The sequence below is a fragment of the Pseudoflavonifractor sp. An44 genome, assembly GCF_002161675.1.
GTDB classification, from domain to species: domain Bacteria; phylum Bacillota; class Clostridia; order Oscillospirales; family Oscillospiraceae; genus Enterenecus; species Enterenecus faecium.
The window spans coordinates 57672-115342 of record NZ_NFIH01000001.1 but is presented as its reverse complement, the minus strand read 5'-3'; the positions used below and the strand labels follow the sequence as shown (position 1 = coordinate 115342).

Sequence of the window (57671 nt, the reverse complement as noted above, 5' to 3'; positions counted from 1 at the left end):
AGCAGGCCATATTGACGAGGTCTGCAAGTATGTGGCGAGGCTTAACAAAAATTACTGCTGTTTTAGCAGTGGGCCAAATTTCCGTAATGAAGGGATTCAAGGCTTTTACACACTCTTAGTCAATTACACAAAACGATTGATTTGCGGTGTCAGCGGTCGGGAAAAGACTATCCGTGCAGAAAAGGAACTAACTGAACTTCTTTGGAAAACCAATGTGGATAGAGAACGAAGAAAATTATATCAGGTGTTGTATTTGGAGAATATCCGTTTTTCTTCTGAAGATGAAGTGGTACAGCAGAAAGTCCTTAGAGCAGTAGAAGATAATAATCAAAATATAATAACTAAGTATCGACGCATTGGCAAGGAGTTGGCGGATATATCACCCGAACTAACGTGCACCTTTTATGCGGATTTTGGAGGGGAAAATGTGGAGTTGACGCAACCGTTTCGGTTGAGTAGAGGAGACTTTGGATTTTCCCCCAAAGAGGAAGAAGAACTTGAACAAATGGGGTATTCTATTCCTGAGAATGACGGAAAATGCTTTTGGGTTATGTTTCAGGCGAAGGGTGAACATGACATTAGGAGAGAGATGCGGTGTGAACAAGGGAGGGGAGAGAGCAAAAGACGTAGCAGCTATAGACCAGACTGTGAAAAAAATATTGGGAGGGTTTATCTTCGACTGCAGTTTCAAAAGGAAAAGCTTGAGAATTATAAGGTAATACGGAAAATCTTGATTCAACGCAGAACAATCTTAAAAATTGTTCAGGCAGATATTGAAACTGGCGCACTAAAAGCGGCGATTCAAGCAAAGGCTGCAGGAACAATCCTTGAAACTGGTAAGACCTTGTCACATGGACGATCAAAAGACTTAACTCGAATGCTGTCACTGGTAAGGAGACTGTTTGCGCTGATGAGAGATACGGAAGAGACAGACCGAGAGTACGAGGCATACAATGCCTTAAATATTTTCATGAATCGGTGTATTGCGGAGGGAGCTACAAATCTTGTAGTGAGACGAATCTTTTCGCCACCGCCTGGCCTGCAGCCATTTGGAAGTGGGGTGCTTCAATTGAAGAGGCCTGGAGACTGTGCAAAGGACCTAGAAGACTATTTTAGAATATTGGAAGATGAAAAATCTGGGTATTTCGAGAATATTCTTAAAAGCATGCAGAATAAAGCACATTCAGGTCAACTACAAAGCGGGGAGTATAAAATGTCTGTATCAATTTCTCCAAACACATTTGAAAAAATAAAGGAAATATGGCATGTCCCCACTATTTTAATAGCTGATGATGTACCAGATATGGTTCAATTAATTGGTATTCTTGATGTGTTTATTCGAAATGCGGTGGAACATTCAGGACCATCTCGTGAGATAGAAATATCTTGTGAAATGGGGGAGTCTGTGGTACCACAAGATATGAAAGAGAACAATCAATATACCAGTTATGATCACTGCTATCGTATGACGGTGAAAAATAGACTGCCTATACAGCAGAGAAGCGATACCTCTCACATTGGTTTTACAAAAATGTTTTTTACCGAATATTTGAACCAACATTGTGGGTCAGACTATCGATATTTCCGTATTTCTATGGAAGAAAAAGAAGATGGATATGAGTCACAATTTTTGTGTGTGGCGCCAGTCTGGAGTGAGTGAAAGTAAGAGGAGGAAAAATGAAAGCGGTTATTTTTATTGATGATAACAATATAATTTTGGAGAGACAGAAACAGGAACTAAATGACATACTTACACAAGATGGGGTGTCAGATGTAAAGATTGTAGATTGTTTATGTGATTTATCCCATGATCCAACTTGTCTAAATGACGATGGTAGTTTGAGAGATGGAGAAATTGCTCAGGATGTACAGTCTGGCATTAGGCTTGTTTTGGATACGGTACAAAGTGAGATAGATGCGGGGGTGGAAAAACTAGAGCTAGTGATTGATCTCTGTTTGGATGACAAGGACGAGACATTAGGGTTTAAACTGGCAAGCCATATTATCAGAAATAAGTTTGCACGTAAGTGGTTTGAAGAGTGGAAGCTGGTTATTACGCTCACAAGTTCATATAAATGTACTGCTTTTTCAGAGCTGAAAGAAAAATATTTTTCTAAAGAGGATCGAGATAGAATCATAGAATGCTATCGTCCCTATAACCCTGAGACACATGAATTTACAAGAGATAGTCCGGCATTTCCAATGTTTTACCATATATTTCATACCAAAGGAGATAATGACCCACCATCCATTAATAGGCTGCTCCTCGATAAGGGGGGAAATGAAAACAATAAAGGCACCTACTATGGTAACTATTTTGGATTGATATATGCACGACTGTACTATAATAAAGAGCCCAGAGGAGTGTAAAAATGGAGTTTACAACTTTGGATGCCATGCGACATGGCCTTCAAACAGTATATACTATATATAGAAAAACAGTAGCACCAGAAGATGAGATGTATTGTCACTATACTTCGCCCGGAGCATTTGTCAGTATTTTTGATGAACATATAAAACTGGTCGGGCAACGTCAATACCATGATGATGAGCAATATCCAATTCTGACATGTACCATGCGTGCAAGTCATCTGCGGTTTCTGAATGATACGAATGAATATGTAGATGGTTTCAGATGGTTAGAGAAACATAGAAAAAATGGAATTGAAGATGCCTATAAAGATTTCAAATGGATAGAGAAAAACAGAAAGATTAGGCTTGAAGATACGTATAGAAATAATGTGTATAGTATATCATTTTGTGGTAACAACGATCTGCTCAGTCAATGGAAGTGGTATGGGAAAAATAGCGGAATTGCAATCTCTTTTGCAATGGATAATATTCAATATAAACATTATGAACTGTTAGATAAGGAAAACTCTGTTCTGCCAATGTTTGATGATAAAATCGGACCAATTCCAGTAAAATACTCTGAAGAAGAGAAAGAGCAATACCACAGGCAACTATATATGTGGAATGAAACAAACAGTGAACATATCCAGGAAGTGTCACTACTGGCGGGGCTATTTATGCCATTTTGTAAAGACGAGGGGTTTAAAGAAGAAAAAGAAACTAGGTTGATCTTTCATACGGCAGATGCAGATTCGTCCAAACGGGCTGGTGTTTACTTCCCTGTGCATTATTATGTGTCGGAAAACGTTGTGAAACCCACACTGCAGGTTGTGTTTCAAGCGAAAGACAGAAGTAAGAGTATTGTGAAGAGTCTGATTGTTGGGCCGGGTCAAAATCAAGAACTCATTTATAGAGCTGTTGTACATATGCTCTCTGGAGAATTACCCTCAACAGATTCAGACAGCGTCGAAATTGGAGGTACTGTGGTTCGTAAATCTAAAATTCCATTCCGTGGATAATCTCAAAGAAGGCTTTCGATAAGGTATTTGTGAGATTCAACTCTGTATTATGGTAGGAGCCTAGATACTCGAGGCTTACTTTAGAAATACGTAGAACAGTCTAAAGAAAGCTAATGGGCTTTAGTAGGTTCCCAAAGAATCTTGTGGAGCCAATCGGATTTGATCGGAGGATTATGGATATGGGAATGTATGGCTGCAAGAAGCGGAGTATCCGGGGGAAGGATAGAATCATCGAGTAGTTGAATGATGCTCGAGTGCGCTCAGTGTATGCCGATAGTGGTGGGCAAGAAGTCAATCCAATAATTACTGATTGTAGCAAAAACGATTTTTAAATGGCACAGGAACAGCTATATGTGGACTTCGTTTTAATATAAAATCATCTATTGTGATCAGTCGACTTATCGACACTAAAGATCTCTAACGAGCGGGCGAAAGAGTTTGTGAATGTTGTGACACCTGATGAGAATATTACTATCGCCAGAAGTAAAATGTTGAGTAATCCAAAAGCAAGAATATTATGACCGTTTCTATCCAGGGCCTTCTCCAGTGCGGCTTTTTTTCATTGACTTTGAGATGGATTGACAATATCGTGAGGAAAGCAAGCTTCCACCTCAGTTTCACAGAAGCGGTTGGAACGATTTGACTGTTAAGCGTATCTATGATTGAGACAAAAGAGGGAAATGGACTTATTGTCATAGAGCAATGTGCCTGCCTGTTCAGGCATGATATTATGGGTTCGCGTCGCCATTGAGCAGAGGGCCTAATAACTGTGCGGTTGTTGGAGGACGACGGCAGCACAAACTCTATTTTGTGGGTGGAGACCAAGAAAAATGTGGAGAAAGAAAGTCTGCGTTCCTCAGAATTGGCCAAGATTTGCTGCGCCAAAAAACACTTTGAGGCGTTGGGGGAATGAAGCATAGTTTCTACGAGCCAATGGATTTGATGGTTTTGCCCAGAGGGAGCTGTAACAGATGAAGGGAAATTTACCTCCTATTCCGTATGGAAAGACGCCAGTAGTCTTTCTGATTGGAAGCGGTGTGCTCCAGGCATTCGGAGGAGACTCGTGGGATTCTCTTCTGGATAAAATAAAATGTGTCAAATTGTCAGACGACGAAGTCCAACAGATAAAAAAACTGCCATATCCTATGCGTCCAGTGGTGTTGACTGGAGATCGTGTGGACGTACAATTAAAGGAATACGTAGCTGAGAATGCCAAAGAAGTAGATAACGGAAAAGCAAACGAAAAAACATTGGATTTAATTCGTGGCTTTTGCAGCCTGAATCCTGATGCGATTCTGACTACAAATTATACATACGAAATTGAGAGTTCTTTGATGACGGACTTTTCAGTTGCTACAGGGAAAAGCCACAAGTATCGGAAGAAGGCTGTCGACTTAAAGGTTGATAAGAAGACCGGAAAGTTACACCAGTACTTTGAGATTCCAACAGAGACGGCTACCCAGCGTATCTGGCATATTCATGGCGAATTAGCTAAGCCGAACACAATGATTATCGGACACTACTATTATTGTGAGCTGACCAGCATGATTCAGCAATATATTCATCAGTTCATTCGTCGATACCAGTACAGCCAAAAGCAAAAAACGGATTTTGTTCCGCAAAGCTGGGTTGATTACTTTATGATTGGGGACGTATATACGATTGGATTTGGGCTGGGTGTTTCTGAATTGGATATTTGGTGGCTGATAAATTGTAAAAAGCGACATGGATCCCAAAATTCTGGTGTATACTTTTGGGATGCTAATATAGCCGATGAAAAAAAGCTTTTGGCAGAGGCCTATGGTGTGAACGTTCATTCCGATTTGGTACAGGACGGTGAATTTCCACAGTTTTACGAAGGACTAAGGCAAAGAATTCAAAGTAGGCTGGCCGAGTAGCTCTGGGCTTTAGGGAATAGTTTTAGACTGTGTCGGAGTGTATGTGAATTGAAGAAATACTTGAAATATGGTACAATTTACTAGCGGCAGGCCATAAACCTGCAGGCCAGCCGTATGGCATTGCCATGCGGCTGGCTTTTTTCTATATACCAGAGACCTTGTGCTAGGAGGGATGACCGTGAGCCTGGAGCCTGGTGGCCGTGCTGACAAGTATGGGAATAAATATGAAAATCAATTTTTTGCAAAACTTCTTTTGAGATTGGCAAGAGAGAACGTGGTGTCAATTATTGTCGAGCCTTTGGGGCCCAATAGTGACAGCGTAGAATATATAGCTGAAGAGAAAGAAAAAACAAACTATTACCAGTGTAAGGGGAGCAATTCGACAAAAAAGTTCTGGTCAGTAGCAGATTTAAAGGGGCACGATGTTTGGAATCGTGCCAGAAAAATTGTTTCAGACGTTGGTAATGACTACTATTTTATTTCACCGCTGCCATATAACGAAATCGATGAGTTGTGTAAACGGGCCAGAACAAATCTATCGCCACAGCAATTCGTTGAGTGTCAGTTGAACAATGACACTATTTGCAAACAGTTCAAGGAATGTGCAAATGCGTTACACCTAGACCCAGACTGCCCAGGAGATTTGGAACAGCTGGTGTACATCCTTTCCCATTGCTATTTTGAACATAGTCCTACGGGTTTGGAAGCTCAACGAGACCTAGAGGAACGGATAAGTCAAGAATTTACAGGGAACGAATCGAATGCTCGTATTTTGCTGGAGCAGTATGCCAATGACACTGGGAGATATGGGGTCAAGATAACGGCGAAGGACGTTATTGATTATATGGAAAAGAATGGGTTCCACCCCAGACATTATGGGTATGATACGCGTGTATTAGAGAGAATAAATGTACTTAATCATATGCACTGGGATGAATTCTCTGCTATCTATGATAAACTTATACATCGGACTGCGACAGAGCGGGTCATAAACGATTTGCATGCTGGAAAATCAGTGATTCTGCATGGAAGGGCTGGTTTTGGGAAAAGCGGATGTCTTCAAGAGGTCATCAATTTTCTGAGTGAGGAAGGGACTCTGTATCTTGCGGTAAAATTGGATAAGCATACCCCAGCGGTTTCTGCGGATGGTTATGGAAGAGAGTTGGGACTGCCTGAGTCTCCTGTGTATAGTTTGTCCGCTATGGCGGCGGGAGAGAAGTGTGTGCTGATTTTGGATCAACTGGATTCCTTGCGGTGGACCAACAGTCATTCCAGTACTGCCTTGGACGTGTGCAAAGAGCTGATTAAACAGGCAGAATCCATTAACGGTTATCAGAATGGAAATGTTTCGATTATTTTTGCTGCGCGGACATTTGATTTAGAGAATGACAAAGGATTAAAAAGCTTATTTGAGAATTCAGATCAAGAGAGGCAGCGTGGACTGGTGTGGTCCAGAGTAAAGGTTGACTCTTTTACGGAAGAGGAAGTTACAGAAATCATAGGCACACGATATAAGCAATTACCGTCCAGGTTGCAAAAGCTGTTGTTGACGCCTTCGTCGTTGTATGTTTGGACACAGTTAGAAGAAAACAGTTCCAAAAACCATGTTTCATCAGTGTATGGATTGATGGGGGAATGGTGGACTCAAATTCAAAAGCAGTGTGAAAGGGCGGGTATTAGACTTGAAACGGTGAAAAAATGCAGAGATGATATTGTAGAATATATGGAAAACCGAGGGCGCTTTGTCATCCCTAGAGTCCTTTTGAATGATTATTATGAGGTTGTTGATAGATTTATCTCAAGTGGGTTATTGAAGCACAATCAACCCTCAAGTGGAATTTCTTTTGTGCACCAAAGTTTTTTAGATTACTTTATCGTGTCTGACCTCAACCGTAGAATCTATTTTGGTGAAGATCTTTGCACCTTGGTTGGTGGGCTCGACGAACAAACACCCATGATTCGCTACCGAGTATTATCTGTTTTGCAGACCCTGATTGACACAGACCAGTCCATGTTCACAGAGCAAGGAAAAAAGATGTTGGAAAGTGATGGTGTAAGATATTATTTCAAATGTACGGTGTTTGAAATTATGGGGCAGTGTGAGCAACCGGAGGCAGAGGTTCTAGCTTTACTAGATGACTATATACAGCAGTCGGAGTGGAGAACCTATGTGATTCAGGCTGTATTGAGTAGGCACCCGCAGTATATCAGACATGTTTTGAAGGAGTGGAAAGGAGAGCTTGATGACCAATCTGCTCGCCTTTTGAGATCCATCAGTGACATAGAACCAGATTATGTTGCAGATTATGTTGCGCCGTTTGCGCTACAAGACGAAGAGAAAGATCGTTTGATTTTCGACACACTATGTACTGATCCTAGTGAGGATTCTGAACGTATGTTTCAGCTGAGATGTGATATTTTGAGGAAACATCCCATCATCTTAAATGAATTCTGGGGCATATCAAGACTTTTAGAATGCCGCTCTATCCGTATCATAGATGTGTTTGAAATCATCTTGGATAACTGGGAGCAATGCAAAGACGCCCACATACATATATACGTGAAAGATTTAGAACTGTGGGGGTTGAATTCGAAAGTCGAGTATCAGGCGTTTATCGAACGACTGTTTGGGAAAATTTGCGATGTTACAAAAAAATACACACTACAGTGGCCTTATACATTATGTGGAGTGCATTGGGAGTTCCGTGAGTGGATACAGAGTGGATACAACGATTCAACTGTACGAGAAATCGTGAATATTAGTAAACGAGCGATAGAGGAGTACGCTAAAATCGATCCTGCGTGGGTTATGGAATTTGTCCGTGCGGTGGAATATCCCACTTCTGCAGTTGGGCATGAACTAATTATGCATGCAATTTGCTCTCTGCCAGATGTTTACTCAAATGAAGCGATAGGTTGGCTGTGTAAAGACTTTGACAGAAAAATACTGGTGTACTCAGCGAAAGAGGAAGATTATCTGCACTATACAAAACAAATCCTTCAAAAATTCTCAATACATTGTGATGAAACCGTCTACAGGCAACTGGAACAAATTATTTACACGTGGAAAGAAAGTTCCAAGGAAATGGTTGGTAGACTGAAACGCCGTATCGAGTGGAATAGAGTCCGCCAGAACCAAAGGGCATATTGGACGTATTGGGGGCATTTGCAAAAGGAATTGCTGCCTTGTATGGATTTTAATCGCTTATCTGAAAAATCAAAAGCATTGATTCAAGAATTGAACCGAAATACATGGGTTTGTATTCCACATTTCCATTATTGTGGAGTCTTATCAGGACCTGGGGGGAGCGTGGTTTCGCCTGTGTATGATCATGCAGATCGCTTGAGTGATCGACGATGGCTTCAAATTATTTCTACGCCAGTTGATAAAATGAAGGAACATTTGTTTAGGCAGGTGGAGGGGGATCATTGCATAGAGGCGAGTCACGGGATGTTTGCGTCCTCTATGAGGAAACAGGCAGAACAGGAACCAGAACGATTTGCCAAGCTTGCGTTGTCATTCCCTCAAAATTGTGATGCTGCGTATATATGTAGCATCCTAAACATGCTGTCAGATGAACAGAAGGGAGAAAATATCCCCACAGAGCTGATTGAAGCTATCATCCAGCGATTTTCACATCGCAGTGATCGAAATATAGCAATGTCGGTTTCGCAGCTTATAAGCAGAAATGCCAGTAGAGTATGGGGAAAAGAAGTGCTCGAGTTGATATGTAATATGGCATTGGCACATCCAGAACCCAAGGAGAATGATTACATTGTTACAAGTCAGTCAGATCCAGATCATCTGACTGCAAACGCATTGCTTCAAAATTCCATAAATTGCGTAAGAGGAGAAGCGGTTGGCGCAGTAGCAGCCCTGCTGTGGAACCATAGTGATTTGGATGAGTATTTTAAAAGTACGATAATCCAAGTAAGTAAAGATAAGAATGCAGCTGTCCGTTTTGCTTTGATGGATTGTGTGGAGGCGTACTACCAGATAGACCGTAAATTTGCGTACGATGTATTTCGAAAAATTCTTGGTCAAGATCTGCGGGTGTTGTATGCATCAGGAGCGTGGACAGTAATACGAGAAGAATATATGGAGCACAGTATGTTTTTGCGCAATAAATTGATAGATGCCTGTGCTACAAAATTAGAGGATTTGGAAGAATGTGCAGCTGGCATGTTGTGTGCAGTTGGAATCTTCTTTTCTGATTCAAAGGCATTAGAGTGGATTACTTCTGCAGAACTCTCCACGAAAGCTAAATCAAAGATATGCCGACAAGCTATTTCTAGCTTTGATTTGGATGAATTTCACGAAGTAAGTGAAGAAATTCTGTTGTACTATCTTGAAAACACATCTGAGAGCATAGATGGACTTGGACAGCTTTTCATACACAAGAAAATTTCTATCCATCGGGATAAAGATTTTTTAAGCAAATTGTTTTCATCGGTACAAAGTTCTCATTTGGTACATTTGTTTTTGAAGTATCTCTATGAAAGTGGTGAGGATATCTGTGAATATGCACCGGTGCTTATGACGATTGTGGAGGGATTTGCGCAAGGAAAGGGGGTGCGCAGACACTCTTATTTGGAAGTGACCGACCTAATCAAGTGTGTAGTCAAGCTTTTTGATAGAGGAGAGAAGCAACCTTCGATTTGTGCTACATGCCTAGATATGTGGGATAAGCTATTTCGAAGCAATATTCAGGCGATCAAACCATTATCAGACTTGATAGACGATCTTGGTTAAATACTTGCTGGATTCTGTCCTTAAGGGTATACTGGAAACAACAATTTTCCAACAAGAGAGAGTGAGAAATATGCTCCACCCCGGCCTATACGAACAAGTCATCAACGAAGCATTAAACCGCGAGTTGTCGGAGATTCCCGAGGCCCGCAAATCTGTTGCACCTATCGATCAGGCGGAAGCCTCCAAGGTGTTGGCACAATATCTGGCGGATGTGGTGCAAAAGGGCCTGCAAAATATCCTGGACAATGGCGGAGGTATCTCCGCCCAGATCGGCCTTGCAAACCAAATCGTAGAACTCATTGGAAATACCACACAAGAAGCTGACTTTGCTGCACTGGGCATTGCCCAGCGGGCAGAGCAGCTTCTTGCGCTTTTGCGGGAGCAAGATCCACGGCTGGCCGTGGGAAAGACGGCCACTGATTTGGTTCGGCCGGAAACGTCCATGGCCCAGAGTAGCTTATTTACCGGAGCCATCCACGAGCCACAGATGTACATGGAGTTGAAAAGGGAAATCGTCTCTGCCGATCGCATTGATATGCTGGTGTCTTTCATCAAGTGGAGCGGGTTGCGGCTTTTGATGGATGAACTGCGGGAGTTTACCCAGAACGGGGGAGAGTTGCGCATCATCACAACCTCCTATATGGGAGCCACCGATATAAAAGCCATTGAGGAGCTCCGTCAGCTGCCCAACACCCAGATCAAGGTGAGTTATAATACCAAGCAGACCAGACTCCATGCAAAGGCCTATATCTTTGTCCGCAACACTGGCTTTACCACCGCTTATGTGGGTTCTTCTAACCTGTCCAACGCTGCCCTCACCAGTGGCCTGGAGTGGAACACCAAAGTGACTCGCCGGGACTTGCCTGAGACCATTGGTAAGATCGCTGCAACCTTTGAGTACTACTGGAATGACCGAGAGTTTGAATATTATGGGGAAGACCAGAAGGAGCGATTGGCTCGGGCTTTAAAGGCTGAAAAGTACTTTGACAGCAATGATGTAGCGGCCTATGTCATGGATATTACGCCCTATTCCTATCAACAGGAGATTCTAGACAAGCTGGAAGCGGAGCGTACCATTCGAGGCTATACCCGCAACCTGGTAGTGGCAGCCACTGGGACCGGGAAAACGGTGATCTCTGCCTTGGATTACAAGCGATTCTGTAAGCAAAATTCAGACAAACCATGCCGGTTGCTCTTTGTGGCCCATTGAGAAGAGATTTTACGGCAGAGTCTATACACCTTCCGGGCGGTTTTGAAGAATACCAACTTCGGAGAACTGTTTGTGGGAAGCTACAGACCGGAGAGCATTGATCATCTATTTATGTCCATTCAAACCTTCAATGCACAGAACTTTATTGCCAAGACTTCTTCGGATTTTTACGATTACATCGTCGTGGATGAATTCCACCATGCGGCGGCTCCCACCTATCAAACGCTACTAGATTACTATCAGCCGTGTATTCTGCTGGGATTAACTGCAACGCCGGAACGTATGGATGGGAAAAGCATTCTGCCCTACTTCAACTACCGCATTGCCGCTGAGATCCGTCTGCCAGAAGCCATCGACCAGAAGCTACTGTGCCCGTTCCAGTATTTTGGTGTCACCGATGCCGTGGACTTGAGCACTCTGAAGTGGAATGCAGGCGGATATGACAAGGGGGAGTTGTCCAATCTCTACACCCTCAGTGGCGCTGTGGCAAACCGCAGAGCCGAGCTGGTAGTCTCCTCGCTGCTAAAGTATGTGACAGACATGGATACGGTGAAAGGACTGGGGTTCTGTGTGTCTATCGAACATGCGGAGTTTATGAGCCGCTATTTCAATGAGCGTGGAATTCCGTCCATGTACCTGACGGGGAAGTCCTCGGATGAGGAGAGAAAAGCCGCCAAGGGGCGGCTGGTGGGTGGTGAGATCTGTTTTATTTTCGTAGTGGATATCTACAACGAAGGTGTGGATATCCCAGAAGTGAATACCGTGCTGTTTCTCCGTCCTACGGAGTCCCTGACTATCTTCCTTCAACAGCTTGGCCGTGGCTTACGCATGGCGGAGGGCAAAGAGTGCCTGACGGTGTTAGATTTCATTGGACAGGCCAACAAGCGGTACAACTTTGAGGATAAGTTCGCGGCTTTGCTGAATAACACAACCCGTAGCGTGACCAGGGAGATCAAAGAGGGCTTTGTCTCTACGCCCAAGGGCTGCTATATCCAATTGGAGAAAAAGACGGCCAAGTACATTCTAGAGAATATTCGGGCCTCCTACGGCAACACAGCGGGCCTGGTGTCCCGAGTAGCCAGCTTTGAGGAGGACAGTGGTTTGGAATTGACTCTGACCAACTTTCTAGACTATTACCATTTGGATCCTCGGGCCATATACAAGTTTTCGACCTTCTCTCGCATCTGTGCACGTGGAAATGTGGTGGGGGACTTTCAGGAGCCGCTGGAAGATACCCTGACAAAAGCCTTTGGACGACTGGCCATCATAGACTCCAGGCGGTGGATCCGCTTTTTGCTGGATCTGCTCCCCAGGCTGGACGATGTGGATTTTGCGGCACTGAGCCAAGTGGAGCTGCGGATGCTGCAAATGTTCTATGTTACTGTCTGGGGACAAGTAGCTGAGAGCTGGTCCAGTGATAAGGTGCTGGACAACCTGTATGCCCTCTCGGATAGTCCGGTTCTGTTGGGAGAGCTGGTGGACTTACTAAGATATCGGTACGATCAGATCGATTTCATCGACGAGCCAGTGGACCTTGGCTTTGAGTGTCCGTTGGATCTTCACTGCACCTATACCAGAGACCAGCTGCTGGTGGCATTGGACTTTATGAAGCCGGGGACAGTGCGTGAGGGGGTAAAATGGCTTCCAGAGAAACAGCTGGATGTGCTCTTTGTGACCCTGAATAAGGCGGATAAAGATTATTCACCTACGACCATGTACAACGACTACTCCATCAATGAAAGCTTGTTCCACTGGCAGAGTCAGAGTACCACTGCGGTGGATTCTCCCACCGGACAGCGGTATATCCACCATCGGGAGCGGGGGAGTCGTGTGCTGCTGTTTGTGCGGGAGTTCAAGGCGGACCGAATCACCGGTGGAGCTGCGGTTTATACATTTCTGGGAATAGCAAATTATGTGAAACATGAGGGGAGCAGGCCCATGAATATCACCTGGAAGCTGGACCGGCCTATCCCGGCGAAATTCTTGAAGAAGACAAATAAAGTGGTGGTGGGGTAAGAAATCTACAGCATTGCGTGGGCCCCATATGGAACAGGTGCTTTGCTAATCCTGTTGTCATTTATCAATACCCAATCCTCAAAAATTCAAGACGTACAGGCACCCAGCCTATATTTGAGTCGAAGATGGAGAAACATTCTCCGCAGTGTAACCCTCCATAAAAGGTTCCATTTTAATTAAAATTCCAATCATAAATATCTCCTATGAGAGGGGGATTGTAATGAATTTGTTTGAGCACATTCCAACCGATCTATTTTCTGTTTTGGCATCACCAAATCGCACTTTGTATGCTGATGCCCTAGATGTACTTTGGGAAGCTTATCGGGAAAATCTAAAAATACCAGAGGACACATTGTATACGATGTTACGGAGCAAAATGGAGCAGCAGCTGGCTGATGCAACATTTGAAGGAGAGGATATTGACGAGGAAGAACTGCGGGATATTTCAGGCCGTGCCAGATTCCTGATTCGTAAATTATACAGTAAAGGTTGGTTCGAAAAAGAGCGAGGAGAGGACTTCGATGAATATATTACAGTTCCTGGCTACAGTAGCCGTCTACTAGATATTTTTCATCAACTACGAGAGGACAGCCCTGTTCGTGGATATTCATATGTATTTGGGACCTATTCCGCATTGAAGGTGGCAAGCGATGGAGACAATGTTTATGATAAAATGGCTGCGATTTATAGTGCGTATGACAATACCCAGGCATTGATCAAGTTGCTTCAAATGGTATACCACAATGTGAAACATTTTTTTCAAATGCAAGTAAAAATGCGGGAAGTGAATGATGTCCTTGCTGCTCATTTTGATGATTTTGGGCAAAAAGTGATGGAAGCATATATTCGTCCATTAAAAATTAAAGATTCTGTCCCAAAATATCGTGTTCCAATCCAGACAATTCTCACGGGATGGGCTGAGGATGAGAGCCTTTTGATGGCGATATCTAACGCTGCGGTACAAGATCGTCGGGGGGCTACACTAGATGAATGTCGGCATGATATACTACAAAAAATTTTTTGGGTAAATGATCGTTATGATAGTATAGAGCATGATTATTTGAAGGAAATCGATGGTCAAGTGCGCCGATATACAAGGGCGACTACACAGAAACTAGAAAATCTGACTAACCGAGATGGCAACGTACGTGGTAATTTGGCATACCTTCTGAGTGCGCTGGAAAGAAATCATCGTGCCACAGAGCTGGTGGATCGTATTCAGCCGGTATTTCAACTATATGAACAATCGTTCCTTTCGCAAAAGAGCCTTTGGCATCGCAAACGCCCCGGGAAACGGTCAAAGGTAGCACCAGTCCTGATAGAGGAAGGCGGGATAGATTCTTCAACTAAGGCTCAGGCGGCGGAACTACTTCGAACAGAGTATAGCCGCGCTCAAATTGCTGCATACATAGAAAAGTGGTTGGGGGATGACGGGGTTTGCTACTCCAAAGATATGGCTTTGTCAGATGATCGGGCCTACATTATGAGCATGTTGGCTGCGCTTACAGGACGTGACCCCAGCGCAAATTATGTGGTGAAAGAGTTGGAAGGGAGCTTCACAGAAAATGAATATACCATTCCACAGCTTAAAATTGTGCGCAAGGAGGGAAGAAAATGAGTTTTGATTGGCTTAGCACGGCAACACAGAAGGAACTAGATTGCTTTAAGTCCATCTGCAATCAACTGCTTAGTCGTACCTATGTGGTGAGGACTATATACAAGCCGGGCGAAGGGCGAATCAATAATCCAGACTATGTTTTTCTGTCTGCCCACTTTGAAGCGATACAGGAATATCTTGCTCTTCTGGACTGGGATCTCCGAAAAGATGATTTGAATGGATACTTTTATGTTATGAATACAGACGATGCGAATCGTTGTAATCTGAATAAGAAAGAGACGGCGATCCTTCTGGCAATTCGCATGATCTATGAGGAGAACATTGAACGACTGGGACTGGAACAAGATGCTGTCTGTACAGTGCGTGATCTTCTAGATAAAGTAGTTACAGACTATGCGATTCTTTCTACGAAACCCAACATGGATGAGGTGAAGCGGGCACTCACACTATTGGATAACCACTCTGTTATTCAACGGCTTGAGGGGAAATATAATCAAAATAGCTGTAAATTTGCTATACTTCCCACCGTTTTATCTGTGGTTTCTAGCGAAAAACTGAATGCAATTGTATCTGTGATGAGAAAGGAGGACGAAGGTGAAGAAACTGAAGAAGATTCTACTGATTAATTGGCTCTATTTTTCCAAGGAACTCATTGAAGTGGAGGATATTAATTTCTTCACGGGGAAGAATGGGGCAGGAAAGTCTACTATTATTGATGCGCTTCAAATCGTCCTGCTAGGAGAGACGAATGCGCGCAACTTCAATCAAGCAGCAAACGAGAAATCTCAGCGGACGCTGGATGGATATTTACGGGCTGATATGGATGAAAATAACCCGAGTTCTAGGCGGGGGAAAGATTTTTCCACCGTTATTGCCTGTGAATTTTGGGATGATGTGAAGGGAAAACAGTTTGTTGGCGGTATTATTTTCGATTGCCGGAGCGATGGAAGTCGCCAGGATCGATATTTTCTCTATGACGGTACACTCCCAGAAGACTGTTTTATTCAGAAGGGCGAGGCTATTGATATCCCAACTCTGCGTATTTTTTTGAAAGAATATGGAGTAAAAGGAAAGCTCTATGACACTCATAAGCAATACCGGATCGATTTGCAGGCAAAGTGGAATATCCACGGCGAACAAGTGATGCGAATGTTGAAGAAAGCAATATCCTTTCGCCCTATTGTAGATATTCAGAAATTTATCACAGAGAACATTTGTGATATTCCGGAAAAGCCAGATATTGAAGCGATGCAACAGAACATTCTTGACTACAAGCGCCATGAGATGCTGGCGCAACGTCAAGAGGAGAAGTTGGACGCATTACGGGAAATTGGTCGGCGCTACCAGGATTGGCAGCAAGCAATTGAGCGTTGGAAGATACAATCTTTTCTCTCTTTGTGGGCGGAAAAAGAGGTGCAGCAGTCTACAATTCATGATATGGAACTGCAAATGCGGGACTGTGAAACCGAAATGATGAATGCAGAAAAACAAATTGGACTATTTGGCGAGGAGATTACACAAAATGAGACACGACAACGGGAGTTGGAACGTGCGGTAGCCCAAAGTAGTGTTTGCCAGGAAGAGGAGAAGCTCCGGCAGCAAAAAAAGATGCTTACAGATGAGCAGAACAGGTTGACAGATGGGCTCAGAAGTCTCGAATTGAAAATTAGGCGAGAAGTTAGTAGAGTTTCTCATCTGTGTGAAGAAATTACCAATTTAGAAGAGGAAAATGGCCTTGACAAGGTGAAACAGATCGCAGAGAAAACTCAAAAAGTATATGCTGCCCTGGAGAGTGTCAGATCGGAGCTGTTTGCCTGTCCATTATCCCTTTTTGAACAGGCTCAGCTCACCATTGCAAATCTCTCTGAAGAGATGAGCAGTGCTGCCCATAAGATCAAAGATAAGCTAGAAGCATATAAGAAAGAGGCAGATCAAACACGGGCGGCGTTGGCCAGTCTACATAATAATATTAAGGATTATCCACAGGAGCTTCTCCTCCTTAGAAAACGCTTGAGTACGGAGCTGGAAAAGCAGATGGGCAGCCCGGTAGAGTTACTTATCCTTGCAGATGTGTTGGAAATGAAAGAAGAAACATGGCGTGGGGCAGTAGAAGGCTATCTCAATACACAGAAATTTTATCTTTTGGTCGAACCAGCCTATTATCGGGCAGCACTAGAATTATATAACCGAATTAAGGGGGATTTTGGAAAAAACTCATACGGAATTATAGATGTCGGCAGACTGCGGGAAAAGGAAAAACAAGAACCGTGGGAGAACAGCTTAGCTAGAAAGGTAGAGACGAAAAATGAGTTGGCTCGTAGTTATATAGATTATTTGCTGGGACGGGTGGTCTGCTGTGATCGCGTTGAGGAACTTAGAAATCATAAGACAGCAATTACAGTAGAAGGTATGCTGTATCAGGGATATGTAGCTCGTCCTATACGCCGCTCATTGATGGAAAATGTTTTTATTGGTCGTCAAGCGGTTGCTTTGCGTATCCAGCGCCTCAATATCGATCTCAGCGAAAATAAGAAGGCGATTCAATATTGGGACCCAATTTATCAAGTGTTGACAAAACAAAAAGAAGCACTATTTACACAATTCTTTGTGCAGAATATAGTGCCCGGGAAGCTGAATGACTACGTGCGTATTCTGGAGATCCAGGATGAAATCGGAAAAATCACAGAAGAGCTTTCTAATCTGGATCTATTCTGGCTGGAGGAACAACGTAGAACCATCGAGCAGTTGCGTCAGGAAATCGCAGTGCTACGTGGAAACCAGCAAAAGACGGTAGAGCGGAGTGGCCGGTTAAAAGAGAAAATTCACCTGTTAAAATACGAGAGACTGCCAGAGCAATATCAAAAGTTGTCCCAATTAGAGGACTCTGTGGCCGAAACCTTTTCTCAAGATTATCAAGAAAAGACGGGATTGCCTCGATACCAGCAGGAATTGGGCAGACTGAAGCATCCTGGTGCGATCCAAAAAAACTTCAGTGATCAGCTGGTTCGGAGTAGAAATGAGCGGGTCATGAATCAACAAAGACTATATCAAGCAAGGCGTGACTATGCCGACAAGTTCAAACCATGTTCCTTCCGTGTGGATGCTTTGGACAATGAGGAATATGAAGCAGAGCAGCGCATTTTGGAGGAAAGCGAGTTGCCTAAATACCGGGAAAAAATTAAGGCAGCTCGAGAGAGCGCGATGGAGCAGTTCCAAAATGATTTTTTATCCAAACTCAAATCCAGCATTGATCAAGTACGGGAACAGGTTAGGAACCTGAATAAGGCGCTGAGACAGGCGAAGTTCGGCACAGATCAATATCAGTTTCGAGTAGATCGTAATCCTGATTATGCCGATTACTACGATATGATTATGGCACCAGAATTGATGGAAGGGGAGGGTGGACTGTTTGCACTTCCGTTCCAGCAAAAATATGGAAAACTTGTAGAGACTCTGTTTAGTCAGATTGCCATGTCTGATGATACTACCACCAACACAAGAAAGCAGAGCGAACTCCAGCAGAATATAGAGCGGTTTACTGATTTTAGAACCTATCTTAAATTCGATTTGGAGACCACCGACCAGAACGGCTCCAAGCAGCTGCTTTCCCAAACCCTTAATACCAAGTCCGGAGGTGAAACCCAGACACCATTTTATATTGCTGTGTTGGCTTCGTTTGCCCAACTGTATCAGGTCTACAATCAATCTGACTTATCCAGCAATACCATTCGATTGGTGGTGTTTGACGAAGCGTTCAATAAAATGGACAGCGATCGGATCATAGAAAGTATTCGCTTGTTGCGGAAGATGGGGCTGCAGGCGATTATTTGTACACCACCAGAAAAGCTTCCGGATATTATGCCGTTGGCAGATCGTACGCATTTGGTGATTAAAGATAAATATAAAATGCACATTATGTCCTGGGGGAAAGAGATGATGTCAGTATGAATCAGAATATTCTACTTTCTCATTTGTTAGATAAGTATGAGAAAAGCAAACATCTGACACAACCGGGCAGTTCCACACGGCGGGTGATGCTTCGAATTGAAAAACAAGAATTTCCAGAATATGACTATGAAGACGCTCAAATCCGGGATGAATGGAACAAAGTTGTGAAGGACCTGGAGGCGCGTGGCTTCATTTTTGCTCAATGGGTCAATAGACGTCCCGTGTTATCCCATGTGGTTCTAAATTTAGAGAAACTGTCAGAGTGTTATCGAATGACAGGCCGGATACACCCTAGAGAGCTTGCCTCTGCGGTAGTGGAGATGGTCACCTCGAGGCTCTCCCATATCACGACAAAGTGGATTCAGATGTGGCGGGACGATATCTGTAAACAGGCAAAAGAGAGTCTTCGCGTTCCATCTTATTGCAAGAGCGACTTGAATCCTTTGGAGGATCTGTTGTCTGCTTTTGCTGTGTATGATTCGCTTCATGGGGAATCTATTACTATGCGCGCGTTCAGTAATAGATGTTATCAGAATACCAAAATTTTTGAACAGAAAGTACGAGATCGTTTTCTGCGAATAGCTGTCGAATACTCCGATGAATTAAAAGAAGCATGTGAGCAAAGTCAGATGGGAGATCGGGAGAAGCTGGCCTATCTAGGAATCTACGCACGACCAGAGTTATATGAGCTCTGTGGTAATTGCGTTATACGGACCGAGAAGGGAAGCATCAGTGTGTCTGCGGCGACACCTTATGGGCTGGCACTACCTAGTTCAGGCATTGACTCCATACAGACATTTGATATGAGTGAGATTCAAAGAATTATTTTTATCGAGAACAAAACGAACTACGATGAGTTTATTTTATCCGAACTGAAATCCGGGGAACTAGTGGTTTTTCATGGAGGATATTTAAGCCCTAAAAAGAGAAAATTTTTTGAGAAAATTGCTGAATCGATACAGGGGCAAATGCAAGTTATGTTTTGGGCTGATATCGATTTGGGAGGTTTTCGAATGTTTGAGAACCTGCAAAAAATTTTTCCTACTCTAACTCCTATGCGAATGTCTCAGGAGGATGTAGAAATTCATCATGTTACCGGATTAAAACGCACAGAAGGATACTTGAATGAAGTGCAAGCTGCTCTTGATGGAAGAAAATATCCAGTTTTTTATGAAGCAATGAAAAAAATATTGGAATACGGCGTGACCATAGAGCAAGAAGTGTTTTTGGTAGAGTAAGAAAATACAAAATGGGCCATAGATGAAATGAGTGAACGGTGAGCCTGACGTGGAGAATTTGAAAAACTGATGACGATTTAAGCACATACAAAGCTGTAAATTTGAGGGAGGGACCCGCATGTGCGTAGAAAGTCTGTGTCAAGCATGTGAAGCGACATTGGACCTGGAAAATGCGGTGCTTAGTCCGTCGTATTACTACGATTCATTGCCGCAATGTGTGATTGATGCGGTGTTTTCTATCGGAGTGAAATATACCAGCACGACCAATGTGGTGAAGAACTACTGTGCCTATTACGGACTAAGAGTATATAATATGTGCCATGACAAGGAAGGTGATAAACACACCATTTCACAGTTTATCGACCATATTACCTCCATAGGAGTTGAAAGAAGTGCGGATGTGATCTTTCAGAATCATCAGCGTACGTCAACGCGAAATGGAATATTGAAAGCAGAGGCTGTGTTGAGATTTGCAAGAGTTTTGCAGAAGTACGGTGTGAAAACTCTGGCAGACATATCCTCTGAGGGCCTCCCACGCAAAGCTGAGATGGAAATTATGCGCATTCCAGAGCAGAAAAGTGGGCTGTCTCTAAGATACTTATACATGCTTTCGGGAGATGATTCCCAGTCCAAGTCGGACCGTCATATAATGCGCTTTTTGAAGGACCATACAGGACAGGAATACTCGATCCAGGAGGCACAGAATTTGCTTGCAGCAACAGTAAAGACGTTGAGAGAAAAATATCCTCGATTGTCTGTACGCCTTTTGGATTATTCTATTTGGAACTATATGTCTCATCGCAGACGGGATAAATCTGATAGAAACTCTCACAAACTTGTCCGGGATCGAATTCCGGAAATCATAGAAGCATCCGGGAAAAGTTGTACTTATGAAATACTTTCTGATAAAGACTATATTCGTTTCCTAGAGGAAAAATTAAATGAAGAGTTGGCGGAGTATCAGGAGAGCAAGTCTCTGGAGGAACTGGCCGACCTTCTGGAGGTTATGCAGGCTGTCGTGAAAGCCCGTGGCTGGACATTGGAAGAGCTGGAACAAGTTCGGGCAGACAAAGCGGCCAATCGGGGCGGATTTGAGAAAAAGATTCTGCTAAAAGAAGTATCGGAGGGCTGAAATGCCGAATACAAACTGGTCTAAACTATCCCATCTCCAGTTGGGACGCTATGCAGAGTACTATGCCAAAATGGAGTTTGCTTCCTATGGGTATGATGTTTACACCTCTGAAGTAGACGATCACGGCGTGGACTTTGTAGCAAGAAATCCAGCGGATGGTCAATATTATGAAATCCAAGTGAAGTCTATCCGTAACTGGGGATATGTCTTTGTTCCAAAAGATAAAATGGAAATCAGCTCAACAAGGTTGGTTTTTCTCCTCCGATTCACGGACGGCAATTTACCTGACTGCTATGTGGTTCCGTCTACGGCATGGGCTGCGCCCAATGCACTTCTTGTTGACCGAAACTATGAGAAACCCGGACAAATAAGTAAACCTGAGTGGGGAATTAATTTTTCTAAAAAGAATTTGCTGCTTCTTGAACCATATAGAGAAGAACTATACTTTCATTCCGCAAAGTTGAGGTGACCCCCTATGCCAACCTACCACTCTGCCTCCGGCAGCAATGCCGAAGATCTGTTCATCGAATTGTTCTCAGATACTTTTGGTGCTGAGAAGGCAGGGTATCTCTACACCCAATATTCCTTCTTGGACATCTATCAGAACACCAGATTTGCTGATTTTCTTCTAGAGAATAGCGGGCGGAAGATAGCCATCGAGATCGATGATGAGGCATCTCACAACCCCAAGCTAATTTCTCAAAACAAGTTCTATGACGACTTGCTCAAGCAAAACAGCATGATCTATCTGGGATGGGATGTATATCGATGGGCGGTACGGCAGATGCAGCAGCAGCCGGAGACCGTGAAGGACGAGCTGCGGGTTTTTCTGGGCCAGCACCCTAACTTTAGAGAGATTGAGGACTACCTGCCACAACAGAAAGGAAAGACTCTAGATGGCTCACACCTTGAACTGAAGGTGCACCAGAGGGAAGCTTTGGCAGCTCTGGAGAAGATGCGCTGCAACTTCGAGACCATCGCCCTGCTCTACCACGCCACCGGTACCGGAAAAACAGTGACCGCTGTGATGGATGCCAAGAGGGTCGGAAAACGGACGCTGTTTTTGGCTCACACAGTGGAACTAGTGGATCAGGCAGTTCGCCAGTTTCAGAAGCTGTGGCCTGAAGTCAGTGTGGGACGATATGTGGAGAGCGTGAAACAAGGGAAAACGCAGGTGGTCTGTGGCAGCATCCAAAGTGTGGCCCTGAATCTAGATCAATTTAAGTCTGATGATTTTGGCTATCTCATTGTGGACGAAGCCCACCACGCCTCTGCAGATACATACCAGAAGGTTTTGTCTTATCTCACACCAGAATTTACCTTGGGATTAACGGCTACGCCGGAGCGGGCCGATGACAAGAATATCTTGGATATTTTTAAGCATACAGCCCATAAGTTGGACATTCAGACAGCTGTCGAAATCGGTGAACTGGTACCGGTGCGATGTATCCGTATCCATACCAACATCGACTTAACCAAAGTTCGGTTTAATAGCGTGCAGTACAATATTCGAGATCTGGAGAGCAAGATTTATGTGCCGGAGCGAAACCAACTCATTGTGGATACCTGGCTCCAGTATGTAAGAGACAAGCGAACGGTTATCTTTTGCGCCTCTGTCAAGCATGCCCGGGAGATTGCTGGGCGGCTCCACCATACCGGTGTGGCCGCTGAGGCCGTGTCCGGCGAGATCAAGGCCAGCGACCGCCGGGAAGTGCTGGCCCGGTTTGAGAAGGGTGAAACGAAGGTGCTGTGCGCCTGCGACCTGCTCAACGAGGGTTGGGACTGTCCGGCCACCGAAGTGTTGTTTATGGCCCGGCCAACCATGTCCAAGGTGCTCTATACGCAGCAGTTAGGCCGTGGTATGCGGCTATCTCCCGGTAAGGAGAGCCTAATGGTGTTTGACTTTGTGGACAACGCCAGTCAGTACAATATGCCCTACTCCATGCACCGCCTATTTCGATTGAAGGAGTACAGACCTGGTGCGCTGGTGCTGAGCACCAAACAGCAGAAAAGCGCCGAACAGGGGCTTTATGACAAAGGCGAACGCCCGGACGCCATTATTGACTGGCCGGTGGATGCTCTGGACTATGAGCTGGTGGATATCTTCAACTGGCAGGAGGAAGCTGCCGGTATGATCTCCCAACTGGAGTATGTTCGCCGGGTGGATGTGCAGACCGAGACCGTCGAGCGATATGTCCGGGATGGCCTGCTAGTGCCCGATCTGGTGGTGCCTATGAGTGAGCACCGGACCTTCAAGTATTTCAAGGAAGAAACCCTGAGAAAGTATGCAGAGCAATATGGATGGACCCTCATCGACGACTCCAACCGTAAGGATCTGTTTATGGAAATGACCAGACAGATGGATATGAGCTACTCCTACAAGCCGGTACTACTCAAGGCAGTACTCCAGTTTGCGGATAAAAAGGGCAGGGTAAAGCTCAGTGATATCGTCACTTACTTCCGAGAATTTTACGAGGCCCGCCGGGTGGCTGGACTCGCAGTGGAAAAGCCCAATAGTATCTACGCCAAGGGAGGCTATACCGACGCTCAGGTCCAGCGGAACATCCTATCAAATCCCTTCAAGCGGTTTGAGGATATGCAGATGCTCCATCACACCAAAACCTTAGGAGTGGTCCAGGTTGATGAATCTGTCTGGGGAAAACTGACCCGGGAAGAAAAGAAAGAAATTGAACAGATCTGCGATGAGAAGCTGGCGCACTACTACAGCCGTCTTTCTTTGTAAAACAGTTTTATGAAACGGATTTTCGCAAAAGCACGCCTCGCGCCCCCATGGGGACACGCATTTTTGATTTGACCACGGTACTTGGATCAACAGAAATGCCAGACACTGAACAGTTGGCCCAGATTCTCTCTCAAAAAACTTGGGAGTGATATAACATGAAGAGGAGGCCTTTATGATAGGGGAAAGGCCGGAGGAGGTTTGCGATGGACAGCAAAAAATATATGCTCTTGATCAATGGACAGGACAAAACCGACTCCGTCAATAGCTTCCGTTTTCAGAACGGTATGTGCGAGGTGGTTTATAGTGGCTCCCCGAAGCCCTACCGCTACCATGCTGAAAAAGTACAGCTCCTAAAAGTTCAGAGCCGGATCGATCCATCGCAGTTCATCGTGGCTGTGGACGAAGATCCAGTTTCACAAGTCGAGGAGATCCTGGATTTTGGCTCTTTTTACCGCCTAATCTGCACAGGGGGGAAAACTCTTACATATCCAAAGAGCCAAGTGAAACTCCAGAAAAACTGTCTTACGAATCGGAAACAGGCAGGTATCTTTGAATACTTCAAAGAAACGGCGGCGGCAGTCAGTCTGGTAGCCGAAGATGGCCGCAATATTCTGAGTGCCCAATACGAGAGAATCAAAAGTATCAATGACGAAACCGTTCTGGCCTACTACCTGGATTGCTCTAGGAAGCCTTCAGTGAGGGATCTTCCTGAGGCAGTTATCTACCCCTTCGGTCTGAATCAGAGTCAGAAAACAGCGGTGGAGAACGCCCTTTCCTCCCAGATCAGTATCATCCAGGGACCACCTGGGACGGGAAAGACACAAACTATTTTGAATATCATCTCCAATGCAGTTCGGAAGGGCCAAACAGTAGCAGTTGTCTCCAACAACAACTCCGCTACCTTGAATGTGGCGGAAAAGCTGGAGAAGAAGGGCCTCGCTTTCCTGACCGCTTTTCTGGGGAGCCATGCCAATAAGAATCGTTTCCTGGAGATGCAGACGGGTAAATATCCCGATATGTCGGCTTGGGTTCTGAAACCGGAAGAGAAGTTACAGCTGAACCAGAAGGTAACCGCTCTATCCAAAGAGCTCAGTGAAATGCTAAACGCCACAAATCGCATTGCTGCCATTGAGCAGGAACTCTTACAGCTGACACCAGAACAGCACTATTTCGGTGAGTACTACAGCACCTATGCCCAAGCGCCCAGGGATGAGGTGAAAGGTCTGTCCTCTCAAAAGATTTTATCTCTCTGGTTGGAGTATGAGCAGCATGCTCAACAGGAGAGCAAATTGGGCCTGTTCCAAAAACTATCCGTCCTGTTTCGCTTTAATCGCAGTGCACTGAAAGTGTTTCTTCAGACACCGGAATTGGTCATTCCGTACCTCCAACGACAATTCTATACGGTACGCCGACATGAGTTGATGGAGGAACGGGCGCAGTTAGAGAAGAAGCTGGAGCAGTATGCCTTTGATGAAAAGATGGCAGAACTGACGGAGATGTCTCTGCGGTTATTCCGCGCAGAGCTGAGTAAAAAATTCCATTGGCAAGAGCCGCGCCCACGTTTTGAGATGCGGGACTTCCGTAGAAAGTCCAAAGAATTCAATCAGGAGTATCCGGTGATTCTGAGCACAACCTATTCCATCAAGGGTACTCTGAACTTTGACCATATCTACGACTATCTCATCGTGGATGAGGCCTCTCAGGTAGATTTGGCCACTGGCGTTCTGGCTTTTGCCAGTGCCAGAAATATCGTCATCGTGGGAGATCTTCAGCAGTTGCCCAATGTGTTGGACAGCCAGAACATCCAGAAAAGCGAAGCAACCTGGAAGAAGTATTCCCTCCCGGAGAACTACCATTTCTCTACCCAAAGCTTGCTATCTTCCGCCATTGCAACATGGCCAGAGGCACCCACGGTCCTTCTGCGGGAACACTATCGCTGCCACCCCAAGATCATCAATTTTTGCAATCAAAAATTCTATGGGGGAAAACTCATTGTCATGACGGAAGACCATGAGGAAGCGGATGTCCTGACCATGTACCAGACACCGCCTGGCAATCACGCCCGTGGTCATCTGAATCAAAGACAGATAGATGTGATCCGGCAGGAGGTGCTTCCCAGTTTGTCGAAACAAGGGTATGGGAGTATTGGTATTATTACGCCGTATAAGGACCAGGTAGAGGCGATCCAAACACAGCTGGGCAAGGAGCTGGAGGTGGCCACCGTTCACAAGTTCCAGGGACGGGAAAAGGATGCCATTATCTTGACTTCTGTGGACAATGTTATTACAGAATTTGTGGATGACCCTCGGATGTTGAATGTAGCTGTATCTCGGGCGGTCAAGTCTTTAACGGTTGTCACGTCCCAGGATCCGAAAAATGACCGGACCAACTACGGCGATCTGGCCCGCTATATCCAGTATAACAACTGTGCAGTGATTGAAAGTGAAGTCTACTCTGTTTTTGATCTGCTCTACCAGGGATATGCTGAGCAACGGAGGGCCTTCTTGACAAAGCATAGGAGAATTTCAGAATATGATTCGGAAAATCTTCTCTACGCAGTAATCCAAGAAATCCTCCAAAAGACAAAGTTTTCTTTCGTGGATTGTGTGGCCCATGTGTCCCTGGTTAATCTGGTAAAAGACTATTCCGGGATGACAGAGGAGGAAATTGCATACGCTCGAAATCCCCTGACCCATGTGGATTTCCTGTTGTTCCGCCGGATGGACAAATCTCCTTTGTTGGCTGTAGAGGTGGATGGCGCCGCCTTCCACGCGGCTGGAAGCATCCAGGCGAGCAGAGACGAAAAGAAAAACCGGATTTTTGAACTGTGCGGTATTCCGTTGCTGCGTCTTCGCACAGACGGAAGCGGCGAAAAGGAGCGTATAGAGCAGGCGCTGCTAGAGATGGTTTCCAACAGTTGACAGGACTTTGCTTCTCTCTCCCTCTGGCCTACAACAGCGTACACTTCACAGAGCAGGGGCGTAAAGCCTTTGCTGCTAGACTTTTGGAGGAATGAAAATGAGACGAATTTTACCGCTTCTGCTTTGCCTACTGATGATGACTGGGTGCGGCGGAAATACGACAGACAACGCCTATCAGCAGATCACCCAGGAAGCAGCGAAAGAAATGATGGACACCCAGGAGGTCATCATCCTGGATGTGCGGGAACAGGACGAATACGATAGCGGTCACATTCCCGGGGCTGTCCTGCTGCCAGTGGGTTCCATCGATGAGAATACTGCCGCCCGGGTGATTCCCGAAAAGGATTCTACGGTGTTGGTCTACTGCCGCAGCGGAAACCGGAGTAAGACCGCGTCCTCTTCACTGGCCAAACTGGGTTATACCAACATATACGAATTCGGCGGCATCAACACCTGGCCCTATGAGATAGAGCCGTGAGAATGCCGCCAAAGCGAACAGTTTTGTTAAATGGCAGGGGTGAGCGGCGCAAAATGTCCGCTCACCCCTTATTGCGTTGTGCCCAGTCTGCCAGTTCTGTCAAGGTAATGGCATACACGGTATTGATCTGCAATGGAGAACTCTCTGCAATGCAGCCATCGCAGTGGATAGTTACCACTGGTTTCATATCAAATACACACGCCCACGCTTGATTTGATGATATGGGATGATATGGAAGTGAATTTCCGGCATATTCATCGGTTGCCCAGAAGCGTTCTTCTGTCATTGGCGGCGCACCTCTTAAAAATTGGTGTGCAAGAAATTCTTTACAATACAATTTCGTATTTATAATCTTTCATGATTATATCTGTTCCCTTTTTCTTATATGTGCTCTCGCTGACGATTTTTCCACCACATTTCTGGGCAACACGATTAGAAGCGGCATTTTCCTGACTCACATAAATAGTTACTTTCTCAGCTCCTTGACTACGAGCATAATCTATCAATCCCTGAGCGATTTCAGTTGCATAGCCTTGGCACCAAAAATTCTTATGTACACAATAGGCAATATCGTATACTTTTTTGTCATCACTTACAATAAAACTGCATGTCCCCACCCGTTCTAGTGAATTCTTAAAAACAGGAATCAAATAACAACATTCCTCATCCTCGCCTAAGCCTTCTAACATTTTTAAATATTCATCATCTATTTCTCCTTTTGCCTCATCTGGCAAATATTGTCCCATCTCTGGATTGTTCCAGATACTATATGCCCACAAAGCATCTTCTTTTGTAAATCCTCTTAATAAAAGCCTTGAAGTTTCAATATCATTTATCTTCATAAAATCCTCCGTCAAATTAAACTATTCACTGTTGCTTCTTTCAGCAAGGCATCCTGTTCTGCTCCTTTGACGCAATCGCCCCTGTGCGTAGGCAACTTCCTTGATTGTTCGGTTCAGTTTGTTTTTCGTCAATTGGTTCATTTTCTTGGCGGTCTGCTCGTCAAGCTTTTCTCGATGGAGATACTGAGTAATCGTATTCATGCGTCGGTTGTAAATCGCCTTTATCAGATGATCGTTCGCAAGATCCTTTGCTCTCTGCCTTTGAAATTACAAATCTGGCGGCAAGTACGTCCAAGCTTATCCCTCGGAGTAAGGTTTCCACAGTTTATCTGCCGAGTAGTACAGCATACGGGGGTACATCCGTCCCGTAGCCATTTGTAGGCCAGAAAATATTCGTCCTGCTTTGCATCCGGGTTGCGCTTGAAGAGGAAACCACTTTTACTGGCTGAAAGGGAATGGGGGGCGGAGGTCACACCTCCGTCCCCCATCTGTAGCTGGGATAAATGCCGGTTCTTATTTCAGCTTGGCGCCGTCCTTGAAGGCATTACCCACTTTCTCGCCCAGAACACGGTAGGTGAAGTGAATGGGGTCAAAGATAATGGGGCGCAGCTTCTCCGGGTCGATGGTTCCCTCCCCATCCAGCACAGACTCATCAGCACTTACGTTGACGATCTTGCCCACCAGGCGGCAGCTCTCCGGGTCATAGCTCACCAGTTGGCACTCCACAGCCATGGGAAGCTCGTCGATGAGGGGAGCATCCACAAATTCCGATTTGGTGGTGTGCCAGCCGGCCTTTGCCACCTTGTCCGCCATGTCGTTTCCAGAAGTAAGCCCCACATAGTCGCAGGCCACTGCCTGGTGCGCCGTACCCATGCTCACGGTAAAGGCCTTGCGGGCCAGAATGTTGGCGGTGGTTTTATGGCCTGCACTGATGCACAAGCTCAGTTCCTTGTCCTCGCTGATGCCACCCCAGGCCGCATTCATGGCATCAGGGGTGCCGTCTTCGTTGTAGGTGGCCAGGATAAAGACCGGCTGGGGATAGGTCCAGGTCTTGGCTCCAAAATTCTTGCGCATAGCAATCCCTCCTTGTGATGCCCTTATTATATCACAAGTCATGGCTGTGGAACATGGGAACGGTTGCCCATAATAGATGATGGCACTGGAGGCAACAGAGAGGGGAAGCATATCATATTTGCCTGTGCCAGTCCCATTTATCATTGACAATCTAATCTTAACGGATTGGAGGGGAAAAGAGAACGACACGGTTTGAGATTTTGGTGAGTTCAGGCATGGTACGGCAGTTCGCTCCGAAGTGCCTCTTTCACGGGCTGCCGAATGATGGTTTTTAGTTTTTCCGGCTTGCACCGCCGTACGTCGCTCAAATAGATCTCGTGGTGGAACCGGCCATGGTTGTAGTCCAATTCATAGCCCTGCGCCTTGGCGTATTCCGCCATGGCGGTCACGGTGGCGGGTTCGTCGTCGTAGGGGCCGATGTGCATACACTGGACGCATAGTCCCTCCTCCCAGGGAAAGAACTCCACTGCGGAGAAGTCCTGCTGCTTTTTCTCTGTGGCCTCCCGGACGGCCCAGCGGAAGGCCTCTTCTGTCACGAACTCAGGAAGGCGAATGAGGGAGATCCACCGAAAATCTGCCTTGCGGGTATAGTCCACACCTTGGGTATCCTCCTGCCACCAAAGCCCCTCCAGAGGCGGCACCACATAGTCAAAATAGCCCTCCAGCCGGTGTTTACCCATCTTACTCATTTTGATGGTGTAGGCCACAGTGTAGAGCTGTTCCAGGGCCTGTTGATAGGCGCCGCCCTCCTCATTGGGGTCGCCCTGGCCCCGAACGGCCAGAAAGTTCATGGCGGGTACCGTGACAATGCCCGGTGTCCTGGGGGGCAGATAAAATTCCTTGTACTCTTTCTTATAGTCAAAGGCCATGGCTATTTCCTCCTTTTCTTTGGCTGGGTCTGAAGGGCCAGACAGGTGAGGCGAGTAAGAGCGGTCATGGTGTCCCGGTCGTCCACATCCTCCACCCAGAGGTAGTCTTTAGCCCCCTCATAGGGGGGAGACTTGGGCAGATGGGGAAAAGCCGCCTCTCCCGCCGGGGGGACCTTGACAAACAGTTGGTCGTCACAGATGACGGCGAAGAACACCTCGTCGCAGAAAAGGCCGTATTCTCCAAACATCTTCCGGCTGCGGATGGTTCCGGCCTCCCGTAGCTGCTCGGTCACATAGTCAACAAAGTCCTGATGAGAGGCCATGTCAATTCCTCCTATAACGATGGGCCAGTGTTTCGGTCAGTTGCCGCAGTTTGTCTCGGAATTCTGCTGGCTCCAGCAGCTCTGCCTTGTCGCCAAAGGTCAAAACCCAGCTGAGCACGCTGTTTCCATCGGGAAAGCCGCCGGTGAAGCGAAGCCGGCCGTCTGGCTCCACGGTGAAACAATCTGCCCCGTGCTCCTCCACCAGTCGCCAGCGGCAGGCTGGTCTTGTACCAAGAGGAGAGGTCGATGAGCATATGGGCGCCGCCACTCACCAGTCCGCCACTTCCGGCGGATAGCTTCTCCATCAGCTGGGCGTAACGCCGGGTGCCGCTGACGCTGTCCAGACTCCTGAGCCCTGCCAGGATAGCCTGCATTTCCGGAGCAGTGAGCACCGTCCGGTCCACCCGGTAGCCCTCCATGATGGAGATGCCGCCCCCAGAACCTTGAGTGGTGGCGATGGGGATGCCTGCCCGGCACAGGGACTCAATGTCACGCTGGATGGTCCGGCGGGACACCTCGAACTGCTCCGCCAGTTCTGGGGCGGTGATCTTCTCCCGCTGGAGCAGGATGGACAGGATGCCGATGAGCCGCTCCATCTTCATAAGGTACACCGCCTTTCACATTTCTGCCTGCATTATACCATAGGAACCCGACAACTGTCTGTCATGTTCCTCAAAGAATTGCCGAGGTACAGATCATATGGTATGATACGTCCTATCAAGACCGTCCAAGACCGTCAGACAGAGGGGGGATTATGCATGGAAGTCAAAAAAGTGGAAACCAACAAAAAGTTATACCTGGAGTTGCTGCTGCTGGCCGACGAGCAGGAGGATATGATCGACCGCTATCTGGAGCGGGGGACCATGTATGTGCTGGAGGATGACGGCGTCAAGGCCGAATGTGTGGTGACCGATGAGGGAGACGGTATCCTGGAGCTGAAAAACCTCGCCGTGGAGCCTGCTTTTCAGGGCAGGGGATACGGAAAGAATATGGTGGACTTCCTTGTCCGAACTTACAAGGAGCGGTATACAGTGCTGCAGGTGGGCACCGGAGACAGCCCATCCACCATTCTGTTTTATGAAGCCTGTGGTTTTCGCAGGCACCATCTGGTCAAGAACTTTTTTATCGACCACTACGACCACCCCATCTACGAGGATGGGGTGCAGCTGGTGGACATGGTGTACCTGCAAAGAGCGCTATAAAAAGCGGAGCGCCCATGTGAGCGCTCCGCTATCTGTCAGTGATTCCTTTGTGCCAGGAAGGCATCAACAGCCTCCACGGAGAACGCCAGCTGCAGCTCAGCCTGTATAGGCGTCCTCTGCTATATTCTTAAAATTCTGCTTTGCCAGCCATTCCTTTTCCTCTTCGGTCTCCGGGATGTCGATTCGCTCGATTTTGAAAATCACCGGTCTTGTGCCGTCGTTGCAGCAGGCAATCATCATCCGCTCGTCATTGGTCCATTTGTGCATGATAGACCCACCTTGTAGGGCGGTGTAGACATACCGACTGATGGCATCCCACGCCTCCCCGCAGAACTTTCCGTTCATCAGGTGATAAAAGTCGTCACGATCTGGGGTGCGCTTGAGCAAAAAGGTGTCTCCCTCCCGAAAACAGGGACAGGGTCCCGACTTGGGGTCCGCAAGATACTGCTCTTGGTACTCCGGAAACACCTTGGTCTCTAGTACCGTGATTCTGCATTCATGCTGCATGTTTCATCCTCCTCAGCTATTTGATTTCTGGACCGTCTCCGTGCTTTGTTCGGTGAGTTAAGACAGCCCGGTCCGCTTGCTTTCATTGTATCGAGGGAAAGCCCTTCTGGCAAGTAGGGCAGATGTTGAGAATCAGACGGCGCCATATGATATTGGCAATTATAAGGAGGGAACGGAGCATGAGCGAGAGAGGATTGGATCCAAAACTGAGGAGATTTATTTATGAAATGAACGGGAAGGAAGATCGGGAACCAATGCTAAAGACGAAAGCGGAGAGAGAAAAATTTCAAAGGCACCTGGAGAAGGTTAATGCGGAGATACTGAAGAGGGTAGAGGACAGAAAGAAAGCACGGCTGGAGCAGAAGTGAACGATGCAGGGAAAGTTGTGTGCTCCGTTATTGGAAAACTGAAAGAAAACACCGGTAGTTAAGGCAAAGGGTTCAGAATTTCTTCCTAGCCCAGTCACATAACTACCGGTGTTTTCTTGATATTATCAGAGAGGTCACCAAAAGTCAATCTAAAATTCATTGGAACAGCACTTGACTGGACCAGGGGGTGATGTTGTTTTCTCTCAGTCCCCAAGTGAAATTATGCAGCCGTGAAACAGGGAGAGTATCACACGAAAATGTACAGCGCCTGCTGAGCAAGAATCCCCTTGCCCAGCGGGCGCATTTTCATGCTTTAAAAAACTTACTATTCAGCCCCATAGGCATCTGATAAGAAAACCCACGCTTGATAAGGCTGAACAACTTGAAACACATGAGCTGCGGATGGACATTCAAACAGCTGCACATACCGAAAAAGTCCAGTTCTGTATCCTGGGATAGACGCTCCACTTCGCTGTCCTCAATGAGAAGATCTGCGGCGAAGAGATTAGCCTCGTACTCGGTGGAGTTTGTCATGTCATAAAGTGCAATGTCTTTCATGGGAGCCATTTGGAGTGCGCTCCGATGGAGCATGATATGACCCAGCTCATGGGCTGCTACCATGCGCTTTTCTTCCTCGGATAGGGAGGCGTTGAGCACCACATAGATGGTTCGGCAGCTCATGAGGCAGTATCCCTTCAGACTCTTGTAGCCGTCAGATTCCTTGACAACGACATGGAGCCGGCCTAACAGTTCGAAGGGATCGCGGGTATGGTATTTACCAACAAGGGTCTGGATGGTTTGGAAGATGGTGTCCCTCATACATTGATTCCCTCCGATGAATGGCATACACACAGTGTGGCAGGGGACAAGTCACATAAACTGCACTTACTCATCGGTGCCATTGCGGTGATATTTCTTTGGGGTGAATTTTTTGGCTCGCTGCTTTGAGTCCAGATACAGCGCCTGAATTTCCGTGAGAAATGCAATCTGATCCTCTTCAGATAGCTCGCCACCGGCAAACATGGCAGCAGTCTGGTCTAAAATTGCCTGAGCCTGCTGCGCTCCACGGCTGCCGTATTGTTGCGTGACATCGGTCAGGAAAGCCTCTTGGTCACCCATAAGATAAGATACCTCACACTCCAGTGCTTGAGCCAGTTTCATATAGATATCGTGTTGTTTGGGATAACGACCTTCCGTCTCCCAGCCGCGAATGGTGCGCATGGAGACACCAATGAGATTTCCCAGCTGTGTTTGGGAAAGTCCCTTTTCTGTGCGGAGTTCTTTAATCTTTTCTCCAAATGTCATATATCATACCTCCAAGGGGAAGATGGTTTCCTACAGCCTGAACTTTCCACTTGACAAGGGGAAGATGATTTCCTATACTTAAGCCAAACGGATGGGAAATTACTTTCCTATATCATACAGAAGAATTGCCTATCTGTCAAGGGGGGAGAGTCGGTTGGAACGCACCATTTTACATTCAGATATGAACAACTGTTATGCCAGTATCGAGCTGCTCCATCATCCAGAATTGAGAGGAAAGCCGTTGGCCGTGGGGGGCGACCCAGAGCGCCGGCATGGAATCGTGTTGGCCAAGGACGAGCTGGCGAAAAAGGCGGGGGTTAAAACTGGAATGGCACTGTGGCAGGCAAGACAGCTGTGTCCAGAGATCACGTTTGTTCCCCCTCGTATGGACCTTTACCTGCGGTTTTCACACATGGCCCATGAAATCTATGGGGAGTACACCAATCAGCAAGAACCGTTCGGGGTGGATGAATCATGGCTGGATGTGACTGGCAGCTGTTCTCACCATGGGGATGGGCTGGCCATTGCCCGGGAAATTAATCGCAGGATCAAACGGGAGTTGGGGGTGACAGTGAGCATTGGCGTATCGTGGAATAAAATCTTTGCCAAGCTGGGAAGCGATTACAAGAAGCCGGACGCAGTAACCGTCATTGACCGGGAGAACTATCGAAACCTCGTGTGGCCGCTTCCGGTGGAGGACCTGCTGTATGTAGGAAGGGCGACTCAGCGCAAACTCAACCAGCATGGGATTCGCACGATTGGGCAACTGGCCCAGGCAGATCCGGAGTATTTAAAAACTCGATTTGGAAAGATGGGGTATGTGCTGCATCGATTTGCAAACGGTGAGGATCAGACGCCGGTGAGCTTTTCCAATGAGGCTGCACCAATTAAGAGTATTGGCAACAGCACGACCACACCGCGGGATTTGGTGAATGGAGAGGACGTATCTGTGATTGTGTACCTGTTGGCAGAAAGTGTATCAGCCCGGTTAAGGGAGCATCACTTTGTGGGACAGGTGGTGGAGCTGTATGTGAGGGACACCGATCTGAGCAGCATGACCAGGCAGAAAAAGCTGGCCGCACCGACGAACATTACGCGAGAGATCGCTGGTGCGGGAATGGAATTGTTTCGCTGCCACTACCATTGGAACCGGCCTATCCGAAGTGTGGGCGTGCGGGTGACCCAGCTGTTATTGGATCATGTTCCGGTACAGATGAATCTATTTTGTGACCAGAGGGGGAGAGATCGGGAACACCGATTGGATGTTACTGTAGATGATATTCGCCGGCGGTTTGGCTTCTTCTCCATTCAGCGTGGAGTGGCATATAGAGATCGGACCTTGTCCAGTTTGAATGCACGGGAGGATCATGTGGTACATCCCCGGGGATACATGGAGCGAGGAAACCTGACAGGAGCATAATTTGATCAGGAAGACGAGAGGGTGAGCGTGTGAGTGAAGAGGTTCGCTGTAAGGTGTATGTTGAGGTTGGGGCGGTATTCCGCCCGGAAGGGACCATGCGTCCGGTGTGGGTCCGATGGTCTGATGGCAGAAAGTTTGCAGTGGATCGGGTGAAACACTGTGTGAGAGCGGCCAGCAGGAAAGCCGGAGGTGTCGGGCTGCGGTACACAGTGATGATCTGCGGCCGAGAGACCTATCTGTACTATGAAGAGAACTATCGATGGTTTGTAGAGGCAAAGACATAAAATGAAACAATTGTGCGCAGAGAGAGAGGAAACGTGCATGAGTCGAAAAGCTACCAAAACACGAAACTATATTCGATATATCTGTGAGCTGGCAAATTGGAACGAAAAAATTTTATACAGTCGGGCCCGGATGGTTTTAGAGATCTACCTCCATGTCTGTTGGTTTACGGAAAGCAGGGCAGAGGAGGTCCGGGAGGAACTGCTGGACATGGGGCGTGGACAGTTGGATGGTGCACTGACCTATTTGGAGACCTTTGCGCCGGATGAGGCAAGGGAACATTTTGAAGAAAAAGTGAGAGGATTGTTTGAGACCAAATGGATGACGGAGCTGGTTCAATGGGCCCTGCTTCGGATCCGGGAATATCCTTGTAAGGGGGAGCTGTACTGCAATATCCTATCCAAATGTTATCTGAGCCAATTTGATTATCGTGAAACGGAGCTGTTGGAACTGTTGAATATGGAGCGAAGCAGCTATTATGACCGAAAGAAAGAGGCGATTTTATTGTTTGGATTGGCGCTTTGGGGCTATGCCATTCCGAAATTAAAAGGAAAGACAGGACTGGCTGATGAATGGTGGAGGTCTGTTGGCTGAGCTGGTCCGACAGAAGCTCTACACGATGAGGACCCTCTGCCTACTGAAAACCCGACCTGTCAAGGGGTATGATAGGTACGCTGGGTGGGCAGTGACCGCTAAAAACTGAATAAAGAAAGGCAAACAGCCCTGGAACCGTAAAAGGTGCCAGGGCTGTTTGCTGTCCATCCCAAGTAACTGGTGAAAAGCAGGAGCATACGCTCCTGTTTTTTTATGCCCTGAGGAGGATGGACGGGTGTGGTATAGCCCCAGAGCGCCGTGATCTCCGAGCTTTGTTGACCCAAACAAAACTCACCGCAAAGGAGATCACAACAATGAAAACTACATATCTGGTATTTGACAAGGAGACCGGGAACCTGCGTGTGGCGGGCAGGAGCGAGTGGAACCGGATCATGGAGGAGAACCGCAGATTGCCCAGGGACAAACGTCGCTTTTTTATTGAGGATAGAATTGATGCGGGGAAAGAGTTGGACTGCATGTATATCGAAACCACCCGGGAGGACTACGATCTGTGGCATGCAGAAAACCAGCGAAATTACCGCAGACGTCAGGCAGAGAAGGATGTGAAGTTTGTCTCCCTGGAGTATGACGCTCAAGGAGACGAGCAAGGCTCTCTGAGCGGAAAGCTCAGTGACGGCATCGACTGGGAGATGGTGGCCATTGAGAAGATGGATATGGAGGCACTGATTCGTGCGCTGAAGGAGTGGAGAAGCTGGGGCGTGGATATTTTGAACTATTACCTGGCTGGACAGAAGCGGAGCTGTACCAGGCAGATCAGCCAGCGATATGGGGTTTCAGAACAGACGGTGCGGACTTGGAAACGGGAGTTTGAGACGTTTGTGGTGGGGTGTTTGCATGTCCAGTGAGGAAGATGGTTGTGTTCTGCCGTTGAAAATGAACTGCGCCTTTCTGGGAATGACGTTGATAGATTTTGGAGGATATGAGGATATAGTAAAATGAAAAACAAATACAGATGAGCATACAAGGCGGGCACCTGCTTTGGGCTACTGAAAAACAATGGCATACAGAAGAAAGAGGAGAAATGGACATGCTGAGATAGATTTGATGAACCTATGTCAGGGATGCAGCAGGAGATGCTAAAGACGCTGGATGCGGGGAGCTTGGCGTTTCTTCACCCTGGTACAAAGGGGAATAACACGGGAGCCAACTGGATTCAATGGTTCCGAACATACCTTCCGGCTCGCTATGCTGCGGATAAAGCCATCGTGATCGACGCAAATGGGAGAGAGCGACCAGATGGGTCTGATAATTTATGATGCTTAGTATTCCTACCTGGTGTTTGAGTAGAAGGAAAGTAAGCTGACCCCTGCGGAAAGTGTCTATGCGGTCTTTGAGGTCAAGCAAAACCTGAATAAAGCTCGTATGGAGTATGCCCAGGAAAAAGCAGAAAGCGTTCGGACGATGACACGTTCCTCCGCCACAATTCGGCATGCAGGGGGAGAGTATGGGCCCAAACTGTTACATCAAATTCTGGCAGGGCTACTGACCACGAGAAGTGATTGAAGCGGTTAGGTTGCTGAGCATGTCGGCAAACACATTGCAACGGAGGACACGCAAAAACACCTGGATTTGTGTGTGCCATTGCCGGCGGGGCGTTTGTGGTGGACCACAACCCCTTCCTGAACCAATTTGACCCTGCTGCCCCTCCTGCTATGCGATACTGTGAGAACGATGCATCGCTGGTCTTTTTCCTGCTGAATCTCTTGAAGCGGCTGCAGGATATTGGAACCGTTCCAGCCATTGACTATATGAGCTATGCCAGGGGCATCCATGCAGAACGGTATACGGACCACATCATGGGAAGGTGATTGAGCGATGTTGACGCGGTACACACTTACCTTATCTCCGTCAGGCCCCTGCCGCATGCGCCCGGAGTGGGGCTATCGGCTGTATGCGGCGCTTCTATACCACTTGAACTCGGTCACATCGATCAGCCTTTTTTTCATTCGGGGTTTCCGCATAGAATTGGCGTTCCAACAGGTCCTCCGCTAGATACTGAGGGTTTTTGGCCCGTCTGATACAGCCGTAGTTGCTGTACCTCACGGTAGAGCGAATATCTCTGGCACGGCAAATACGAAGCACTTTCTTATCACTGATGTGGATTCCATAGCCATGGCGCAAGTTGTCGTTCAGCCTCTGATACCTTTGAATGAGCTCTCGGAGTGGATTTTCTCGATCTTATCTACCAGTTTCTCGTTCTCCACAGCTCTGCAGCTCAACCTTCCAGAAGCCTATTTGTGGTAGGCGGAACGGGCTACATGGAGCAGCTTGCAAACTGCCGCAATGGGAAAGCCATGCTTTTCATGGTACTCCTGAATGGTCTGATATGTACGGCGCTGTCTCGCTTCTTCCAGGCCTCTCTCCTTTCGATCTCGTCCAATTTCTTTAGCAGACCATTCTCCATTTCTAACAGATATAGCTTGTGCTTGAGTTGCTCAATTTCGATTTGGGATTTCTTCAGTTCGGTGAGAGGGGCTTGGTGTTTCTTCCGGCGGCCTCGCCGATCCTCCAACCCCGCCGCTCCCATCTGCTCAAACCGAAGGGTCCAATTCTGAACCTGTTGATAGCTAACCTGGTATTTCAGGGCCATTTCTCCGTAATTCTTCCCACTAGCAATGCAATCCTTAACAATTTGGATGTGCTCTTCCTGTGCCATTTCCCGTCCTTGCTTCATGTAGCTTCCTTCTCCTGAGTATTTGACGGAGTTGAAGTCGCCATGAGCATTATACACTTTTATCCACTCCCTGAACTGCGGATGGCTCCGAATGTGATATTTTCTGCAAATATCCGACTCGCCCCAGCATCGGATTCCACAGCAGATTTCTTTAATTCTGGGCTGTATACACGATTTTTATGTGGCGGAAATGCATCCACCCCATCTATCTCATAGTTACGCACCTACTGTCCCATAGTATTGTGAGAAACTCCAGCCCTCCGTGCCGCCTCACGCATACCAATGCATGCATTGATGTAATCTTATATGATCGTGACCTTTGTCTCTATACTGACCTTTTGTTCCTGTGGCATAGCAATGCTCCCCCTATGTTTGACAGTGTTTTATTTCACTGCCTCTCATAGAGGGAGCATATCAGACACTGGAGAACCTCTGCTTTTACATCAGGCCTGTTTCCGCTACGCTACAAACTCATCAGTAGTGACGGAGAGTGAAAAATGGCTCAGAATCTTTGGAACATCAAAAATATAGTGCTGGAATGCCTGAAGCTGGGAGTTAGGTTCTGCGATGTCCACGCACAAAACTTGTCCGCAACTGCAAAATCTGGATATATGTGGGGAAATCTCTATCGGGAAACCATCTCCGATGGTGGTAAACTTATTTAGGTGTTCTCCATTTGGCGGGTACGCAGGCGGTATTAGCTTTCCAGCGCAACAGTTCTTGCGGGCTAGGCCTGGCCGCATTGTTCCGCACCAAGAGTAGATAGCAGTATGGATTCAATCCATTTCCTTTGCTATTTCGATCAGGCTGTTAAATCATCGCACCAGACTGATCTCCGGATATCGGACCAGGGCATGGCCACTGCGCTATCAAGCAATACAACGCCTTTCCGAGGACAGATTTGGATGCAGTTTTGCCTTTAAGTCATTGGCCCACGCCAACAAAGCATCAAGAACAGGTTTTTCTTGTTCGGATGCTGGACATATCGTTCTTCAGCATAAAACAGCCTCGCATAATAGTACAGAGCCTCTGCTAGTTTTGAGGCCTGCTACTGCCCTTTGGGCACCATATTTAGTGCTTCGTCAAACTTGAATTTTACATGAGCCTAGCAACCCAAAACTCAAATTTGTGAGATCACATCCTTAACACTGCCAGTGCGGCGCTTGTGGAGGGTGGACCTTCACCGTGGTGGCAGACTCATAGGAGGTGTCTAATGCCTCAGCTACAAGACGGGGCTAGGTTTGACGGCTACACTTAAAAAGAATTGTAGGAGTTCCGCCTGGGAAAGAAGGGGGAGTTGGATAAGAACATAGTTTGTCTAGTGTTTACTGATTCATGTGCTAACGCAATTCACATAGATGACTATGCAGGGGAAACGGTTATACCAATACGCATACGAAGGCTCCAAGTATATGTGTCGCTGTGAAAATTTCTGAGCCTATTGTGCGAAAATTGAAAGCAGACCAATGGAGAATTAACTTTTGGGATGGCACATCAGTTCCATAATAGGAACTAATGTATGACAGGGTTCATTCAAAAGTCTGGCTGTATCAAGTTAAGTGGTGACGGAAGGAACTGTGTGAAATATATCGTCACACGAGATGTAATAGGGGTGGTTTGATCAGTGGCAGGCGCCTACCGCTGACGCGGGAAGGCTCATCGGAGAAATGAAGTCTGGCCTGTGTAACTGCTCAGTCACAAGCCAACAGGTGGAGCTGTGGTTTCACTGAGTGGCAAAGGCTGGCCATGACTTCTCACGGTGCGCAAAATAGACATTGGGAGAACTGTACCTAATAAGTGAGTATGTGAATCGGGATCCGTAGCAGTATGCGGCTAGTTCGAAGCATAAGCGGCACAGAAAATGAGTGTGCTCAGTTTGCTTGTCGGGTGTGGCATACCCTTACAAATATAAATAATCGACAACTGTTATAGATTTTTTGTTGTATTTTCAAGTGTTAGTTATTGTTACAATGACTGCGTTTTTACAATTATAGCGCTGGTGGCCGACAGCATATAATGAACAGCCATGCCACGATTTCCTATTATGCAACTCCGATTTTTCACATGTCATATTGACAATTGAGATGACAAGAAGTAGAATTAATTTACAATTAAAAGAAATAAAGGGGATTGATGGATTAACATAGACACAGGAAAAGAGAGAATTTAGGGCTTGTTGAGTATGATTATCACAGATTAACTTTCATGTACTTAGAACATGGTTGGGAGCGACTAAGAAAGTGATGACTCTTGCATAGAAAAATCTAGACACACTTATTACGTAATCAAAATAAAAGCAAAAAAGTCATGGATATGTTTGTGATTGTAATTGATGCTTTGAATTTGACTGAAGCTACTGTTAGATTGAACTCTTGGTTTTGTATAAACAATAAGAAGTTTGCAAGGGAACGAATAAAATTAACCTTTATTAGTCTTCTTGAGAAAGGCTGTTTAGGGATATAATTTGTTTGAGGAGGAATATAACATGGCAAACTCTAAGTTTACTGGCATTAGTGAAAGCTATATCTTCGATGAAGCTGGCGGGATGCGTGATCAGCTAGAGCAAACAATTCTAAACGAACTCCAGGCTAAACGTTATCCGTTGAAGGCCACTATTTCTACAATTAAAGCTAGTGGTCGTGGCCTTCTTGGGGCTCTTGGAGCAACCAAGGAGCAGTGTGTTGTAATTCAGGTGGATGATGAAGCTCAGATTGCGATCTCCAATACAACAGTTGGTACCTATCTGTATGTTGAAGTATATTTAATGATTCAAGAGAAAACTGGCCTGTTTGCTGGTTTGTCTGCAATGATGGATAATGCTTTCAAGCAGCAAAAACGAAATGCGTATTTTGTTGCGGCTAAAGCAGCAACTGAATCTGCATTTGGGATCTTGAATCTGAAGCAGTGTAATAGCGGTTATAAGTCTTCTAGTAGAACTGTAACCAACGATAACTAAATTGGGTTACGACTAGTAACTATCTTCTTGAGGGCGGGATGAGACATTGAATCTTGTCCCGCCTTTTTGAAATTTGACCGGGGGAGATATTAAATGGCAAAAATAAGTTTGATTTGCGAACAATGTGGCGGGAATATCATTCTCGATGATTCACACGAAATTGGAACCTGTGAAAATTGTTTTGCCCAGTTTGTTGTTAAGCAGGATCAAATCGTACAAAAGATTACACAGAATATTACCAAACACGTTTATGGGTATCAAGGAAAAGATGTGGAAGAATTATTAGCAGATGGATACAGATTACTTGACCTGGGGGATACTCGTGCAGCAAATGCCAAATTTAGTCGTGCCATTGACATTGAGCCTGATTGTTGGAGTGCACACCTTGGATATGCCTCTACTGGTGGGAATCGTTCCGGGTATTTATCTATGGTGCCTGAATACCGCAGAGCCTATAGTCTCGCTTCCACGGAGCAACAAGAAATCGATACTTTTGTTGATATGACTGGTTATCTTCCCGACAAGCATCTACGTTCTGCATTTGTTAGAGCTTTTAATATTGCTTCTAGCAAAGAACGTGTCAAGATCTTTAATCTTGTTTCTGGCGTTATCGGCTGTGATGAGTCTGAAATTGCCTCGTTGGCGGTAGATTTATGTCCAAATGACTGGAGAGCACTTTTCGCAATGGCAAAATTCAGGCAAATTAGGGCAAGATGGTGTGAATTGGAAGGGAATTTCTTCACAGGGAAGCATTTACCTAAAGCAGCACAAGAAGTTGTGGACATTTTCATGAAAGCGTATCGCTCTGCAAAAAGCGAAAACGAACAAGCAAAACAAACGATTATCTCATATGTAAATTCCCTTGCGCAAGATAATTCTTACAAGGTATTTACGAACACTTTGCTTTCTCAAATTCAAAGAGAAGGTTAATTAAGGAGGGATTTGAATGGCCATTATTGATAGAATAAAATATGATGGACCAACCAATGGAGCGCAATGGCTAATTTATAAATGTCCCTCTGAAGAATTTGTCCTCGGCTCACAATTAATCGTCAATCAAGGGCAAGAAGCTTTGTTTTTCAAAGGTGGAGAGGCTCTTGACTTATTTGGCACAGGTACGCATACATTGTCTACAGGCAATTTGCCGTTGTTAAAAAAAATAGTAAATTTGCCGTTCGGAGGCAAAACCCCATTTGCTGCTGAAGTTTACTACATAAACAAAACAGCTAATCTTAATATGAAATGGGGAACATCTACACCGATTCCCTTGGAAGATCCTAAATATGGTCTTATCTTAAACGTTGGTGCCCGTGGTCAGTACGGAATCACAATTACGGACTCTCGTTTGTTCGTATCTAAAATTATCGGTGCTGTTCCGAATGGTACGACGACCAATCCATTGATTATTTTAAGATACTTCAATGGCTTGATTAACTCGAAAATCAAATCTGTTACTGCTTCTTATATGATCCAAAAACAGATTTCCTTTCTCGAAATCTCTCAGTATTTGTCTGAATTGTCAGTAGCTTTCCAAGAAACTCTTAATGATGAATTTGAGCGTTTCGGTATTGAGCTGGTTAATTTCTACTGTGAGTCGATTGCACCAAAGCCTGAAGAATACGAAAAACTTCGTGGTTACAAGGAAGAATTAGCTCTCGGGCAGGGCTTCTACCAACAACGCCGTTCTCTCGATATTCTCGAAAAACTTGCAGAAAATCCGTCTGCCGGTGGCATTGCTAATGCAGGTATAGGCTTGGGCATGGGGCTAGGTGCCGCCGGACAATTTGGAAATGTATTTTCTGGAATAGGGCAAAATTTGAATACAACTCCAACCAACGATACTATAACTTGTCCAAAATGCGGTGCTACAAACAATACAGCCATGAAATTCTGCGGTAGTTGCGGAAGCAAACTATCCGCTACTATTATATGTCCGCACTGTGGTAAAGAAGTCCCTGACGGCATGAAGTTCTGCGGCGAATGCGGACAACCTATTGGCGCACAAAAATGTCCTTCCTGTGGTTTTGAAAATAAGCCTGGAATGAAGTTCTGTGGTAACTGCGGAGGAAAATTGTAAACACTATTTATAGAGGTGGTGAAAAGATGGCTAAATCCAAGAATAATTCGATGTCGGATTTCTTGGTAACGTTCTTCGTTGAAGATCGAGCAATTTCACGGATGCTGAGCGATGTCCTGAAAAACAGAAGTAATCATCTGTTCCTGGAAACTCTTGGACTTCCCACCGGCTTTGCTATTCCTTTTTCAAGGGAAGAAGGAGAGGCATCTGTCATTTATACTTTGAAACAAGACTACGACAATAACTATGAAGTAACGCTAAATGGTCATCCTTGCAATGACCGTGTGATACATAGTGGAGACTATTTTGTATTTAAGAATAACAATAATAACAGAGTAGTTAAAATTCTGTTTATTGCCACCTTGGATATACAGGTAGGCTATAAAAAGTACAAGCTGTCGAAAGACTCTAATATTTTTATAGGACGTACACCACTCAATGATATTTCATATGACTTTAGTAATTTTGTTTCAAGAGAAAAACACGCAGCAATACATATCGACAGCAACGGGAACGCATTTATTGAAGATCTGAAACGAAGCGTAGGCATTTATGTAAATGGTTACCTTACTCATTCGCAGCAATTGAAGCCATTTGATGAAGTTTTTATCGTGGGGCTTTCAATCATTTACATGGGTGATTTTATAGCAGTTCGTAACCTAAGGACTGGAAGCACCCTGTCATTGATGACATCTTTTTTGGTAAAAATACCTGTTGATGATACGAAAGAAAAGGAGTATTTTGTCAGCACTCCTCGAATCCTGAAATCATTGGATAACGACGAAGTGGAAATTGATGCACCACCAAGCCCATTCACCATAGAGAAAACCCCCGCAATTCTGACTTTGGGACCAAGTCTTACTATGTCCATGGTGATGTTGGCAAGTTTGGGAGTATCTATTACAAACGCAATCAGCGGCGGTGAATTATCTGCGATTGTTGCAAGTGGCACGATGGCGGTTGGTATGCTGTTAGGTTCACTGATGTGGCCTTCTTTGCTGAGAAGTTATCAAAAGAGGCGAACTCTGGCAGAAGAAGCCCACAGAAAAAACAGGTATTCATCGTACATCGCCGATATTGAAAAAGGCTTAGTTGCAAAACGAGAACGTACCGTTCGACTTCTGAACGACTCGTTATGTCCTTCTCCCGAAATTCTTTGCTCTATGCTTGATAATGAAAGCAATAAACTCCGTTTATGGGAACGTTCCTATGAGGATGACGACTTTCTTGCTATCCGTATAGGGGTAGGTAGCAGACCTTTTGAGGTTCACTTGAAAACTCCAAAGCAAGGATTTCAGTTATACGAGGATGAACTTCGTAATTTACCGACTGAGCTTTCAAAGAAATATGGTATTTTGAGCAATGTGCCTTTGACCCTTGATATTCGCACTAACCATACCATCGGTATTATAGGGAGTCGGAAAAATATCCGTACTATTCTTTATGAGACCATCCTGAATATTATCTCCCTTCATTCCTATGATGAAGTGAAGCTGGTACTCGTGAGTTCTCCCAAACAAGCACACATATTTAATGATTTCAAGAATGTACCTCATATTTGGAGCAATGATAAAAAAGTTAGATTTTTTGCTACCAATCCTGATGAGGTTCACTTCATTTTTAACATCATCGACGAGGTGATTAAGGAACGAGAAGGGGCTCAGAATCGGGATAATCCCCCTATCCCTTATTTTGTTGTGATCGTTACAGCGCAAAATTTAATTGAGAAAGAAGCTTTGCTTAGATATATCAATGATACTGACAACCAAGTCGGCATTACTACCATTTTTGCATACGGCGACATAACAAAGCTACCTAAATCCTGCAAAACTATTATTCAAAGCGATGATACTCGCACTGGATACTACATAAAGAACAAAAATGCTAACCGGTTTATCCCGTTTGCTCTTGATAACATAGAAACGAGTCACATTCGTTCTTTTGCTAAAGAGCTATCTCGATTGCCGATAAAAAGAGATTCTCGCTCTCTGGGCATCGTTGATCGAATTTCGTTCTTACAAATGTACAAGGCAGGCAATGTTAGGGAGCTTTGCATTGAAAGTCATTGGGACAACAACAATTCAGCAAAATCGTTGGCTGCGCCAATAGGTGTTATGGCAGGCGGTGAAGTATTTAGCCTGGATCTGCATGAAGCATATCATGGCTGTCACGGCCTTGTTGCTGGTACTACCGGTTCCGGTAAGAGTGAATTTTTGCAGGCATTTATCCTGTCACTGGCAATCAACTATAGTCCGAAAGAAATTGCTTTCGTTTTGGTAGACTTCAAAGGTGGCGATATGGCAAGACCGTTTATGGCCAAACCTTTTGCTCCGGCACTTCCGCACCTGTCAGCAACAATTTCTAATTTGTCAGGAAACATTCTATACCGTGCGTTGGTTTCCTTGGAAGCAGAGATAAAATCACGCCAGCGTATTTTTAATGAAGCCGCAGCAGCACTTGGTGTTGATAAGCTGGACATCAACTCCTACCACAAATATTACAAAGGAGGCCGCCTTGACACACCACTACCGCATCTCGTCATTATTATTGACGAATTTGCACAATTAAAGACACAGCAACCAGATTTCCTCGCTCAGCTCATCAATGTTGCTCAGGTCGGACGTAGTCTCGGAATCCATCTGATACTTGCGACGCAAAAGCCAAGTGGTATTGTTGATCCTCAGATTATGAGTAATTCTCGCTTCAGAGTTTGCCTGAAAGTCGCAGATAAACAGGACAGCGTTGATATGATAAACAAGCCTGACGCTGCCATGATCAAAAACCCTGGTCGTCTGTATTTGCAGGTTGGTTATGATGAGATTTACGAGTGCATTCAATCCGGTTACAGCGGAGCCGACTATGTTCCAACGAAAACCTACATGCCTGATGAAGAAATCACGGTGCAGATGACCGACAACACCGCCAATCCAATACACAGTGCCAAAGTCGAGCTCTCAAACGGCAAATCCGACAAAACGCAGCTGGAGGCTATTGTGGCCGAGATCGTTGCTCTTGGTCAGAAGCAGAATCTTTCTGCCAAACCGTTGTGGTTGGATGTACTGCCCGAAAAAGTTCTCCTGAGTTCTCTTGAAAAAGGAGCCAAAGGGCTATGCTCCGCGACGATCGGTCTTGCGGATTTTGTTCGGATCCAGGACCAGCGGCCTCTTGTAGTGGATCTTGCCAAAACGGGTCATATCGGGCTTTACGGAGCAAGTGGTACCGGAAAGACCACATTTCTGCAAACACTGGTCTATTCGATGGTGTGTGAATACGGCTATTCTCCGGCCGAATTAAACCTCTATGCCATGGATTTCGGCGGCCGAAACCTGGGCTATCTGTCGGATCTGCCGCACACCGGCGGAGTTGTCTTTGCCGACGAAGAGGAAAAGCTCTATGAACTTGCATCCGTGCTTCAGGGCATAATTGACGAGCGCAAGCGCCTCTTTGCCGACTATAATTGCGGGACCTTTGCCGACTATCGGGCTGTTTGCTCCAATCCATTGCCTGCCATTGTGGTACTCATTGATAACTTTGCCTCTTTCCGGGACAAATACATGGATGTTTCTGACGCCTTCATCGACATCATCAGTGCGGGAAAAACCTTCGGCGTTTATTTTGTAATCACCGGAAACACCCGAAACTCCATTTATTACAAGGTAACCGAGCATATTGCCACCTACTTCACCCTGAAGATGAACGATCCCGGCAATTACCTCGATATCCTGAATATGCGCCCGCCAATCATTCCGGAGGAGATCAACGGACGCGGCATCACCGTAATAAACAGAGAGGTCATTGAATTCCAGACCGCAATTGCTTTTGACGGCGAAAACGAATCGGATCGGATCGCAAAAATAAACGATAAATATCGGGCCCTTCGAGAGCATTGGCAGGGCTGCACGCCGATCCTGTTGACCGGTTCTGACGAAAGCTCTGGCGAAGGCTCTGTTTCCACGGTAAATTCTTCCTCCATTACTTTGCAGAGGAATCCGCAAAGCAATCCGCCTGAATCCATTTATGACGATACACACAATTTGATTCTTGGGACCTCCAAACCCGGGGCGCTGAGCTACGGAATAACACTTTCTCAGAATTCCAAAATCTGTGTCTGCGCCAATGGCTCGCATGATCTAAGGGAGTTCTATAAAAATCTTCTGGAGCGCATCTTTGCATACAGCGACCGAAAAGTTGTATTCATTGATGATGAGATCGGCACATGCAGAGATATTATCGATAACTTCCCATCCTGTCGCTATATCAACGGTTGCTCCGCTTTTGAGGAATTCATGGAGGACCTGAAGCCGGACCTGAACGCCCGATTGGAAGATCCCGAAAAACAGCATGAACGATTGTTCGTTATTGTTTCCGAGTTCAACAGCTTTTTCAGCATGATCTCCAATGAACAAGCCGCTTTTATGCGAAAAATCTTCCAGTACATGGATGATCCGAGGTATCAGATCTATTTTGTCTGCGGCTTTGATGTGAATGGCGACAAAAACAATGACTGGCTCTTCATGTCTCTGATCGTAAACGCTGAAAGTTATCTGCTCTGTCCCAACTGTTATAGAAAAGCCTCTGACAAGATCGAAACGCTCCCCCTTGTGCAGGATGTAAAACCCAATGCCTGTTATTTCTGCCTGAATGGGAAAAGTACCGAAATAAGGTGGTGAGATTCATGGAAAAAATATCGATCACAGTGAGAATCCCCGCTCTGGACAACACCTACGATTTCATCGTTCCAAATAATATGCCTGTTCAAAATATTCAGAATCTTATCGTAAAGATACTCAGTTCAGAATATGGGATTTCCACCACCAACAACGATGTGATGTTATTCGACACAAGCGACAACAAGGCCCTGCGCCTGGAATGCAGCTTTGCCCAACTTGGTATCTCCGAAGGTGCCAAGCTGCTGATGCTCTAGTCGAAAGGAGGTACTCCATGAAATACCGCATCAACTATTCCAAGGTCATTTCGCAGGCTAATTCCATTGCGGAAGACGCCTCCCGGCTTTCCGCACAGATCAAGCTGCTGGAACAGCTGGAACAGGATTGCCGTTCTGTGTGGAAAGGTCAGGCATCCGAAGCTTTTTTAGCCAAGCTCCGAACGCTGCGCGGTGAAATGAATCGTACAAGATCCCAAATGGCCAATCTGGCATCCACAATCAAATACTGTGCCGACAGGATTCAGTGCGAAGATCGTCAAGCCGAAGAACGTGCAGCTGCGCTGAAACCCGGGCATTAAGTATTCATCAAACCACAAATTGAAAGGAGAACTATCATGCCAAGCACCACTTTTGACGTTACCCCGGAAGAACTGGAAACCTCTGCAACCAAGATCGAATCCAAAACCGGCGAATTCACAAAGGCATACACCAGTATATACACTGCTGTGTCTGATCTCCGCGTAACCTACAAAGGCGAAGCAAGCGATACCTTCAATCAGAGAATCGAAGGCTATAAGAACGACTTCACCGCCGCTGAAAAGGCTTTGAAAAACTATGTTCAGTTTCTCCGCGAATACGCCAAAAAGATAAAATCCACGGAAGACGACATTAAGAGCAAAGCCAGCAGCCTCAGCGTTGGGCAATAAAGAACCCATTGTATTGAAAGGAGAAACATCATGGCACAGGTAGTTGTTGATTCTTCGGTTATGCGCGACAAGGCAAAGACCCTGGAAAACGCATCCGTCACCATCCAATCTCTGTATGCAGAAATGCTCCAGGAGGTTACCACCACTGCAAACCGCATGAAGGGCGTCACGATTGAAACAGAAAAAAAGCAGTTTGCCAGCATGCAGAGCACATTCGATACCATCGTAAAGGACATCAAAGCATACAGCACATTTCTCACCGAAGCCGCCGAAAGCTATGAGGCAGCTGAACTGGAAGGCACTCAAAGAGCTCAGGAACAGGGCAAGATTTTCTGAGCTTTATCATAATTCGTTTGCCCCCGGCAAGGCACATGCAGTGTCTTGCCGGGGGCACTGATGGAAAGGCGGTTGCAAAAACATGCCTCGCGTTTACGTTGAATTTTCTGGTTTGAAGCAGGCGGGAAATCGCTGTAAAGACATATCGTCAAGAGTCGATACGATTCGCTCGGATTTTCAGCATACCATTCAACAGCTTGACTGGGATGTCCGCTTTGAATCCAACATTAACAATACGGCAAGTCAGATTTCAAAAAAGCTGGAACAATACGCAAGAGCTCTGAACGCCTGCCAGAGCTTTCTCGAAGAAACACACAATGCGTACGCCAAACTGGATGCGTACAAAGGCAACTCTCTCGGAGATCTGGTTTCTCTGGGGAAAATCAACTATGCTGCTCTCACCCCTCTTGGCCCTGGAGGATGCCCGTCTGCTGATTGGAAAGATCAAATGGATGAGGATTTTCACGAAACGTTAAAAGCAATTCTGAAGAGTTACGATAAATGGGGAAATGTTAAGGAAGCAGGAGCTTTAAAAGACGTGATCTCCTATTTTGAAAGCTTCAAAGATTTCTTCACCGGTGATAAAAAAGGGATCACCGGTGCAAGCGACTGGTTTGATCTGGCCGATTCCAGCGTCAATGTGTGGGAAGGCCTGTATGGTTATTTTGCGGATACATATAGTGGCCTGAAGACCGGATTCTTTGGCGACATTGCAAAGAAAAACGTTAAAATTCTTGGTCTGTCAGGCGGATTCATGGGTTTAACTGCCTCGATTTTATCTGCAAGCAATGGATTGGACACTAAGCAGTGGCAAAGCATTGTCGCCGATTATATAGATTGTGGCAAGGATATTGTGTCGATCATCGATTCCGGATACGAACTTAAACACATCGGCGATATTAAAAGTCTGGCAGACATCAAGGCCGGGCCCTGGAGCGTAATGAATGTATATACCGCCATCGGTGAATCTGCATTCCGCTCAATCGCGCAAGGTTTTCGAAGCCACAAAAAGTATTATGCAGATGGGACATGGGATCTGGGTGACACCGGAGCCACCGGAATTGATATTTCAATGGCCGGTATATACGGGATCAGTCACAGCCTGACTCTTGGCCTGGATGATCTGATTTTTGGTGCCATCGACAGTGCAACCGGCGGAAGCGGAAACGCCGATATGACCTATTATGAAAAAGCCGCCGAAGGATACAAGATTCTGGCGCGTGAATGTGGGCAAGCCATTGGAAACTGGTGGGTCGAACTGACCACATAAAACTCTGGGAGGAAACATGAAAGATTTATTACCTGTTGGAAGCGTTGTGCTGCTGAAAGACGCAACCAAAAAACTAATGATCATCGGCATTATGCAGGTCAAGCCGGAGGAAAACAAGGTCTATGATTACCTGGGTGTTCCCTATCCGGAAGGCTATGTGGGATCGGATAACAACTTTCTGTTTAATCACACCAACATAAATGATGTTATTTTTACGGGGTATACCAACCCCGAACGGGATATTTTCCTAAAGGCCCTCGATATTTTGTATACCCAACGCAATCCGTAATTTGGAAAACACTTCACCCGGAAGGAAGTGATGGGAAAATGCCTAGAATTTACGTTGAGTTTTCCGGCCTGAACCAAATCAGCAGCAGATGTAAAGCAGTATCATCCGCCGTAGATTCCATTCAATCTGATCTTCAAAGTACTGTTCGCCAGCTTGACTGGGATGTTCGTTTTCAATCGAATATAAACAACACCGCCACGCAGATCGCCCGGAAACTCGAAGATTATTCCAGAGCATTGGACGCCTATCAGCAGTTCATCAACGAAACACATGATAAATATATCAAACTGGACGAGTACAATAGCCTTTTTGTCTCCCCCATTCCTCTCCCCGGTGTGAATAAGATTGTGGGTCCAGGCGGACAGCTCCAGACCTTCACCGATGAATTCTGGTCTGAATTCGGCTGGAAGCAGCTTCTTTCCGGGGCGGGATATATCGGAACTATTTACAATTTAATCAGTGATCTAAAAAACGGAAAAAGCTGGCGGGATTTTGCCAAGGCCGGCGTGGATACCTACCAGTTTTTGTCCGGAGCCGCCAAGACATACAATAACTACAAAAAAATCGGTAATGCGGTGGGAACCAAAACCGCAATGTGCTGGTGGGCTAAAAATATCACAGGATTAAAGGCTCTGGGCAGAGCATCCTCGGCAAAAAATCCATTCACCCGTTTTGCAAACAACCTTACCAATAAGACCTCCCCCTTTAACGCACAGTTCAAAAATATCATCAATAATTTCAAGGGTGCCAACGGTGTTGGAAAAGCGGTTGCATCCTGGGGTGCGGTTGCTGTAAACGGTGTGCTGAATTGGTTCAGCAACAAGGATGAGCAGGCCAATTCAAACGGAACGATGTCTGACGGCAGAGTCGTTGCGGAAACCATCACGGAAACCGCGGTCGACACTGCATTGACCTATGGCGCCGGCATTGTTGTGGGTGCGGCTGTCACAGCGGCTTTCGGCACGGTGGCTGCTCCCGGCATCGTCGTTGTGGCCGCCAGCGGCGCTGTTGTCGCTGGTATCAATGCAGGCGTCAAGGCCCTGACCGGAAAAACAACCACGGAATGGATCTCTGACACGATTCTGGATACCGGCGAAGCCATTGGAAATGCTGTCAGCAATGCTGCACAAAATGTTTCGGAATCAATAGGAAGTTGGTTCGGAAAACTCTCATTCACATAGCGGAGGAATTATTATGAAAATCAGGGATTTATTGCCTATCGGCTCCATTGTGCGCCTGAAAGACGGAGAAAAACGATTGATGATCAACGGCATTATGCAAAGCGATGCCAGCGGAGACGGAAAAGAATACAATTATCTTGGAATTTTATATCCAGAAGGACATATCGGGGATCAATTCCAATACTTGTTCAATCATGAAGACATCAAAGAAATTGTTTTCCGAGGGTATGAAGATATTGAACGGACCGAATTTCTGGACAAGCTCACAAAATTATATGAACAATGATACCATTGCCGCTGCTTGCCTGACACATATCGGCAAGCGACTCAACCAAGAAGACAATTTTCTTTTCAACGGCGTTTATCTGACTTCAGAGCTGCAAACACAGCTGACATATCGCCACTGCTATTTTTCCAGCGTCGCTCCTGCATCAAAGGTGCAGCTTTTTGCCGTCAGCGACGGCATGGGTGGTCACAACGCCGGAGAAGTTGCCAGCCGAATTTGTGTTGAGAAACTTGCCCTTGCGCACAAAGAGCTCCAGCAATACAGCTCGATCAAAGCTGCTGTAAGCTATCTTCAACAGCTTATTGCCGACATCAACAACACCGTCTGCGAGATGAGCCGCAGGCAACCAGAATGGAAGGGCATGGGAGCTACACTTGTTTTGTTGGTTGTCTGCGGAGCGGAATGCGCCGTCTTAAACGTTGGCGACAGCCGCGCTTATCAGTTCAGCAACCACCAGCTTGACCGGATCACAAAGGATCACACCGAAGGGCAACGGATGCTGGATCTGGGCCTGCTTACAAGGAAAGAACTTTCCGGTTTTCCTGCCCGCAAACATCTAAACCGTTATATCGGTTACGGTCAAAGTGGCTATGTTTTACAGGCGGATGAATACTATCCCGCTTTGGAGAACGGAGTAATTCTTCTATGCAGCGACGGTATCTCGGACTTCATCCCTGAGGCCCGAATCCTGGAAATTCTGGACTCAGAACATGAACCGGTAATTGCGGGAAAACAGCTCATTAGCGAGGCTGTAACAGCCACCAACGCGGACAACGCAACCGCAATACTGATACCATTTAGGAGATGATTTTGTGGCGCAAACAAACTTAATCGGCAAGAACATCCTGGGATACACCGTCAGTGAAAAAATTGATTCAGGCGCCTTTGGCACTGTATACAAAGTCATTAAAACCAATGCAGCCGGTCAGTATGTTCGCGCGCTGAAGCACATCACGATCCCAACGGAAAAGCAGTATAATTCTGTATTGAATTCCATGGGCGGTGATGTGGCCAAAGCAGACAGCTATTTTTCCCTAATGCTCAACAATATCGTTTCGGAAATCCGAATTCTGAACGATCTGTCTGAAAAGGGTGTACAACATATCGTGCGATATTATGAAAACGATATTCTGGTTAGTGACTCTCCAAGACGTTATGATGTTTTTATTCTTATGGAGTATCTGACCCCCCTTGAAGAATTTATCAAAAGTAAAAACTTCCTTGTGCGCGATGTGATGAAGCTGGCCCTGGATGTGCTGTATGGGCTTCAAGCCTGCCACAACAATGGCGTAATTCATCGTGATATCAAGGACGATAATATTTTTGTGTCTGACGCTGGCGACTACAGGATCGGAGACTTTGGCGTTTCCAAAATTGTGAAGGGCAGCGCCAAAGCCGAATCGATGAAAGGAACGCCTAATTTCCTTGCACCGGAAGTGTATCTCGGGAAGGGAAGCTATACAAAATCTGTCGATCTTTATTCCCTCGGCATTCTTCTCTACAGGCTTTTAAATTATAATCGAAATCCTTTTCTTCCCCGCTTTCCGGAACAGTATTATGACCATGATGAAGACGCAGCTTTTGAAAAAAGAATGAGCAGCGAGATCCCCGATCCTCCTGCGCTTGGAGGTGAAGCGATCGGCCGTGTCATCGTGAAAGCTCTCTCCAACAGCGCCGAACGGTTCCAAACCGCCGACGAATTCATAACCGCGTTGAACACAGCCATTGACAGCACTCCTCCGGAGCTGCTCGACGAAAGGATCAAGTTCGACACTCCATCTGGTCAGCAGCCGCTCAGCGAAGCAAAACAATATGCAGCCACTTTGAGTGAAACGCTTTCTGAGCCTGCATCGGAAGAAAACCTTGAAGACGAACACAACAGCACCATCAACAGGCATCTGTTTGAAAGCATTGGAGAGATGCCGCCAGTCAATGTTCCGGATGTGGAAAGTACTGCTGTAAACCAGAATCCGGATTCCCAGCAAGCAAGTCCAGTGGAACCAATTGTCCAGAATACAAACAAACGTGTGGTGGATACTGTTCCGCCCAATATCAGTGAACCTGCCCAGCCTGCCCCGTTGGATAAAAAGGTAATGAATAAATTTGTATTTTTCATTCCTGTTGTTATTCTTCTGATTGGTGCAGCTGCTTACTTTATTGTGCTCCCCTCCATCTATGGGCAGGTTGTATCGTTTATTGACTGGCTGTTCACAGATCCGCAGAACATCATTGCCACCTTTCGCAATCCAAACGCTGTTTTGCCGCAGATCAATGCTGTTTTTGGGATGAAAATATTCTGGTGGATCTGGCTGGCTGGCCTCATTGCCTCCCTGTTCTTTGTGGGCAAACAGCTCCAGGCCAAGCCTGAACCAAATGTAGAAAACGCCATCCTCACAAAAAAAGAGCCTTATTTAATGATTCAGGATGTGACAAATGCATTAAAGCAAACTAAAGCTCGAAGCAGCAACAAACAGCTTGATCCACTGATTTATTCCGTAAAAAAGCTTGAAGAAAAACTGTCTGTGGAGAGTGATTTTGGTTATGGAAGCGATGCGGTTATTCGCTGTGAAAACGACATCGCCCGACAAATCCAGTTCCTGATGGACACAGTTCCTCACCTGGAAAACGGCAATCTTGAAGAAATACTGAGTGGAATGAACACCGCTGTATCTAACATCAACTCTCTTTTGCGAAAACGTACGGAATTAAAGAAGAAGTAACGATTCGACACAAGGGTGTTTCAAGGGCTAGTTTTCAGTATTCTTTGCAAAAGATTACATTCGCTGATGATCGTTTTCTTTGGCGGCTTCTCCTTTCCGTAGTCCAGAAGATATACTGTTGCTTTGAGAACTGTTTTTAGTAAGTGTCATAGTCCCAATCGCCGCTGCTGCCCACCTGATAAAGGTAGACAGCAACGGCGATTTTCGGTAGTGTCAACATTCTTGGCTCTACGTCAATAGTTGGGGTCACAGAAATAGAATCCTTACTTTAGCCAGGATAAGGTAGAATAAGTTTCGCAAATTGAAAAGGAAATAAAAGAGACATGGTTTGCAAATCTCTGGTAGAATGAAGTCGCGGCACACCGTTCGAAAGGAGATAGCAAACCATGTCTGAAAAGATTGCACAGCTAAACGAGGAGGTAATCAAGGGGCAACTCAAGGAACTTGTGCGCGGAAGCGTGGAAGAAACGCTCAATGAGCTGCTGGAGGCCGAGGCGGAGGAGCTAACCCAAGCGGCTCGATATAAGCGCAATGAGCAGCGCCAGGGCTACTGTAGCGGCCACTATAGCCGCAACCTCACTACCACTTCCGGAGATGTCACTCTCAAAGTTCCCAGACTCAAGGGTATTTCCTTTGAAAGTGCCATCATTGAGCGCTATCGCCGCAGGGAGAGCAGTGTGGAAGAGGCCCTGATCCGGAGTATCCGTCCGGCGCGCGGAGGACATTACAGAGGCCTTGTGGGGCACCAAAGTATCCCCCTCCACCATCAGCGAGTTGAACAAGAAAGCATATGTCCATATCGAGGATTGGCGCAACCGTCCTTTGCAGGGTGGGCATTATCCGTATGTCTATGTGGATGGGATCTATCTGCGCCGCAACTGGGGTGGAGAATTGAAAAATGTGGCTATTCTGGTTGCGATTGCAGTAAATGAAGACGGATATCGCGAGGTTTTAGGTGCTGCAGAGGGCATGAAAGAGGACAAAGCCAGTTGGGTCAGCTTCTTCCAGTGGCTGCGTGGCCATGGCCTGGATGGCGTGAAACTCATCGTTGGAGACAAGTGCCTTGGTATGCTGGAGGCTGTAGGAGAAGTGTTCCCCGAAGCCAAGTACCAGCGCTGCACCGTCCACTTTTACCGCAATGTGTTCTCTGTAACCCCTCGCTCCAAGGTGAAGCTGGTGGCCAAGATGCTCAAGGCAATCCATGCCCAGGAGAGCAAGAAAACAGCCCGGGAGAAGGCCAAAGCTGTGGTAGAAGAACTGCGCACTATGAAGCTGAAAGAGGCTGCCAAGAAGGTGGAGGATGGCATCGAGGAAACGCTGACTTATTGCGATTTTCCCAGTGAACACTGGACTCGCATCCGCACCAACAATGTCATTGAGAGGCTGAACCGGGAAATCCGCCGCCGTACCCGTGTGGTGGGTAGTTTCCCGGACGGTAACTCGGCACTTATGCTGGTCTGTGCCCGGCTGCGCCATGTAGCCGGCACCCAGTGGGGCAACAAGAAGTACATGAATATGAAGCACCTGGAGGCTGCCATCCAATTTGCGCAAAACTCTGGACCTGTTGAGAAATATAAAATATGGGCTGAGAAATCATATTCTCAGCCCATATTTTATATTTCTCAACAGGTCCAACTCTTGGCACTACCTAGAAAAACCGCCATTGGGGAACCACAGTGCCTTCCCAATGACGGTAAACTTATTTTAAAATTCTGCATTCGACGGGTGCGTAGGCAGGCGTTAGGTTGCAGCCCATTCGCTCTCGCTCTGGGCCAAGCCCGGCGTATTGCTCAGTACCGAAAAGCAGGTATTGATAGGGTTTCAATCCATTCCACTACTCAAATTTGTGAGGGTATCTTATGGTAGCTCTGGTAGGACATCTGCATGGAGCCAGCAAGAGAACCCCTCTAGGAACCTCTCTGTATGATTTGCTTTGCGGTTTGGCTGTATTCATAGAATACGATGGGGTGCTTTGTGTCTCCCCTGATGCAGTGTAGCCACATATAAGACTTGCTGGTAGCAAATTTCCCCTGTTCCACAGCACTTGCAGCGTGCTCTCATCCCCATGAAGCAACTGATGTTGACACAGCTGTCGGCGCAGCACATCGTAAATGGGGTTCGACCAGTCCTCAGTGGCATGTGCAGCCAGTTGGACAT

At 46.1% G+C, this 57671-nt stretch carries 45 protein-coding genes and 4 pseudogenes (1 of these 49 only partly in view); 37 read left to right on the top strand and 12 right to left on the bottom strand.

The features are described from left to right. The 6 genes and pseudogenes from B5F98_RS12605 to B5F98_RS00375 all read left to right on the top strand — a co-directional run. Window positions 1-1660, top strand: partial view of a hypothetical protein gene (locus B5F98_RS12605; protein ID WP_143482699.1) — the 3' end only. The gene continues 2267 nt to the left of window position 1, outside the view; the window shows 1660 of its 3927 coding nt (coding positions 2268-3927); the start codon falls outside the window, past its left edge; the stop codon is at window positions 1658-1660. Window positions 1661-1677: 17 nt separating this feature from the next. Next, window positions 1678-2370 carry a hypothetical protein gene (locus B5F98_RS00395; protein ID WP_087369149.1) on the top strand — a complete coding sequence of 231 codons (693 nt, stop codon included), beginning with the start codon at window positions 1678-1680 and terminating at the stop codon, window positions 2368-2370. A gap of 2 nt (window positions 2371-2372) precedes the next feature. Continuing rightward, a complete protein-coding gene (locus tag B5F98_RS00390) occupies window positions 2373-3371 on the top strand; it encodes a DUF2971 domain-containing protein (RefSeq protein ID WP_087369148.1) in 999 nt (332 codons plus the stop codon). 971 nt (window positions 3372-4342) lie between these two features. After that, entirely contained in the window at window positions 4343-5269 is a 927-nt protein-coding gene (locus B5F98_RS00385) for an AbiH family protein (protein ID WP_087369147.1), read from the top strand. Between the two features lie 178 nt (window positions 5270-5447). After that, window positions 5448-10022 carry a hypothetical protein gene (locus B5F98_RS00380; protein ID WP_143482698.1) on the top strand — a complete coding sequence of 1525 codons (4575 nt, stop codon included), beginning with the start codon at window positions 5448-5450 and terminating at the stop codon, window positions 10020-10022. 70 nt (window positions 10023-10092) lie between these two features. Next, window positions 10093-13248 (top strand): annotated as a pseudogene (locus tag B5F98_RS00375) (DUF3427 domain-containing protein). A 64-nt stretch (window positions 13249-13312) separates the two neighbouring features. On the opposite strand, the pseudogene B5F98_RS13185 reads toward B5F98_RS00375, so the two are convergent. Next, window positions 13313-13378: pseudogene (locus tag B5F98_RS13185) on the bottom strand (hypothetical protein); the annotation flags it as partial. 90 nt (window positions 13379-13468) lie between these two features. Here B5F98_RS13185 and B5F98_RS00370 point away from each other — a divergent pair. The 9 genes from B5F98_RS00370 to B5F98_RS00330 all read left to right on the top strand — a co-directional run bounded on the left by B5F98_RS00370 (window position 13469) and on the right by B5F98_RS00330 (window position 27326). After that, window positions 13469-14866 carry a Wadjet anti-phage system protein JetA family protein gene (locus tag B5F98_RS00370; RefSeq protein ID WP_087369145.1) on the top strand — a complete coding sequence of 466 codons (1398 nt, stop codon included), beginning with the start codon at window positions 13469-13471 and terminating at the stop codon, window positions 14864-14866. Then, the gene (locus tag B5F98_RS00365) at window positions 14863-15492 is read left to right on the top strand and encodes a DUF4194 domain-containing protein (protein ID WP_087369144.1); all 630 of its coding nucleotides are present in this window, start codon (window positions 14863-14865) and stop codon (window positions 15490-15492) included. The genes B5F98_RS00370 and B5F98_RS00365 overlap by 4 nt, the downstream gene beginning before the upstream one ends. Further along, window positions 15461-18814: an SbcC/MukB-like Walker B domain-containing protein gene (locus B5F98_RS00360; RefSeq protein ID WP_087369143.1), complete on the top strand. Its 3354-nt coding sequence runs from the start codon at window positions 15461-15463 to the stop codon at window positions 18812-18814. Before B5F98_RS00365 ends, B5F98_RS00360 begins: the two co-directional genes overlap by 32 nt. After that, window positions 18811-20052, top strand: a complete 1242-nt coding sequence (locus tag B5F98_RS00355) for a Wadjet anti-phage system protein JetD domain-containing protein (RefSeq protein WP_087369142.1) — start codon at window positions 18811-18813, stop codon at window positions 20050-20052. The genes B5F98_RS00360 and B5F98_RS00355 overlap by 4 nt, the downstream gene beginning before the upstream one ends. A gap of 118 nt (window positions 20053-20170) precedes the next feature. Next, on the top strand, window positions 20171-21184 hold the full coding sequence (locus B5F98_RS13500) for a nucleoside triphosphate pyrophosphohydrolase (RefSeq protein ID WP_143482697.1): 1014 nt from the start codon (window positions 20171-20173) through the stop codon (window positions 21182-21184). Window position 21185: 1 nt separating this feature from the next. Continuing rightward, window positions 21186-21653, top strand: a complete 468-nt coding sequence (locus B5F98_RS00345; RefSeq protein ID WP_087369141.1) for a hypothetical protein — start codon at window positions 21186-21188, stop codon at window positions 21651-21653. Window positions 21654-21659: 6 nt separating this feature from the next. Next, entirely contained in the window at window positions 21660-23927 is a 2268-nt protein-coding gene (locus B5F98_RS00340; protein ID WP_087369140.1) for a DEAD/DEAH box helicase, read from the top strand. 203 nt (window positions 23928-24130) lie between these two features. After that, a complete protein-coding gene (locus B5F98_RS00335; RefSeq protein ID WP_087369139.1) occupies window positions 24131-26848 on the top strand; it encodes an AAA domain-containing protein in 2718 nt (905 codons plus the stop codon). A 97-nt stretch (window positions 26849-26945) separates the two neighbouring features. Further along, on the top strand, window positions 26946-27326 hold the full coding sequence (locus B5F98_RS00330) for a rhodanese-like domain-containing protein (protein WP_087369138.1): 381 nt from the start codon (window positions 26946-26948) through the stop codon (window positions 27324-27326). Window positions 27327-27387: 61 nt separating this feature from the next. On the opposite strand, the gene B5F98_RS12590 is transcribed toward B5F98_RS00330, so the two are convergent. The 7 genes and pseudogenes from B5F98_RS12590 to B5F98_RS00305 all read right to left on the bottom strand — a co-directional run bounded on the left by B5F98_RS12590 (window position 27388) and on the right by B5F98_RS00305 (window position 31036). Next, window positions 27388-27612, bottom strand: coding sequence for a hypothetical protein (locus tag B5F98_RS12590; RefSeq protein ID WP_143482696.1), 225 nt, complete (start codon window positions 27610-27612; stop codon window positions 27388-27390). A 40-nt stretch (window positions 27613-27652) separates the two neighbouring features. Next, entirely contained in the window at window positions 27653-28168 is a 516-nt protein-coding gene (locus tag B5F98_RS00325) for a GNAT family N-acetyltransferase (protein ID WP_087369137.1), read from the bottom strand. Window positions 28169-28189: 21 nt separating this feature from the next. Next, a complete protein-coding gene (locus tag B5F98_RS13170; RefSeq protein ID WP_143482695.1) occupies window positions 28190-28369 on the bottom strand; it encodes a hypothetical protein in 180 nt (59 codons plus the stop codon). 312 nt (window positions 28370-28681) lie between these two features. After that, on the bottom strand, window positions 28682-29242 hold the full coding sequence (locus tag B5F98_RS00320; RefSeq protein WP_087369136.1) for a flavin reductase family protein: 561 nt from the start codon (window positions 29240-29242) through the stop codon (window positions 28682-28684). Between the two features lie 209 nt (window positions 29243-29451). Next, window positions 29452-30111, bottom strand: a complete 660-nt coding sequence (locus B5F98_RS00315) for a GyrI-like domain-containing protein (RefSeq protein WP_087369135.1) — start codon at window positions 30109-30111, stop codon at window positions 29452-29454. 2 nt (window positions 30112-30113) lie between these two features. Further along, window positions 30114-30434, bottom strand: a complete 321-nt coding sequence (locus tag B5F98_RS00310) for a TfoX/Sxy family protein (RefSeq protein ID WP_087369134.1) — start codon at window positions 30432-30434, stop codon at window positions 30114-30116. A 1-nt stretch (window position 30435) separates the two neighbouring features. Further along, window positions 30436-31036: pseudogene (locus B5F98_RS00305) on the bottom strand (HTH domain-containing protein). Window positions 31037-31192: 156 nt separating this feature from the next. Between B5F98_RS00305 and B5F98_RS00300 the strand changes: the two are divergent. Further along, window positions 31193-31636 (top strand): GNAT family N-acetyltransferase, encoded by a 444-nt coding sequence (locus tag B5F98_RS00300; RefSeq protein ID WP_087369133.1) that lies wholly within the window; start codon window positions 31193-31195, stop codon window positions 31634-31636. Between the two features lie 96 nt (window positions 31637-31732). Here B5F98_RS00300 and B5F98_RS00295 read toward each other — a convergent pair whose 3' ends face one another. Then, entirely contained in the window at window positions 31733-32143 is a 411-nt protein-coding gene (locus B5F98_RS00295; protein ID WP_087369132.1) for a TIGR04076 family protein, read from the bottom strand. A gap of 179 nt (window positions 32144-32322) precedes the next feature. Between B5F98_RS00295 and B5F98_RS00290 the strand changes: the two genes are divergently transcribed. Continuing rightward, window positions 32323-32511, top strand: a complete 189-nt coding sequence (locus B5F98_RS00290) for a hypothetical protein (protein ID WP_087369131.1) — start codon at window positions 32323-32325, stop codon at window positions 32509-32511. A gap of 306 nt (window positions 32512-32817) precedes the next feature. Here the strand turns inward: B5F98_RS00290 and B5F98_RS00285 are convergent, their stop codons facing one another. After that, entirely contained in the window at window positions 32818-33330 is a 513-nt protein-coding gene (locus B5F98_RS00285; RefSeq protein WP_087369130.1) for an ImmA/IrrE family metallo-endopeptidase, read from the bottom strand. A 66-nt stretch (window positions 33331-33396) separates the two neighbouring features. Next, window positions 33397-33816, bottom strand: a complete 420-nt coding sequence (locus B5F98_RS00280) for a helix-turn-helix transcriptional regulator (RefSeq protein ID WP_087369129.1) — start codon at window positions 33814-33816, stop codon at window positions 33397-33399. Between the two features lie 154 nt (window positions 33817-33970). Here B5F98_RS00280 and dinB point away from each other — a divergent pair, with 154 nt between their 5' ends. From dinB to B5F98_RS00250, 5 genes are all read left to right on the top strand, one after another. Next, window positions 33971-35236, top strand: a complete 1266-nt coding sequence (dinB, locus tag B5F98_RS00275; protein ID WP_275532869.1) for a DNA polymerase IV — start codon at window positions 33971-33973, stop codon at window positions 35234-35236. 95 nt (window positions 35237-35331) lie between these two features. Next, window positions 35332-35520: a hypothetical protein gene (locus B5F98_RS00270; RefSeq protein ID WP_242961567.1), complete on the top strand. Its 189-nt coding sequence runs from the start codon at window positions 35332-35334 to the stop codon at window positions 35518-35520. A 37-nt stretch (window positions 35521-35557) separates the two neighbouring features. Next, on the top strand, window positions 35558-36112 hold the full coding sequence (locus B5F98_RS00265; RefSeq protein WP_087369244.1) for a hypothetical protein: 555 nt from the start codon (window positions 35558-35560) through the stop codon (window positions 36110-36112). 314 nt (window positions 36113-36426) lie between these two features. Then, on the top strand, window positions 36427-36978 hold the full coding sequence (locus B5F98_RS00260) for a helix-turn-helix domain-containing protein (RefSeq protein WP_087369126.1): 552 nt from the start codon (window positions 36427-36429) through the stop codon (window positions 36976-36978). A 726-nt stretch (window positions 36979-37704) separates the two neighbouring features. Continuing rightward, window positions 37705-37941 (top strand): hypothetical protein, encoded by a 237-nt coding sequence (locus B5F98_RS00250; protein ID WP_087369124.1) that lies wholly within the window; start codon window positions 37705-37707, stop codon window positions 37939-37941. 446 nt (window positions 37942-38387) lie between these two features. Here B5F98_RS00250 and B5F98_RS00245 read toward each other — a convergent pair whose 3' ends face one another. Next, window positions 38388-38807 (bottom strand): helix-turn-helix domain-containing protein, encoded by a 420-nt coding sequence (locus B5F98_RS00245; protein ID WP_087369123.1) that lies wholly within the window; start codon window positions 38805-38807, stop codon window positions 38388-38390. Between the two features lie 2485 nt (window positions 38808-41292). On the opposite strand from B5F98_RS00245, the gene B5F98_RS00240 reads away from it, so the two are divergent. The 15 genes and pseudogenes from B5F98_RS00240 to B5F98_RS00175 form a co-directional block, all read left to right on the top strand. Then, window positions 41293-41763: a hypothetical protein gene (locus B5F98_RS00240; RefSeq protein ID WP_087369122.1), complete on the top strand. Its 471-nt coding sequence runs from the start codon at window positions 41293-41295 to the stop codon at window positions 41761-41763. A gap of 93 nt (window positions 41764-41856) precedes the next feature. After that, window positions 41857-42693, top strand: coding sequence for a hypothetical protein (locus B5F98_RS00235; protein WP_087369121.1), 837 nt, complete (start codon window positions 41857-41859; stop codon window positions 42691-42693). Between the two features lie 16 nt (window positions 42694-42709). After that, window positions 42710-43840, top strand: coding sequence for an SPFH domain-containing protein (locus B5F98_RS00230; protein ID WP_087369120.1), 1131 nt, complete (start codon window positions 42710-42712; stop codon window positions 43838-43840). 26 nt (window positions 43841-43866) lie between these two features. Then, complete coding sequence (gene essC / locus B5F98_RS00225) at window positions 43867-48510, top strand: type VII secretion protein EssC (protein WP_087369119.1); 4644 nt, start codon at window positions 43867-43869, stop codon at window positions 48508-48510. Between the two features lie 5 nt (window positions 48511-48515). Beyond that, complete coding sequence (locus tag B5F98_RS12575; protein WP_143482694.1) at window positions 48516-48764, top strand: EsaB/YukD family protein; 249 nt, start codon at window positions 48516-48518, stop codon at window positions 48762-48764. 17 nt (window positions 48765-48781) lie between these two features. After that, window positions 48782-49084, top strand: coding sequence for a WXG100 family type VII secretion target (locus B5F98_RS00220; RefSeq protein ID WP_158099736.1), 303 nt, complete (start codon window positions 48782-48784; stop codon window positions 49082-49084). Window positions 49085-49120: 36 nt separating this feature from the next. After that, entirely contained in the window at window positions 49121-49432 is a 312-nt protein-coding gene (locus B5F98_RS00215) for a WXG100 family type VII secretion target (RefSeq protein ID WP_087369117.1), read from the top strand. A gap of 30 nt (window positions 49433-49462) precedes the next feature. Next, window positions 49463-49768, top strand: coding sequence for a WXG100 family type VII secretion target (locus tag B5F98_RS00210; protein ID WP_087369116.1), 306 nt, complete (start codon window positions 49463-49465; stop codon window positions 49766-49768). An 82-nt stretch (window positions 49769-49850) separates the two neighbouring features. Further along, on the top strand, window positions 49851-51038 hold the full coding sequence (locus tag B5F98_RS00205; RefSeq protein WP_087369115.1) for a hypothetical protein: 1188 nt from the start codon (window positions 49851-49853) through the stop codon (window positions 51036-51038). A 16-nt stretch (window positions 51039-51054) separates the two neighbouring features. Continuing rightward, on the top strand, window positions 51055-51327 hold the full coding sequence (locus B5F98_RS00200; RefSeq protein ID WP_087369114.1) for a DUF4176 domain-containing protein: 273 nt from the start codon (window positions 51055-51057) through the stop codon (window positions 51325-51327). 38 nt (window positions 51328-51365) lie between these two features. Beyond that, entirely contained in the window at window positions 51366-52508 is a 1143-nt protein-coding gene (locus B5F98_RS00195; RefSeq protein WP_087369113.1) for a hypothetical protein, read from the top strand. Window positions 52509-52521: 13 nt separating this feature from the next. After that, window positions 52522-52794, top strand: a complete 273-nt coding sequence (locus B5F98_RS00190) for a DUF4176 domain-containing protein (RefSeq protein WP_087369112.1) — start codon at window positions 52522-52524, stop codon at window positions 52792-52794. Then, entirely contained in the window at window positions 52736-53602 is an 867-nt protein-coding gene (locus B5F98_RS00185; protein ID WP_158099735.1) for a protein phosphatase 2C domain-containing protein, read from the top strand. Before B5F98_RS00190 ends, B5F98_RS00185 begins: the two co-directional genes overlap by 59 nt. A gap of 4 nt (window positions 53603-53606) precedes the next feature. Continuing rightward, window positions 53607-55514 carry a protein kinase gene (locus B5F98_RS00180; protein WP_087369110.1) on the top strand — a complete coding sequence of 636 codons (1908 nt, stop codon included), beginning with the start codon at window positions 53607-53609 and terminating at the stop codon, window positions 55512-55514. 386 nt (window positions 55515-55900) lie between these two features. Further along, window positions 55901-57044: pseudogene (locus tag B5F98_RS00175) on the top strand (IS256 family transposase); the annotation flags it as partial. Window positions 57045-57671: the final 627 nt, after the last annotated feature.

Excerpts from the sequence above, each read along its gene's own strand:
- B5F98_RS12575 (WP_143482694.1), top strand. The coding sequence starts at position 48,516 with ATGGAAAAAATATCGATCACAGTGAGAATCCCCGCTCTGGACAACACC.
- B5F98_RS12590 (WP_143482696.1), bottom strand. The coding sequence starts at position 27,612 with ATGACAGAAGAACGCTTCTGGGCAACCGATGAATATGCCGGAAATTCA.
- B5F98_RS00340 (WP_087369140.1), top strand. The coding sequence starts at position 21,660 with ATGCCAACCTACCACTCTGCCTCCGGCAGCAATGCCGAAGATCTGTTC.
- B5F98_RS00190 (WP_087369112.1), top strand. The coding sequence starts at position 52,522 with ATGAAAATCAGGGATTTATTGCCTATCGGCTCCATTGTGCGCCTGAAA.
- B5F98_RS00295 (WP_087369132.1), bottom strand. The coding sequence starts at position 32,143 with ATGCAGCATGAATGCAGAATCACGGTACTAGAGACCAAGGTGTTTCCG.
- B5F98_RS00200 (WP_087369114.1), top strand. The coding sequence starts at position 51,055 with ATGAAAGATTTATTACCTGTTGGAAGCGTTGTGCTGCTGAAAGACGCA.
- B5F98_RS00310 (WP_087369134.1), bottom strand. The coding sequence starts at position 30,434 with ATGGCCTCTCATCAGGACTTTGTTGACTATGTGACCGAGCAGCTACGG.
- B5F98_RS00290 (WP_087369131.1), top strand. The coding sequence starts at position 32,323 with ATGAGCGAGAGAGGATTGGATCCAAAACTGAGGAGATTTATTTATGAA.
- B5F98_RS00280 (WP_087369129.1), bottom strand. The coding sequence starts at position 33,816 with ATGACATTTGGAGAAAAGATTAAAGAACTCCGCACAGAAAAGGGACTT.
- B5F98_RS13500 (WP_143482697.1), top strand. The coding sequence starts at position 20,171 with ATGTGCGTAGAAAGTCTGTGTCAAGCATGTGAAGCGACATTGGACCTG.
- B5F98_RS00285 (WP_087369130.1), bottom strand. The coding sequence starts at position 33,330 with ATGAGGGACACCATCTTCCAAACCATCCAGACCCTTGTTGGTAAATAC.
- B5F98_RS00330 (WP_087369138.1), top strand. The coding sequence starts at position 26,946 with ATGAGACGAATTTTACCGCTTCTGCTTTGCCTACTGATGATGACTGGG.
- B5F98_RS00220 (WP_158099736.1), top strand. The coding sequence starts at position 48,782 with ATGAAATACCGCATCAACTATTCCAAGGTCATTTCGCAGGCTAATTCC.
- B5F98_RS00235 (WP_087369121.1), top strand. The coding sequence starts at position 41,857 with ATGGCAAAAATAAGTTTGATTTGCGAACAATGTGGCGGGAATATCATT.
- B5F98_RS00185 (WP_158099735.1), top strand. The coding sequence starts at position 52,736 with ATGAAGATATTGAACGGACCGAATTTCTGGACAAGCTCACAAAATTAT.
- B5F98_RS13170 (WP_143482695.1), bottom strand. The coding sequence starts at position 28,369 with ATGAATACGATTACTCAGTATCTCCATCGAGAAAAGCTTGACGAGCAG.
- B5F98_RS00355 (WP_087369142.1), top strand. The coding sequence starts at position 18,811 with ATGAATCAGAATATTCTACTTTCTCATTTGTTAGATAAGTATGAGAAA.
- B5F98_RS00320 (WP_087369136.1), bottom strand. The coding sequence starts at position 29,242 with ATGCGCAAGAATTTTGGAGCCAAGACCTGGACCTATCCCCAGCCGGTC.
- B5F98_RS00325 (WP_087369137.1), bottom strand. The coding sequence starts at position 28,168 with ATGAAGATAAATGATATTGAAACTTCAAGGCTTTTATTAAGAGGATTT.
- B5F98_RS00215 (WP_087369117.1), top strand. The coding sequence starts at position 49,121 with ATGCCAAGCACCACTTTTGACGTTACCCCGGAAGAACTGGAAACCTCT.
- B5F98_RS00395 (WP_087369149.1), top strand. The coding sequence starts at position 1,678 with ATGAAAGCGGTTATTTTTATTGATGATAACAATATAATTTTGGAGAGA.
- B5F98_RS00205 (WP_087369115.1), top strand. The coding sequence starts at position 49,851 with ATGCCTCGCGTTTACGTTGAATTTTCTGGTTTGAAGCAGGCGGGAAAT.
- B5F98_RS00370 (WP_087369145.1), top strand. The coding sequence starts at position 13,469 with ATGAATTTGTTTGAGCACATTCCAACCGATCTATTTTCTGTTTTGGCA.
- B5F98_RS00390 (WP_087369148.1), top strand. The coding sequence starts at position 2,373 with ATGGAGTTTACAACTTTGGATGCCATGCGACATGGCCTTCAAACAGTA.
- B5F98_RS00240 (WP_087369122.1), top strand. The coding sequence starts at position 41,293 with ATGGCAAACTCTAAGTTTACTGGCATTAGTGAAAGCTATATCTTCGAT.
- B5F98_RS00245 (WP_087369123.1), bottom strand. The coding sequence starts at position 38,807 with ATGAAGCAAGGACGGGAAATGGCACAGGAAGAGCACATCCAAATTGTT.
- B5F98_RS00385 (WP_087369147.1), top strand. The coding sequence starts at position 4,343 with ATGAAGGGAAATTTACCTCCTATTCCGTATGGAAAGACGCCAGTAGTC.
- B5F98_RS00210 (WP_087369116.1), top strand. The coding sequence starts at position 49,463 with ATGGCACAGGTAGTTGTTGATTCTTCGGTTATGCGCGACAAGGCAAAG.
- B5F98_RS00345 (WP_087369141.1), top strand. The coding sequence starts at position 21,186 with ATGCCGAATACAAACTGGTCTAAACTATCCCATCTCCAGTTGGGACGC.
- B5F98_RS00260 (WP_087369126.1), top strand. The coding sequence starts at position 36,427 with ATGAAAACTACATATCTGGTATTTGACAAGGAGACCGGGAACCTGCGT.
- B5F98_RS00270 (WP_242961567.1), top strand. The coding sequence starts at position 35,332 with ATGCGTCCGGTGTGGGTCCGATGGTCTGATGGCAGAAAGTTTGCAGTG.
- B5F98_RS00365 (WP_087369144.1), top strand. The coding sequence starts at position 14,863 with ATGAGTTTTGATTGGCTTAGCACGGCAACACAGAAGGAACTAGATTGC.
- B5F98_RS00230 (WP_087369120.1), top strand. The coding sequence starts at position 42,710 with ATGGCCATTATTGATAGAATAAAATATGATGGACCAACCAATGGAGCG.
- B5F98_RS00265 (WP_087369244.1), top strand. The coding sequence starts at position 35,558 with ATGAGTCGAAAAGCTACCAAAACACGAAACTATATTCGATATATCTGT.
- B5F98_RS00300 (WP_087369133.1), top strand. The coding sequence starts at position 31,193 with ATGGAAGTCAAAAAAGTGGAAACCAACAAAAAGTTATACCTGGAGTTG.
- essC (WP_087369119.1), top strand. The coding sequence starts at position 43,867 with ATGGCTAAATCCAAGAATAATTCGATGTCGGATTTCTTGGTAACGTTC.
- B5F98_RS00195 (WP_087369113.1), top strand. The coding sequence starts at position 51,366 with ATGCCTAGAATTTACGTTGAGTTTTCCGGCCTGAACCAAATCAGCAGC.
- B5F98_RS00335 (WP_087369139.1), top strand. The coding sequence starts at position 24,131 with ATGGACAGCAAAAAATATATGCTCTTGATCAATGGACAGGACAAAACC.
- B5F98_RS00315 (WP_087369135.1), bottom strand. The coding sequence starts at position 30,111 with ATGGCCTTTGACTATAAGAAAGAGTACAAGGAATTTTATCTGCCCCCC.